Raw genomic sequence first — 57,671 nt, forward strand, 5'->3', positions numbered from 1 at the left:
GTGCTCGGCTGACCGTACGGCGGCGACGAAAGGGTCTTGGCGTTCTCGTCGTTCGTCACGTATTTCATGAAGTCCACCGCGAGGGCCGCTCGCGGTGACTTGGCGTTGATGAGGTAGCCCTCGGGGGATCCCTCGATCGCGCCGGGGTCGCCCGGCGCGCCCTCGGGGGCCGGCAGCTGGAAGATGCCGAACTCGTCGGGCGTCAGGGCGTTGCCCTCGGCCGTGACCGTGTCGAACTCGAGGATCTCCTGGTAGTACATGGCCGCCCGGCCGCCGGCGAGTGCCTCCTGAGCGGTCGTGTACAGCACCCCGTTGGTGCCCGTGCCGCTGTTAGTGCAGTCGTCGACGAGCGTCTTGAACTGCTCGAGTGAGGTCAGGTAGCCCGCGTCAGTCCACTCGGCCGTGGCGGGGTCGAAGTCGGCGTGGAGCACGTCGGTCGGCACGTTATACGCGAAGAGCTGCTGCAGGTAGTGCAGTGCCGGCCAGCCGTCCTTGTTGCCGAAGGCGATCGGCTCGTATCCGACGTCGCGGAGCGGGCCGCACGAGTCGATCAGCTCTTCGAACGTGGTAGGCACCTCGATGCCAGCCTCGGCGAAGGCCGCCGTGTTGTAGCCCATGAACTTGCCGTTGTTGTAGAGCGGGACGCCGTAGTACTTGCCGTCGATCGCGAAGGCGTCGAGTGAGGCTTGGCCGAAGCGGTCACCCCATTCCGTGCCGGGGGCGATGACCTCGCTGAGGTCGGCGGCGAGGCCTCCGGTGATGAAGTTCTCGGCCCAGTCGCCGGTCCAAGTGAAGTAGATGTCGGGCAGTGCGCCGCTCGCGGTGAGCGTCTTGGTCTTGTCCTTCACCGACTGGTCGGTCTCCTGGATGAGCTCGACATTTACGTCGGGGTGCTCGGTTTCGTAAGCCGCGGCGATGTCCTCGAAGTACGGGCCGAGAGGTTCGCCGGCGAACTTCGTGAGGATACTGAGCGTGCCCGAGTACTCGGGCTCCGCCGTGACGTCGGCGGCGGGAGCGGGCTCGCCGCCGGCGCAGCCGACGAGCGCCAGGGCCGTGGCCGCGGCGAACGCGGCCGCGGTGAGACTGCGTGCGTGCATGGTCTACCTCTTCTCAGGAGTGGAACTCGAAGGGGGATCGACGGCGCCGGGCGCCCACCGATCCGCCGTTGGTACCTCGGTGCTGACTTGGGAGCCGAATGTACAGGAAACCTGATACCGGTACCAGTCCCAATTTCCCTACCGGCCGCCTCGTGCCAGTCTTCCGTGCCTGATTCCGCACTTTCACTGTGCGAGCAAGCCTTGAAGTACATGGGACTTTTCACCATGCTTGCGAAAGGAGTTGACGGCCCTGCATGCATCGTGTCAGCATTGGCGCCATCTGATACCGGTACCACATTGATAGTTGCCGGCCGGCAGTGATCCCACTCGAAAGGACAACCGAATGCTCGGCTTCAAGGAGCCCGAATTCCGCAGCCAGACGGCCAGTGCCGTCGGGCTCCGCCCCAGAATCGAGGAGCTTGTCGACCGACTGCTCGACGAGGGCATCGACAACGTGCTTCTCGTCGGCGCGGGCGGCACCTATGCCCAGATGTGGCCGTACGAATTCCTCGCACGCCAGAAGTCGGTGCTCCCGGTGCGCTCGGCGATTGCTGCCGAACTCATCGAGTCCGGCGACGCGTCGCTCGGCGAGCGCACGCTCGTTGTGGTGACCTCGGTCACGGGCACCACCGATGACGTCATCCGAGCGCTCGAGTACGTGCAGCGATTCGGGGCGAAGACCGTCGCCTTCACCGGGTACGCGACCTCGCCGATCGCCCTGAACGTCGACCACGCGCTCATCTCCGAACCGAAGACATGGCCGTTCGACATGCAGCTGCTTCTGCTCGTCGGCCGTATCCTGCACCGGCGTGGCGAGTTCGACGGCTATCCCTCGCTCGCTGATGAGCTCGAGCAGCTGCCCGACGCGCTCGTCGTCGCTGCCGAACAGGCCGAGCCAGTCGCCGCGGCGTTCGCAGAGGCCCACAAGGACACCGACTACTACTTCCTCATCGGTGGCGGGCCGCTCTGGGGGTTCACCTACCTGTACTCGATGTGCATCCTTGAGGAGATGCAGTGGCTGCGCACTACGCGCGTGCACAGCGCCGAGTTCTTCCACGGCTCGCTCGAGCTGCTCGAGGAGGACACCGCAGTCATCGTATTCCAGGGAGAGGACGAGACCCGCCCGATCACCGATCGTGCCGAGTCGTTCGTCAAGCGCATCTCGAACGACGTGTCCGTCTTCGATACGCGCGACTACGCGCTCGACGGCTTCAGCCCCGAGAACCGGGCGCTCATCGCGCCGATCGTGCTCGACACCGTGATGGGCCGCGTGAGCAAGCACCTCGAGCGCGTACGCGGGCACTCGCTCGACCTTCGGCGCTACTACCGCGTCATGGAGTACTGAGCGCGCACTGCGTGCGAATGGCGAGACCGGGCTCTCGAGCCCGGTCTCGCCGCAGCCGAGCGTCGCAAGGCAGCGGCGCGGAGAACTGGGATCGGAGAGCTCATGCGAGTACTGGGGTTCGGGGACAACATCGTCGACCGCTTCCTCGACAGGGGGATCGACTACCCGGGCGGCAACGCCGTCAACGTGGCGGTGTTCGCGAACCGGCTGGGCGTCGAGGCATCCTATGCTGGCGTGTTCGGCAGTGACGAGCTAGGGGTGTTCCTCCGTGCCGCGATCGAGGCCGAAGGGGTCTCGACCGAGCGCAGCATCGTTCGAGACGGTGAGACAGGCGTCTCGACGCTGCGGGTCGACGACGGCGACCGGGTCTTTCTCGGCTGGAACGGCGGGGGCGTCACGGTGCGCGAGCCCGTCACGCTCGACGAGACCGGCCTCGCGCAACCGAGCGGCTTCGATCTCGTGCACTCGAGCGTCTATTCGGGCGTCGAGACCGAGCTGCCGCGACTGCACGAGACCGGCGTGCTTGTGAGCTACGACCTGTCCAGCGAGCCCGAATTCCGCAGTCCCGACTACCTCGATCGGGTGGCGCCTCATCTCGACCTTGCGCTCGTCTCCTGCTCGGGACTCGAAGACGCCGATGCGCGCGCCTTGCTCGACGAGATCGTGCAGCGCGGGGCATCTGTCGCTCTCGGCACACGTGGCACCCACGGGGCGCTCGTGTCCGACGGTCGGGTTCGGCTAGAGGCGCCGGCCCGCGTCATCGACGATGCCGGGGCGTTCGTCGACACCATGGGCTGCGGCGACGCGTTCCTCGCTGGCTTCGTTGTCTCTCTGTTCGGCGACGGGTGGAGTCGCCGTACACCCCCCGATGTTGAGGCCCTCGCGCATGCACTCGCGGCTGGGGCGGATGCAGCGTTGACGCAGTGCTTCGTCGAGGGAGCCTTCGGCCGGGGCCGCCCGGTGGGCGACGCCGTCGCCAGTAGCATGTGGTGAGCTGGTGAGGCGTAAGGAGGGCGGGTCGATGACGGTCGAGCGATCCGCGCCTCCCACTATCTCCGAAGTTGCAGCCGAGGCCGGAGTCGGCCGTGCGACCGCCGCTCGCACCCTGGGAGGCTACGGCTACGTCAGCCCCGAGCTCCGCTCGCGTGTGCTCGCCGCTGCCGAGCGGCTCGGATACCGCGCCAACGCGCTCGCCCGCAGCATGTCGACGGGTGTCAGCCATACGCTCGGCGTGATCGTGGCCGATATCGGCAATCCGTTCTTCGCAGGCGTAGTTCGCGGCATCTCCGACGCGTCGAGGGCGCGGGGGTTCGACACTATCGTGCTGAGCACGCACGAGAGTCTCGACGAGGAGATCGCGGCCATGCACGTGCTCATCGACAAGCAGGTCGACGGCATCGTCGTCGCCTCGGCCGCGCTCGGCCCGAAGACAAGCGCGCACATCGCGGAGGCGTGGTCCCGGGGCATCCCCGTCGTTCTCGTCGATCGTGCAGTGCCGGGCCTCGAACTCGATGCCGTCGTCATCGACAACCGCGAGGCGGCGCGTGAGGCCGTCACGGCGCTGATCGCCGCCGGCCACCGTCGCGTCGGGTTCGTCTGGGGCCCACCGATTGCCGGGCGACCCGATCGCCGCCGCGACCTGGTCGACGCGGCCGCGCGCAACCTCTGGACCGACGGCGAGCGCCTCCGTGGGTATCTTGACGCGCTCGACGACGCAGGGCTGCCGTTCGACGCGGATCTCGTGATGGTGGGCGAGAAGACCGAGGAGCGGGCCATCGCCGAGGTCGAGCGGATGCTGGGACTCGACGATCGCGTGACCGCCCTGTTCTGCACCGAAACCGACGCCGTCACCGGCGCGCTTCGCGCCATCCGTGCCACCGGATTCCGCGTACCTGCCGATGTTTCGCTCATCGGGTTCGATGACAGTTCGTGGGCGGCCGTGATGGAGCCACCGTTGACGATGATCGAGCAGCCGATGCTCGCACTCGGCACCAGGGCCGCCGAGGTGCTGCTTGCGTTGATCGATGGTGCCCCGCGTTCGCAGCCGGACGGCGCGTTCCGGCATACGTTGGACACGCGCCTCGTCGAGCGTTCCTCGGTCGCGCCGCCCAGCGCATAGGTGCTGGCTCGTGGATGGTGCGTAGTCCCGTGGAGGCGACACACCGGTCCGGTATCTGCGATGCGTTGTTCCCCGCTCCGGCGCGACGTCTGGGTGGCGAAAGTGGGCTTCGTGAACCTTGTGCAAGGTGCTGAGCCGCGGAGTGTCGGTGGCTTGGGCCGGTGCGAGTCTGGTGGCTGTTGGGGGCGGCCGGGCCGTCTCACCCACCGCACCCGAGCACGAGCCCTCAACGACGACCTCACAGCACCCTGCGTTGCAACCAACCACTGACATTGCGATGTAGCGATGTAGGGATGTAGCGATGTAGCGCTGGCTTTCGAGGAGATATCCGCCCCGCCCGGGGGAGCCGCCCGAGAGGCCGCGCAGCAGGCATCGGCCTCTGCAACGGAGCGGGCGCCCGGTGGAATCCACCGGGCGCCCGCTTCTGTGCGCTACGAGAGCGTGCGTCAGCCCTTGACGCGGATCGCGCGGCGCGCGCCGAAGGCGATGCCCGCGAGTGCGAGCAGCGCGGCCGCGAATGCGGCCAGCGGGAACGCGTCGAACCCGGTCGCGGCGAGGCCCGACGAGGTGTCGGAGGCCGCCGCGGTGTCGGTGCCCGCGGTCGTGCTCGAGCCGGTCTCGGCGTCGTCGCCGGCGGGGGCGGCACCGTCGTCGGTCCCGGGATCCGTGCCGCCGCCGGTGCCGTCGGTGCCGTCGGTGGCGGTGCCGCCGTCGGTGCCCTCGCCGTCGGTGCCCTCGTCGTCGCCGCCGTCGACCGGGGCCGCGCCGATGATCACGGGCGTCGAGGCGACCTCTTCGCCGTCGAGCAGCACGACGATCTCGTGCTCGCCCTCAGGGGTGTCCGTGGCGATCGTTCCGTCGGCCGAGAAGGAGCCGTCGGCGTCGGAGGTCGTCGAGGCGATCGACTGCGGAGTCGAGTGCAGTTCGACCTCGTACTCGGTGTCGGCGGCGAAACCGGTGCCCGCGACGTTGATCGATCCGCCCGGGATCAGCGAACCGCTGACGGTCAGCGACGTGGCCGGCACGACGGGGCCCTCGTCGGACTCGCAGTTCGAGTCGACCGTGGCCGACGCGAGCAGGGCGTCACCGTGCGCGGGGCCGGTGCGGACCTCGACGACGTGATCGCCCGAGTCCTCGGCGAACGCGTAGCTCTTCGACTCGTCCTTGTTCTCGAAGACCGCGAGGATGTCCGTCATCGTGCCGTCGACCCAGACGATCGCCGAGTAGGTGCCGTTCACCTTCGAGGCGACCAGCTCGTCGTTCGTGAGGGTGACGACGGCGGTGCCGCAGGTCGTCTCGGTGTCGACCGTCGCGGCGGCGGCGAACTCGCCGGTTGCGCACGCGGTCGTGCCGTCGGCGACGACGCTCGTGGTCGGTTCCGCGCCGAAGCCCTGGTACGCGGTCACGCTCACCGAGTAGGTGTGCTGGCCGTACGTCTCGGTGCCGGGCGTGCCCTTCGCGAGCGAGAGCGCCTCGGAGTAGTCGGCGCCGAAGGCCTCGGCGTCGACCACGGTCGCACCGTCGATCTCGACCGTCACCGTGTTCGGCGCGGCATCCGCCGGCACGGCAGGGGTGACCAGCACGGGGTCGACGGCCGCCTTGCCCTCGACGTCGACGTGCTTCTTGCTCACGCCCGTGTACTTGTAGTAACCCCAGTCGTAGATGTCACGATCGCCGACCCACTTGTGGGTGAACCGGGTCTCGCCGGTCGCGTGCCAGCCAGTGAAGAACCCCAAGGTCCAACGCTCGTACTGGTAGTCGGTGTGGCTGACCTCGGCGACCGCCGGCTCGCCGGGCGTGTACACGGCCTCGGCGCCGGGCTCGACGGCGTAGCCGGACAGGTCGATCGACAGGGCGTCGCAGGTGCCGACGACGAGGTTCGACGTCGAATCGGTGACGGCGGATGCCGGAGCTGCGGTTCCGGCGAGGGCGAGGCCGGCGCCGAGCACGGCGACGACCAACGCGGGGAAGGTGCGCTTCATGGGTTCCTTCGGGATAGGGATGCGTTCGGCGAGACGCGACGTCTCGGCAAGGGTTCCCCGAGAGCCTACGGACGGACCGCCGCCCGTCGGCAGGAAAACAGCGGATGCCCCCCGGACTGGGGGCGGAGGGGGCGTGGATCGACAGCCCACGGACCGAATGCACCGTGAGCGGCGTGCCCCACGGCGAGGGATGTCTCTGGCGAGAACCTTGCGCAAGCTGTCGTCCGAGCCACTCCCGCGATCGGGCGAGGCGAAGCATCGTTGACGGGTACCGCCCCTGACGAAAGGAACCCCCTCCCATGACCCGCATCGCCGTCAACGGATTCGGACGCATCGGACGCAACACCCTCCGCGCACTCCTCGAGCGCGACTCCGACCTTGAGGTCGTCGCCGTCAACGACCTCACCGACCCGAAGGCGCTCGCGCAGCTGCTCCGCTTCGACAGCACCGCCGGCCGGCTCGGCCGACCCGTCGAGGTCGACGGCGACGTGCTCGTCGTCGACGGCCGCCGCATCAGGGTCCTCGCCGAGCGCGACCCCGCGAACCTGCCGTGGGCCGAGCTCGGCGTCGACCTCGTGCTCGAGTCGACCGGCCGGTTCACCTCGAAGGAGGCCGCCTCGGCGCACCTCGCCGCCGGCGCGAAGAAGGTGCTCGTGAGCGCCCCCGCCGACGGCGCCGACGTCACCCTCGTCTACGGCGTGAACACCGACGCGTACGAGGCATCCGCCCATTCGATCGTCTCGAACGCGTCGTGCACGACCAACGCGCTCGCGCCGCTCGCGAAGGTGCTCGACGACCTCGCCGGCATCGAGCACGGCTTCATGACGACCGTGCACGCGTACACGCAGGAGCAGAACCTGCAGGACGGCCCGCACCGCGATCCGCGCCGTGCACGCGCCGCGGGCGTGAACATCGTGCCGACGACGACGGGCGCCGCGAAGGCCATCGGGCTCGTGCTGCCGAACCTCGACGGACGGCTCTCGGGCGACTCGATCCGCGTGCCCGTGCCGGTGGGCTCGATCGTCGAGCTCAACACGACCGTGTCGCGCGACGTGAGCCTCGACGACGTGCTCGCCGCCTACCGCGCCGCCGCGGAGGGCGCGCTCGCGGGCGTGCTCGAGTACTCCGAGGACCCGCTCGTCTCGGCCGACATCACCGGCAACCCGCACTCGTCGATCTTCGACTCGGCGCTCACCCGCGTCGACGGCCGCCACATCAAGGTCGTCGCCTGGTACGACAACGAGTGGGGCTTCTCGAACCGCGTCATCGACACCCTCGAGCTGCTCGCGCGCGGCTGAGCGGCCGGCCGGTCGAGGAGCGGAGCGTCTCGAGGCCGCCCGCCGGTCGAGGGCGGAGCGTCTCGAGACCCTCCGCCGGTCGAGGAGCGAAGCGTCTCGAGACCCCTCCTCGACCTCGGCCGCCGCGCTGCGCCGCGATGCGCCGCGCTACGCGACCGGCTCCCGTGATCGGCGGGCGATGAGCGCTCCGACGATGCCGAGCACTGCACCCGCGACCATGAGCGCCGCGACCGGCCACCAGTGACCCGTCGTCGCGACGAGCCAGGCTGCGAGGAGCGGGGTCAGGCCGCCGCCCACGATCGCCCCGGCCTCGCGCCCGATCGTGATGCCCGAGTAGCGCACGCGCGCGTCGAACAGCGATGTGAACCACATCGGCTGCACGCCGTCGGCGGCCGCGTTCACCACGCCGATCGCGAGGGCGACGACGCCGATGACGAGCGCCGCCGATCCCGTGTCGAGCGCGAGGAACAGGGGCACGGCGATCACGGCCAGCCCGCCGAGCGAGGCGACGGTCAACCGAACGGGTCCGACGCGTTCGCCGACGCGCCCCCAGATCGGGCATGCGACGACGGCGATGCCCGCGCCGACGAGCAGGGCCGTCAGCGTCACCCACCGCTCGAACCCCAGGCTGGCCGCGTAGCTCAGGCAGAACACCGACACGAGGTAGAACGTCGTGTTCTGCCCGGCCCGTACAAGGAACACGGCGAGCACGTTGCGCGGCTGCCGCAGTGCGTCGGCGAGCGGATGCCGCGACGTGCGTCGCTGCTCGAGCAGCGCCGTGAACTCGCTCGAATCGTCGACCCTGCGGCGCAGGTACACGCCGACCCCGACGAGCACGAGGCTCGCGAGGAAGGGCACGCGCCATCCCCACGCGAGCAGTTGCTCCTCGTCGAGCGCCGCCACGAGCAGCACGAACGCCAGGTTGCCGAGGATGAGGCCGAGGTACAGCGCGCTCTGGATGAGCCCGCCGCGCCTCCCTCGGTGCTCGGGGGAGCTCTCGAGCGCGAGCAGCACGGCGCCGCCCCACTCGCCGCCGGTCGCGGCGCCCTGCAGGAGCCGGAGCCCCACGAGCAGCGCGGGCGCGAGCGCCCCGATCTGCGCGTACGTGGGGAGGAGCCCGATGAGGGCGGTGGCGATGCCCATCAGGAGCAGCGTGGCGAGCAGCGTCGTGCGCCGGCTGAACCGGTCGCCGAGGTATCCGGCGGCGAGCCCGCCGAGCGGCCTGGCGAGGAACCCGGTCGCGTAGACCGCGAACGAGAGCAGCACGCCGGTGAGCGGATCCTCGCCCGGGAAGAACAGCGCCGGGAACACGAGCGCCGCGGCCGTGCCGTACAGGAAGAAGTCGTACCACTCCAGCGCGGTGCCGATCGAGGCCGCCGCGAGGGCGCGCCGGGCACGCGCCGGCGGGTGTGCGCCGGGCGGGGCGGCGGGCTCGCCGGGGCCGGGCTCGCCCGGATCGGCGCCGAGCAGGGTCGGCGGGTGGGCAGGGTCGACGTACGCGCGATCGCTCATCGCGACATCCCTTCGCTAGTCCGAACTAGATCAGGTTCGACGGGTGTGATCTCAGCCGCGCAGCGCGGCACCCCGTGTCACTGTCGGCGAGCCTAGCGGCTCCCGCGCGACGGACGCGATTCTGCGTTGCTCGTCGCGACCCCTCGCGCGCCAGATGCAGGAAACGAGGACCCATCCTCGCTGTGAGGAGGGGATGCCTCCTCGTTTCCTGCATCTGCGACCCCGCCGGTCGAGGAGGCGCCCCGGCCTCGCCGGTCGAGGAGGCGCCCCGGCGCCGTCTCGAGACCCAGGTGCCATGGTCTCGAGACGCTCCTGCGTCGCTCCTCGACCGACGCTCCTGCGTCGCTCCTCGACCGACGCTCCTGCGTCGCTCCTCGACCGACGCTCCTGCGTCGCCCTCAGCCCGAACCTGCTGCGTCGCGACTCGACCGGCGACGGCGGATTCCGCGGGGGATCCCCCGCGCGCGGCGGCGCTCTCGTAGGATCGGGACTGCGCTTCGGCGCCGCCCCAACCGCCCCCACGGCCAGGAGCCCCAGTGAGCACATCCGCCGACGACGCGACCCCCGGTCGTCGCGCGGCCGCGCGCGCCTCGACGGCGACGCAGCGGCGCGCGGTCGAGGGCGGGCCGTTCCGGTACCACGTGTGCTCGCTCGAGCCGGGCGGCGAGTACGAGGAGGTCATCGTCGAGGTCGGCGCCGACGAGGGCCCGCGCTTCTTCGCGACCGACGACGGCGCCCGCATGACCGAGGTCGCCGAGCGCTACGTCGAGGTCCGTCGCACGAGCGAGATCCGGTCGATGCACGAGCTCGACCTCGACGAGATGGTCGAGCTCGAAGACGAACTCGGATTCGCGAGGCCCGTCGCCGGCTTCGACCCGCGCGACGATCCGGCATGGACCGAGTACCTCGACGTGGTGCGCGCCCCTGCTCCGGTCGACGCCGACCAGGACACGGCGGCGGATGCCTCGACCGACGACCTTGCGGAGCCGGATGCCTCGCCCGACGGCGCCATGGTGGCGGATGCCTCGCTCGACGACGTCATGGAGGTGGATGCCTCCCCCGACGACGTCATGGAGGCGGATGCCTCGCTCGACGAGGCCGATCCGCTCGACGAGGAGACGACCGTCGAGGCGACGACCGCGCCGAACGAAGATGACGCCCCTGAACCGGCCGATGCCGGGGAACCGACGCACATCGGGGAGGATGTGGAGATGACGATGGAATCCGACGCCGACTGGACCTTCGAGCAGTTCGAGGCGGTGGTGGCCGGCTCGGCTCCGGCGGCCGCCGCACCGTCCGCGCCCGCACCCGTCGCGGCGTCGCCCGCTCGGCCCGGCGCGCCCGCGTCCGCGCCGACGTCCGCAGCCCCGGCAGCACCACCAGCACCTGCAGCAACGCAGCCCGCCGCGCCCGCCGCGCCACAGCCCGCCGCACCCGCCTCGACGCCGACCCACGCGCCGGCCGCCCCCGCCGCCCGCGCATCGCGGGTCGCCTCGCCGGCGCCGGTCGAGCACGAGCAGGCCCTGCAGATCGGGCTCGCACAGGGCATCGCCCACCTCGCGCACCGCGACCAGACCGACAAGCACGGTGCGCCCTACATCGACCACCCGGGCCGGGTCGCCGAGGCCTTCGACCCGGTGGGCCAGCCGGTCGAGGCCGCGGTGGCGTGGCTGCACGACGTGCTCGAGGACACCGAGCTCACCGCCGATGCGCTGCGCGGCGCGGGCGTCTCGCACGAGGTCATCGACGCCGTGCAGGTGCTGACTCGCACGCCGGGGCTCGCCGACGCCGACTACTACGCGCGCATCCGCGTGCACGCCGTCGCCCGTGCGGTGAAGCTCGCCGACATCGCCGACAACACGGCGCCGTGGCGCCTGCGCAAGCTCGATCACGCGACGCAGGCGCGCCTCGCCGAGAAGTACGCCCTGGCGCTGGCCGCACTCGGCGACTGACCCCGACGGGCGCGTCGGCCCGCGCGGACGTCAGCCGATCGAGACCTCGTCGCCGACGGCGATCTCGCCCTCGTTCTGCGGCACGAGCAGCACCCCGAACCAGGTCTTGCCGTCGCGGCGCCGATGCTTCGAGAGCGTGCGGATCGGCTCGAGCCCGCGCTGCAGCGTGACGGGGTCGATGCCGGTCATCATGCAGCGGTCGCATCCGGCCGCGACGCGGAACCGCACCTCGCCGAGCCTCACGAACCCCCAGTCGTCCTCGGCGAAGGGCTCGTCGCCGTCGACGACGACGTTGGGGCGGAACCGCAGCATGTCGAGCTCGGGGGCGCCCTCGTCGGTCCACGCGTTCAGGGCGGCGAGGGATGCCTCGGACGTGAGCAGCAGCGGGCCGGCGTCGGCCAGCGACATCCGGTCGCCGTCGTGTCCGCCGTGTTCGTCGCTCACGGTCCGCACCGTCGGATCGGGCTGCCACACGAGCCGCACGGGCGCTCCGAGCTGCTCGCTCAGCCAGTCGTCGGCCTCGGCGCCCGCGGGAAGCGCGGTGCCCTGGCGCGAGACGCCGACGGCGACGGGCGCGGCATCCGTCGGCACGTCGACGCGGAGCGGGTCGGATGCCGCGCTGCCGAGCAGCACCCCGCCGTCGGCGAGGGGCTCGGCGGTGAGTCCCAGCATCCGGTTGCGTTCGCGGGCGGTGACGGTGCGGCCGGTCTCGTCGATCACGGCCCACCGCCGGTCGGCGGCGAGCCCCCACGGCTCGACGCGTGCGGAGCGCACGTCGAGCCCGCCGAACGACTTCACGGGGTAGAGGCGGACGCGGTTCAGGTGCATGCGAACACGCTACCCGCGCCACGCGCCTGTCCTGCACGGCCGGCGCGCCCGCATGCCCCCGCATGCCCCCGCATGCCCGCACCCCCGCCCGCTTCGCATGCTCGAACTCAGGAAAAAGGGCCCCATCCCGCCCTGAGAGGGGGGATGGGGCCCGATTTCCTGAGGATGCGACCGCGCGGGCTGCAGAGCTGCCGGCGCACGGCCTGCCGGCGCACGGCCTGCCGGCGCGCGGCCTGTCGGCCGCGAGCTACCGGCCCACGGCCTTCAGCGCGTTGACGATGCCGTTGCCGTAGAACCCGTTCTGCGCCTTGGTGCCCTCGCAGGTGTGGGTCGCGGTGAGCGTCGAGCCCGCCGGCGTGATGCGGGTGTACGTGAACGCGGCCGGGGTCGGGCACGCCGTGTCGACGGCGGTCTGGCGCAGGCGCGCGTCGACGATCGACGCGGGCAGGTACTTGCCGCCCCGGATGAGGTCGGGGATGCCGTACTTGCTCACGATGAGCGCGGCGACGCCGGCGGCGTGCGGCGACGCCATCGACGTGCCCTGCAGGTACTGGTAGTACCCGCAGGTCGTGCCCGCGGCGTCGCAGCTCTTCACGACGCCGTCGACGAGTACGTTGCCGGCCTCGTCGATCGCGCCCTCTTCGAGTGCGAGGGCCTGGGGGTACGCGGCGAGGATCGCCTTGCTGATGTCGCGCGTGTTGCCCGCGGTGTCGTAGACGTCTCCGCCGGGGGCGGCGACATCCACGTAGCCGTTGCCGTAGTCGGAGTAGTACGCCTTGCGCTTGGACTCGCCGGTGCTCGAGACCGAGATGACGCCCTTGCCCTCGGAGGGCATCGACGTGCAGGTGGCGGGGTCGAGCAGGTCGCGCGTGTAGGCGACCTCACCCGGGACGTCGGCGAAGTCGGGGCTGCCCGCGTCGCTGATGACCTTCGTGTAGTCGGTCGCGCCGTTGCCGGCCGCGGAGACGAGCGTGACACCGCGGTAGCGCGCGTAGTCGAGCGCTCGCTGCATGGCCTTGACGATGGTCTGCTGCTCCTGCTGGTCTTCGGGGGAGTCGGCCGGGTGGCTCGAGCAGTTGAACAGCCACGGGTCGACGTAGTAGCTCATGTTGACGACGTCGACGCCGATCTTGCCCGCGTAGGTGAGGGCGTCGATCGACGGCTGCAGGAAGAAGTACCCCGAGTCCTGGCCGGCGCGCAGGTTCACGAGCTTCACGTCGGGGGCGACGCCGGCGATGCCGATGCCGTTGATGGGCGAGCCGATCGTGGAGGCGACGTGCGTGCCGTGCCCGTTCTCGTCGACGTTCGCCGCGTCCTCGCAGGAGCCGTCGGCTTCGTCCTCGCAGGGGCCGTCGATCGTGTCGCCGTTCGCGTCGACGGGGATGTCGACGGTGAAGTTGCGGCTCTTCTTCGCGTCGAAGTTGGGCGCGATGTCGGGGTGGGTTCCGTCGACGCCGGTGTCGAGGATGCCGACGAGCACCTTGCTGCTGCCGCGTTCGACCTTGTAGGAGCCGTCGACGGTCGCGCCGATCTGCTGCATGTCCCACTGGAGGGGCGCGAGCGGCTCGGCGGTGAGCGTCTGGCCGCCCTTGCCCTTCTTGGCGGCGGAGGCGGCGGGTGCGGCGGGGGTCGTGCCGCCGCCGGCGCGCACCTCGGCTTCGGCCTCGTCGAGCTTCTTCGCCTCTTCGCCGCTGACGGCCTCGTCGGGCACGTCGGCGATGACGCGGTTCTGCGCGGTGCCCTCGATGGCGCCCTGGGCGAGCGCTTCGGCGGCGAAGTCCGCGTCGGTCGTGCGCACGGTCGCGACGCCGACATCGGTGTTCTGCGTGACGATCGTGCCGCCGGCTGCGGTGACGGCGGCCTCGGCGGCCGCCGAGGAGGTTCCCGTGGCGAACAGCACCACGTATTCCTGTTCGCCGACGTCTTGGCTGACGTCTGCGGTGAACGCGCTGGCGGGTGCGGCGGCGAGCGCCGTCAGCCCGAGCGCGATCGCCGATGTTGCGGCGATGGTGCGGAATCTACGCATGACTCTCCTTACATCGAAGCGTTTTGCGCGAGCATGGCACCCCCGAACTGGGTACATCAAGGGGTTGCGACGATGTCGCACGATACCGGCGGAACGTGCAGAGAATCGGCGTGACCGGGTCTTCCGCACGCAGGCGGTGAGGTGCTAGGAGGCGGCGCGAACGGCGGATGCCGCGGGGCCGGTCGAGTGACCCGAGCCCCGCGGCATCCGCCGTCCGCCGTCGTTCAGGCGGTCGCGGTCGAGGGGTCGAGCGCGGCGCGGAGCCCGTCGACGAGCGGCGTCGTGGGGCGACCCGTGAGGCGGGAGACGCCGCCGGTCGGCACCTCGAGCACCCCCGCGCCGATGCCGGCGTCGAGCGACGTGACGAATCCGATGGTGCCGGCGTCGAGTCCGGCCGCCTCGAGCGCCGCGGCCTGCTGCTCGGCGGTCAGCGGGGTGTAGGCGACCTCGCGGCCGAGCACCTCGGCTGCGGCGGCGGCGATGTCGGCGTACGTGAAGGCCTCGTCGCCCGAGAGCTCGTAGACCCGGCCGAGGTGGCCGCCCTCGAGCAGCACCACGGCTGCGGCATCCGCGAGGTCGGCGCGCGTGGCACCCACGATGCGACCCTCGCCGGTCGACGACGAGACGACGCCGGTCTCGGCGGCGCGCGCGACATCCGCGGCGTAGTTCTCGATGTACCAGTTGTTGCGCACGATCACGGCGGGCACGCCCGACTCCGCGATGAGCTCTTCGGTGGCCTTGTGCTCGGGGGCGAGCGGGTAGTCGGCGGTCGTCGCGTTCGGCGCGCTCGTGTAGACGAGCTTCGCGACGCCGGCGGCCTTCGCCGCGTCGATCACGTTGCGGTGCTGCGCGATGCGCTGTCCGACCTCCGACCCCGAGATGAGCAGCACGGTGTCGACGCCGTCGAGGGCTGCGGCGATGGTCTCGGGCTTCGCGTAGTCGAGCGTTGCGGTGCGGATGCCGCGGGCCGCGACATCCGCGAGCTTCGAGGTGTCGCGTGCGCCGGCCACGATCTCGCCGGGCTCGGCCCCGCGGGCGAGCAGGGCGTCGACGACGAGGCGGCCGAGGTGGCCGGAGGCGGCGGTGACGAGGATGGTCATGCGGTGTGGTTCCTTCCGGTACTCCGCGCGGTTCGCGGTACGCAAGGGGCAACCGGATGCCGCGGGCCGGGCATTCCCGACGCGACGCGGGGCGTCACGATTCGGAGGCGCCGCACAGCCGGTCGAGCGCGTAGCCGGTCGCCCGCGAAGCCGGAGCGCCTGCCCGAAGCCCGCACAGCCGGTCGCCCGCCGCTCAGAGCGTCGCGAGCAGCGCCTCGGCGGCGGCGCGCGAGTGCACGGCGCGTGCGGGGTCGGCGTCGAAGTCGCCGAGGAACACCGAGCCGAGCGCCGAGGTGAGGATGCTGTAGGCGGCGGTGACGCAGGCCTCGCGGCCGGCGTCGGGGTGTGCGCTGGCGACGAGGTCCGCGAGCTGCACGCGGGTGGCCGTGTAGGCGGTGGTGAGCACCTGGGCGATGTCGGGGGTGACCCGGGCGAGTTCGACGAGGCCGAGCACGACGGCGTTCTCGCGGTCGGAGGTGCTGAATTCGGCGCCGAAGAGGTAGTCGAGCGCGCCGGCGAGGTCGGCGACGTCGGTGGGCAGGATCGAGACGGGTTCGCCGTCGGGGTCGGCAAAGACGGCGAGCGCGGTGTCGTGCAGGAGGCGGTCGCGGTTGCCGACGAAGTGGCGCACGTGGCCGCGCGACATGCCCGCGGCATCCGCGATGCGATCGAGGGTCGTGCCGTGGATGCCGTGCTCGGCGATGGTCGTCATGGTGGCGTCGATGATCTGCTCGCGACGCTCGGCGGCGACGGACGGACGTGCCAATGCGGCTCCTCTCGGGCGGGCCGGCGGGGCCGACTGCAGCCGAGTGTAACGGCTGCATAAAGTCTAGTCTAGTCAGACTTGACTAACTATTGAGGGAGCCGTAGCGTGACCGTCACATCGCTCCCGATCCGGGTCCGATGCCCCGAGAGGAGACCTCCGTGCCAGACATCCTGCGCATCCCCCCGGCGCCCGAGAGCCCGGCGTCGTTCCCGGCCAGGGTGCGCATGCGCGACGGGGTTCGGCTGGCCGCAGACGTCTACCTGCCGGGCGCCCCCGACGAGGCCGACGCGACGCCGGGCGACACCGTGCTGATCCGCCTGCCCTACGACAAGTCGGGCGTGTACTGCTTCATCCCGCAGATCGCCGAGTACTTCGCCCGGCACGGCTACCGGGTGGTCGCGCAAGACGTGCGGGGCAAGTTCCGCTCGGAGGGCGACGCGCTCCTCTTCGTCAACGAGGTCGACGACGGCCACGACACCCTCGAGTGGATCGCGCAGCAGCCCTGGTCGAACGGCAACGTCGCGATGTGGGGCGACAGCTACTACGGGTACACGCAGTGGGCCGCCGCCGCGAGCGGACACCCGGCGCTCAAGGCGATCGCGCCGCGCGTGACCGGCACCGGCCTCGGCGAGCCCGTGCGGCCCGATCCGGCCACGCGCACGCGCCGCATCGAGTGGGGCGTGACCTATATGTATCCGCTCACGCAGTTCTTCGAGAACGACGCCCTGCACTGGGAGCCCGACTGGGAGCGTCGCGACTTCGCCGCCCAGGCCGAGGAGTTCATGGCCGAGGTCGGCCGCCGCGGCCTCTCGTACGACCAGTGGTACCCGCACCCCGTGCTGCTGCCGCGGTTCCCCGGCGGCAGCCCGTTCGCCGGCAGGTCGGTGCCGACGCTGCACACGATCGGATGGTGGGACAACTGTGCTCCGCTGTCGTGGGCGGATGTCGCCGCGATCGCCGCGCACCCCAACTGGGATGCGCACCACCACCTGCGCATCGAGTCGATCGACCACGAGAGCTTCCGGCTGCTCGAGGCCGATGAAGACCGCGTGCCGGAGCGCAGCGAGCAGCAGATCCTGGACCTGCTGCCCCGCACGCTCGACCCGGCCATCGCGTTCTTCGACGTGTTCGTGCGCGGCAACGGCACGGCCGCCGACCTGCCGAAGGTCGTGTGGAGCCTCGCGGGCACCGATGAGCTGCGCACCGAGCCGAGCTGGCCGCCGGCCGGGGTGCGCAGCGTCGCCCTCCGCGCCACGTCCGACGGCGGGCTCACGGCCCGGCCCGGCGCCGCGCCCGAGCCGGCCACGACCCTCGAGTGGACGCACGACCCCGCCGACCTCGTGCCCTCGAGCGCGCCCGACGCCTTCTCGTTCCTGCTCGCCCGCCCCGACGAGTCGCCCATCGGCGACCGCGACGACGTGCTGCGCTTCGACGCGGCGGCGGCGACGGCGGATGTCGACCTCGCGGGCCCCGTGTCGGCGCGCGTGCGCGTGGCATCCGACGGTCCGGTCATGGACTGCTTCGTGCGCCTGCTCGACGTCGCCCCCGACGGCACGGCGCTGCGCATCGCCCGAGGGCAGTTGCAGCTGCGCGACGCGACCGAGCCGGGCGTGCTCGAGATCGACCTCGGGCAGCTCGGCTACCGCCTGCGTACCGGGCACCGCCTGCGGGTGCACGTGTCGAGCAGCGACTACCCCGAGTTCCTTCCGCAGCCGGGCACCGGCGCCGACCCGTGGACCTGGGGCGAGACCCGCCCCAACCGGCAGCAGCTCGTCGTCGGCGGCGCCGACGGCCTCAGCCTCACCCTCACCGTCCTCGAAGGAGACCTCCCGTGATGCATCCGACGCTCGAGTACGTGTTCGAGATCCGCGCCACCATCGACCGCGACCTGCACATCGGCCGCGGACCCGACGAGCAGCTCTCGTTCACCCCGATCACCGGCGGCAGCGTCTCGGGGCCGCGCCTGAACGGCGAGGTGCTGCCCGGCGGCGGCGACTGGGCCGTCGAACGCTCGGGCACCGCGCAGCTCGAGGCGAGATACCTGATCCGCGCCGACGACGGCGCGGTCATCGACATCCTGAACCGCGGCTACTTCCGGGCGACCCCCGACATCCTGCGGCGCATGGACGCCGGCGAGCAGGTGCCCGAAGACGAACCGGGCCTCTACTTCCGCACGGCACCGGTGTTCCAGACGGATGCCGCGCCGCACCGCTGGCTCGCCGAGCACCAGTTCGTGGGGCTCGCACGGGATGAGGACGACCAGGTCTGCATCCGCGTGTTCCTGCTCGCCTGAGCACCCGCACCGCTCCTGCCCCACCCCCGTACCCCCGCATCACCGACGAACGGACAAGACCATGAAACGAACCGGAATCGCCGTGGGCGCCGTCGCCTGCGCGACCATGCTCGCACTCTGCGGCTGCACGCCCCGCGGCGGGGCCGACCCCGACGGGGACACCGCCGAGATCACCCTCGTCGACGTGCTGCCGGCGGCGACGCAGCCCGTGGACGACGTCACCTGGGCCATCGTCGAGGGCGAGCCCGCGACCCTCAACCCCGCGGCATCCGCGAACCTGATCGTGCCGAACCTGTGCGACAACCTGTTGTCGTTGCAGCCCGACTTCTCGATCGCGCCCGGCATCGCCGAGAGCGCCGAGTTCGTCGACCCGGTGACCTTCGTCATCACGCTGCGCGACGACGTCGCCTTCTGGGACGGCAGCCCCGTGACCGCCGAAGACGTGGCCTGGAGCCTGCAGCAGAACCTGAACCCGGCCTCGCAGTGGTTCGGCGCGTTCGCGCTCGTCGTGCCGGATGCCGCGGCCGGCATCGTCGCGACGGGGCCGAACGAGGTCACCGTGCACTTCGTCGCCCCCGACTCCACGTTCCGCGATGCGATCGCCGGACAGGGCGGCGCCGTCATGCAGAAGGCCTTCGGCGAGGCGGCCGGTCAGGCGCTCGGCACCCCCGAGGCCGGACTCATGTGCACCGGGCCCTACGAGCTCGCCCCGGGCGCCTGGACGCCGGGCGGCGACATCGTGACCACCGCGAACGAGCAGTACTGGAACGGCGCGCCGCTCGTGAAGACGCTGACGTACACGTTCGTGTCCGACAGTTCGACGCTCGCGACCGCGCTCACCCAGGGCGAGATCGACGGCGCCATCAACGTGTCGCCCGGAGCCCGCGCTGTGCTCGAGGGCGACGGGGCGGGCACGCTGACCGTCGGCCACTCGACCGCGTCGTACAGCTTCGGCCCGGCATCGGCCACGGGTGCGGGCGCGAATCCGAAGATCCGCGAGGCCCTCAGCCTCGCGATCGACCGCGACCAGTACCTCGAGACCGTCGCGAACGGCCTCGGAACCGTGCAGAAGACGATCGTGCCCGAGTTCTCGTTCCAGGCGATGACCGAGGCGCCGATCTACCAGGCCGGCTACGACGCGCTCGCCGAGCCGAAGGTCGACCTCGACGCGGCGAAGGCCCTCGTCGAGGAGAGCGGCGAGGACACGAGCGTGCCGCTCGTCGTCGCCGTGCCCGCCGGCGCCAAGGAGTTCGCGCAGACGGCGACCATCATGCAGAGCGCCGCGAAGCAGATCGGGCTCGACCTCGAGATCGACGAGATGCAGGCGGCCGACTTCGGTGCCCTGTTCTACGACCCCACGAAGCGCGAGGGCATCGACTTCGTCGCCACGCAGGGCTACCTCGAGACGCCCGGCGTACTCGGCTACCCGTCGCTGTTCATGCTGCCGGCCGACCAGGGCGGCGTCTTCAACTGGAGCGGCTACGACAACCCCGAGGTCACGCAGCACCTCCAGGCCGCGCGCAACGCGGTCGACGAGAAGACCGCCGCCGACGAGTTCGTCGCCGCGCAGGAGATCTTCGCGCAGGACTACCTGCAGGTCACCCTCGCGGGCACCTACCAGCTCACCTACCTGAACGACGACCTCACCGGAGTCACCACGTCGGTCGCCGCGTACAGCAGCCCCTGGGCGCTGCACCTCGGCGGCGAGTGAGTCCCGGACGCGAGTGAGACGAGGACCGGCCACGTGAACGCCATGACCCGGATGCTGCTGGAGCGGCTCGGCGGCCTGCTGCTGACGCTGTTCCTGGCGAGCATCGTCATCTACTCCGCCGTGCTGCTCACGGGCGACCCGATCGCGGCCCTCGCGGGCGGCGCGAAGCCGACGCCCGAGCTCATCGACCAGATCCGCCTCGAGTACCACCTCGACGATCCGGTGTGGGCGCGGTACTGGGATTGGCTGACCTCGGCGTTCCAGGGCGACTTCGGCCGGTCCTTCGTCTACAAGACCGACGTGATGACGCTCGTCGCCCCGCGGTTCGTCATCACGCTCCAGCTGGTCATGGTGACCGTGCTCCTCATCCTCGTGTTCGGGGTGGGCTCGGGCGTCGTCGCCGCGATGCGCGGGGGAGCCGTCGACCGCACGGTCGGCGTGCTCACCTCGCTCGGCATGGCCCTGCCGACCTTCGTCGTCGCGATCCTGCTGATCTGGATCTTCGCGAAGACGCTCGGCTGGTTCCCCGTGTACGGCGAGGGCGACGCCGGCTGGGACCGCCTGTGGCATCTCGTGCTGCCGGCCGTCTCGCTCGCCGTGCTCTTCGTCGCGTACATCAGCCGGGTCACGCGCGGCTCGCTCGTCGCGCAGCTCCAGTCGGAGCACGTCGACACGGCCCGGGTGCGCGGCATCCCGCGATCGCGGATCTTCGGCGTGCACGTGTTCCGCAACGCGTCGCCGCAGATCCTCGCGATCACCGGCACCACGATCGCCGGCCTGTTCGCGGCGTCGGCGATCGCCGAGGTCGCGTTCGGCCTGGGCGGCATCGGGTCGCTGCTCGTGCAGGCCGCGGCCCGTGCCGACCTCCCGGTCGTGCAGATCGTCTCGCTCCTGCTCGTCACGATCTTCGTCGTGCTGAACGCCGCGGCCGACCTGTGGAGCGCCCTCATCGATCCGACGAGCGTCGGCGGAAGGAGCGCGGCATGAGCGTCGTGCAGATCGCGAACGGGGCCGTGCCGGCCGTCGCGCGCCGGGCGGCGAAGCGGGACTGGGTGTTCCGCATCGCGCTCATCGTGTTCGGCGTCATCGCGGTGCTCGCCGCCATCGGGCCGTGGATCGCGCCGTATGACCCGACCGAGCTCTACGTCGGCCCCGTGAACGGCGCGTCGAGCCTCGCCCACCCGCTCGGCACCGACGACGTAGGCCGCGACATCCTGTCGCGCGTGCTCGTCGGCGCCGGCGCGAGCGTCTTCGCGCCCATCGGGGTCGTGCTCCTGTCGACGCTCGCGGGCGTCGCGCTGGCGCTCGCCGCGGCGTGGTTCGGCGGCTGGGTGAGCGGCGGCATCGCCCGGCTGATCGACGTGATCTTCGCGATCCCCGGCATCGTGATCGCCGTGCTCGCGGTCGCGGTGTTCGGCAAGGGCCTGCTCGCACCGGTCGTCGCGCTGTCGATCGCGTACATCCCGGTCGTCGCGCGGCTCGTGCGCACGGCTGCGTCGCGAGAGCTCGGCAAGCCGTACACGGCCGCGCTGCGGGTGCAGGGCGTGTCGAGCCCGGCGATCTGCTTCCGCCACCTCGTGCCGGCGCTCGTGCCCGTGGTGGCGGCGCAGACCGCGATCGGGTTCGGCTACGCGATGCTCGACCTCTCGGCCATCTCGTACCTCGGCCTCGGGCAGCAGCCGCCCGCGCCCGACTGGGGGTCGATGATCGCCGCCGGTCAGGCGGGGCTGCTGTCGGGGGCGTTCGAGCAGTCCGTGTATCCGGCGATCCTCGTGGTCGTCACCGTGCTCGCCGTCGGCGTCATCGGCGCCCGCGTCACCACCTGGGCCGAGGAGAAGGAACGATGACCCGACCGGTACTCGAGATCGACGCGCTCGACATCTTCGCGCCGACCGCGGGCGACCCGCGCCAGCTCGTGTTCGCGAGCACGCTCGACGTGGGCCGCGGCGAGGCGGTCGGGCTCGTGGGCGAGTCCGGCTCGGGCAAGACGCTCACGGTGCGCGCGGTCGCGGGGCTGCTCCCCGAGGGCTTCACGACCGTCGGCGGCATCCGCATCGACGGCCGGGATGTCGGTGACATGCCCGCGCGCGAGCTGCGCGACCTGCGCGCACGGCGCCTCGGCATGGTGTTCCAGACGCCGCGGGCGCACCTGAATCCGCTCCGCACGATCGGCGACTTCATGACGGAGGCACTCGTGCACGTCGCCGGCACCAAGCCGGCCGCGGCGAACCGGCGCGCGCTCGACCTGCTCGACGAGGTCGGCATCAGCGATCCGGGGCGGCGTCTGCGCCAGTACCCGGCCGAGCTCTCGGGCGGGCTGCTGCAGCGCGTCATGATCGCGGCGACCCTCGCGATGGATCCCGACATCCTGCTGGCCGACGAGATCACCACCGCGCTCGACGTGACCACGCAGGAGGAGGTCATGGCCGTCATCGCCGACCTGCGCACGCACCGCGAGCTGTCGATGCTGTTCATCACGCACGACCTCGCGCTCGCGGGCGCGGTCTGCGACCGGGTGAACGTCATGCAGCACGGACGCATCGTCGAGACGCTGCGCGCGAAGACGATGCGAGAGAACGCCCGCGAGGAGTACACGAAGACGCTCATGGCGGCCTCGCTCGACGAGGCGCCGCCCATGCGCGCCGCCGGCGACGAGGGTGAGCCGATGCTGCGCATCGAGCGCCTGCGCAAGTCGTATCGGGTGCGCCGGGCGGGCCGCGGCAAGGAGACGCTCGTCGCGGTCGACGACGTCTCGCTGCAGCTGCGCCGGGGCGGCTCGCTCGGCATCGTCGGCGAGTCCGGGTCGGGCAAGACGACCGCGGCCCGGATCGTGGTCGGCCTCGAGCGGGCGGATTCGGGGGTCGTCGCGGTCGGCGGCAAGGACTGGAGCACCCCGGCGCGCGGCGGACGCGAACGCCGGCGCCGCGCGAAGATCGCCCAGATGGTGTTCCAGGATCCGTACCAGTCGCTCGACCGGAGGCAGACCGTGCGGCAGTGCCTGACCGAGGCGATCCGCGTGCACCGTCCGCGCGAGACCCGGGCCGAGCTCGACCGGCGCATCGGCGAGCTCATGGGCCACGTGCGCCTCGAGGAGGCGCTGCTCGACCAGCGCCCGCGGGCGCTCTCGGGGGGTCAGCGCCAGCGCGTCGCGATCGCGCGGGCGCTCGCGGCCGACCCCGTGCTGCTCGTGCTCGACGAGGCGGTGTCGGCGCTCGACGTCACCACGCAGGTCGAGATCCTCACGCTGCTCGACGACATCCGCCGCAGCACCGGCGTTGCGCTGCTCATGATCACGCACGACCTGACCGTGATCCGGCGCCTCTGCGACCACGTGATCGTCATGCGGCAGGGACGCGTCGAGGAGCACGGCACCGCCACGGACATCCTCGACGCGCCGCAGGCCGAGTACACCCGATTGCTGCTCGACTCGATTCCGCGTGCAGGATGGACTCCTCGCCGACGACGGCTCGGCCGCACCTCGTCGCTGGCGACGGTGACCCGCAGCACCCAGACGCAGAACGGACGGTGACCGCCATGAGCCCCGAACCCCTGATGGACCCGGAGTTCGAGTACTGCTTCGAACTGCGCTGCCACGTCGAGGAGCCCGTGCCGCTCGGCGGGCGCGAACCCGGCGAGGGCCTGCACTTCGCACGTGTCTCGGGCGGCACCTTCGACGGCCCGCGCCTGCGCGGCGCGGTGCTCGACGGCGGCGGCGACTGGTGGAACGCCCGCGGCCTCACGGTGACGCTCGACGCCCGCTACGCGATCGAGGCGACGGTGTCCGACGGCACGGCCGGCGTCGAGGTCGTCAACCGCGGGTTCTGGCGCACCGACCCCGACACCTTCGAGCGGATGCTCCGGGGCGAGCCGGTGAGCGAACGCGAGCTGTACTACCGCACGGCGTTCCAGTTCCGCACCGAGCATCCCGAGCTCGAGTGGCTGACCGAATCGCAGTTCATCGGCTACGCGCGGGCCGAGCCCGGCTTCGTGATCATCCGGGTGTTCCGGCTGGTCTGAGCCGGCCGCCGCGACATCCGCCCCCCGCGGCGCCCACCAGGCCCGCCCCCACCGAACCCGCCCCCAGAACCCGCCCTGAGAGAAGGACCTTCCATGACCCCAACCGCCGACCTCGTCATCGTGAACGGCCGCGTCTTCGACGGCTCGGTGCGCACCGGGCACACCGCCGTCGCGGTCGCGAGCGGCCGCATCGTGCGCGTCGGTTCCGACGAACGGGTGCGCGAGCTGGCGGGCGAGGACACCAGGGTGGTGGAGGCCGCGGGCGCCGTGATCCACCCCGGTTTCGTCGACGCGCACGCGCACGCCGTGTTCGCCGGGGTCGAGCGCCTGAGCATCGATCTGACGTCGGCCGCGAGCGTCGACGAGACCCTCGAGCTGATCCGGGCGGGCGCCGAGCGCACGACCTCGGAGTGGGTCACGGGCGGCGGCTGGAGCCACGAACTGCTCCCCATGCCGACGCGGCAGCAGCTCGACGCGATCGTGCCCGACCGTCCGGTGGCGCTGAGCGACGCCGGACACCACACGCTGTGGGTGAACTCGCGGGCGCTCGAGCTCGCGGGCGTCGACCGAGACACGCCGCAGCCGCACAACGGGCACGTGCACGTCGACGAGCACGGCGATCCGACCGGGTACCTCAACGAGTCGGCGGCCGAGCTCGTGGGCCGCGTCGTGCCGCCGTCGACCGACGACGAGATGCACGCGGGGCTGCTGAACGCGCAGGAGTACCTGTGGTCGCTCGGCGTGACGGGCTGGCACGAGGCGATCCTCGGCGAGTACAACGGCAAGGCCGACGCCACGCCCGCGTACCTGCGCGGCATCGCCGAGGGGTCGGTGCCCAGCGCGGTCTCGGGCGCCCTGTGGGTGCCGCCGGGCCTGACGGTCGACGAGGTTCCGGCGCTCGTCGAGCGCTTCGTCGGGCTGCGCGAGCGCAACGCCGCCGCCGGGTTCGACACGTCGACGGCGAAGGCCATGATCGACGGCGTGCCGCACGGCGAGACCGCGGCGCTGCTCGAGCCCTACTGCACCCATTCCGACGACGGGTTCGCGGGGGAGCTGCACTTCGACGAGGCGGCGATCCGCGAGTTCGTCACCCGATTGGATGCCGCGGGCTTCGCCCTGCACCTGCACATCATGGGCGACCGCGGCATCCGCGTGGCGCTCGACGCGATCGAGGAGGCACGGGCCGCGAACGGCTCGGGCCCCCGCCACCACATCGCGCACCTGTCGATGGTGCAGCCCGACGACGCGCGGCGCTTCGGCACCCTCGGGGTGACCGCGAACATCCAGGGCCTCTGGGCGGCGCCCGACCCGTTCGTCGTGTCGATGATCGGCGAGGAGCGCATGCTGAGCGGCTACCCGTTCCGCACGATGGCCGACGGCGGCGCCGAGCTCGCGATGGGATCCGACTGGCCCGTGTCGCCGGCCGACCCGTGGCTCGCGATCCACGTCGTGGTGAACCGGTGGGCGCCGTTGCCTCCCGGCGTCGAGGCGCCGCCGCTGCCCGCGGGCGTCGAGCCGCCCACGCTCGACGCCGAGCACCAGTCGTTGAGCCTCGAGCAGGCGCTCGCCGCGTACACGAGCGGGTCGAGCTCGCTCGTGCTCGGCCGCCCCGGGCGCATCCGCGTGGGTGAGCGCGCCGATCTCGCGATCGCCACGGCCGACCCGTTCGCGCTGCCCGCGGCCGCGCTGGTGTCGGTGCAGACGGCGGTCACGATCGTCGGCGGCGAGGTCGTCTTCGAGCGCTGATACCGGGCGTACGACGAAGGCGGGCACCCGACCGGGTGCCCGCCTTTCGTGTTTCCGAGCGGATGACGAGATTCGAACTCGCGACCCTCACCTTGGCAAGGTGATGCGCTACCACTGCGCCACATCCGCACACCGCCCGCGTTTCCGCGTGCTGGTCGAGACTACCCCACGCGAGGCGTTGCGCTCGCATCCGACGGATGTCGCGGGCGCGCCGTCGCCCCGAAGAGGGGGTGGCGAGCGGTGCATCGGCCCAATAGCGTGAGGTGCCGCGAGGCGCGGGCCCCGCGCCATTGCGCGCCAGGTGAGAGGACCCGCCCCGTGACGCAGCGCCGCATGCTCCGCAGACTCTTCCGTTCCGTCGCCGGCGTGCTCGCCCTGCTCGTGGTCGCAGCGGGCATCGTCGTGGGCGCGGCGGCGCCCGCGCAGGCGGTTCCGACCGTGCCGAGCGCGCTCACCTTCACCGCGGGCGTCGACCCCGGCGCCCCGACGGTGCTGGTCGAACCGGGCACGACCGAGAACTCAGCCCTGTATGCCGATACCTTTCCCCCAGGCATGGAGCTGGAGTTCTTCGGCGACGGCAGCGGCATCCGGCTCGCGGGCACGCCGACGACCGCCGGCGTCTACAACGTGCGCTTCGACGTCACCTTCCCCGGCGGGCCGTGGATGCAGCCGTACACCACCGTTGTCACGGTGCAGTCGGCGCCGGTGACCCCGGCGCCGGTGTGGTCGACGACGACGCTCGGCACGATCACCCGGCTCGATTCGGTCAACGTCGGGCTCGTGGCATCCGATGCCACCTCGTTCGCGGTCACGTCCGGCTCGCTGCCCGCCGGGCTCACGCTCGTCGGCAGCACGATCTCGGGAACCGCGACCGCTGCCGTCGGGTCGTTCTCCTTCACGGTCACGGCCACGGGCCAAGGCGGGTCGACCGCCCAGGTGCTCAGCGGGCTGATCGCCGCGCGCGCGATCGCGTGGCCGGCGCCGTCGGTCGGTCCGTTCACCGCCGGCGTGCCCGTGAACCTGCAGTTGTCGGGCACGAACGTCGAGGCCTTCTCGGTCACCGGCGGCGCCATGCCGGCCGGCATCACCCTCACGCCCGGCGGCCTGCTCAGCGGCACGCCCACCGCGAGCGGGACCTTCGACGTGGCGATCACCGGAGGCAACAGCGACGGGTCCTCGATCACCCGCTCTCTGAGCATCGTCGTGAACCCTGCCCCGCCCGCGACGTGGGCGGGCCCGACCGAGATCCTGCTCACGACGGGCGACTCGATCTTCCTGGCGTACAGCGACGTCGTGGGCGGGCAGTTCAGTGGCCTCTCAAGTCCCATCGGTTTGGTCCAGGTGGGGCTCAGCGGGTCAGGGATCACTGTCACGGGGTTGCGGCCCGGCACGGGCTCGATCACGTTGTTCTTGGCCTCGCCGTATGCGGGATACACGGAAGTCGTGATCCCGATCGAGGTGCGCAACGCGGCCGTCTGGGTGACGGAGTCGCTCGGCGCGCTGCGCGAGGGCGTCGCGATCGACGCGACACTGGCGCTCGAGGCGACGGATGCCACGGGCTACGCCCTCACCGCCGGCGCGCTGCCGGCGGGCCTGACCCTGGGCGCCGACGGCTCGATCACGGGAAGGCCGACCGCCGCCGGCGCGTACGCGTTCACCGTGGAGGCGACGAACGGCATCGCGGTCGTCCCGCGCGAGTTCACGGGCAGGGTCAACACGCCGCTCGTCGAGTGGGTCACCGACGCGCTCGCGCAGGTCGCCGTCGACGCGCCGCTCGGCGTCGCCCTCGACGCGAGGCACGCCGCGAGCTTCACCATCGCCGGCGGGATGCTGCCGCCGGGCGCGTCGCTCGGCTCCGACGGCACGCTGAAAGGGACGCCGACCGCGGCGGGCTCGTTCGCCTTCACCGTCCGTGCGGCCAACGCCGACGACGAGCACGTCGACCGCGCGTTCACGCTCGACGTGCTCGCGCCGCCCGCCTGGACCGGGCCGACGTCGATCCTCCTGACCACCGGCGGGAGCTTCGCGGTCGGGCCCGATGACGTGGTCGACGGCGACTTCGACGCGCTCACCCTCGTCAGCGGCGGTGAGCTGCTCGAGCCCGACGCCGACGACGCGCGCAAGCTGCTGAGCGTCGCGCCCGGCACCGCGGTCGTGCAGGTGCGCATGACGAACGCCGTGGGCGTGGTGCGCACGGCCGACGTCACGATCGAGATCCGGAACGCACCGGTCTGGGTGACGGAGTCGCTCGGCGCGCTGCGCGAGGGCGTCGCGGCCGATGCGGCGCTGGCCCTCGAGGCGACGGATGCCACGGGCTACGCCCTCACCGCCGGGGCGCTGCCGGCGGGGCTCACGCTGGGCGCCGACGGTTCGATCACGGGGACGCCGACCGCGTTCGGCGCGTACGCGTTCACCGTGGAGGCGACGAACGGCGATGTCGTGGTCGCCCGCGAGTTCACGGGCGACGTGAACGCTCCGCTCGTGATCTGGGCCACGACCGACCTGCCGATGCAGCACCTGAACGTCGCCGCCGACCTCGTGTTCGAGGCCGCGCATGCCGTGTCGTTCGCCGTGACCGACGGCGCGCTGCCCGACGGGCTCGAGCTCGCCGCCGACGGCACGATCAGCGGAGCCCCGACCGAGGCGGGCAGCTTCGACGTCGAGGTCACCGCGACCAACGCCAGCGGCGAGGCCGTTGCGCGGGCGTTCACGGTCGTCGTCGACGAGCCCGTGCTCAGCGTCGTGCTCGACGGGGAACCCGGCGACGCGGCATCCGGCATGGGCGTGATCGTGACCGGGTCGGGACTGGCGCCCGGCGCGGCCTTCGACGTGACGATGTTCTCCGACCCGATCGTCGTCGAAGACGGCGTGGTCGCGGCCGACGGCACGATCGACGTCGCAGCGTCGCTGCCTGACGAGGTGCCGTTCGGGGCGCACGAGTTGCGGGTCACCGCGGTCGGCGCCGATGGCGAGGCGTTCACGACGTCGGTGTGGTTCTCGGTCGGCGAAGACGGCGAGATCGTCGAGATCTCGACCGTGGGCCCCGTCGCCGAGCCCGAGCGCAGGCCCGCGCCCGCGCCCGCGCCGTCGCCGTCGCCCGAGCCGAGCCCGGCGGCCGTCACCGCGACGGGCATGGCCGCGACCGGCGTCGAGCCGTCGATCTGGCTCGCCGGCTCGACCCTGCTGCTCGCGCTCGGCGCGGCACTGCAGGTCATGCGCAGGCGTCGTGCGGAGCTCGCGCGCCGCTGAGCGCGACCGGCCCGCTGAGCCGATCCCGCTGATCCGATCTCACTGATCCGAGCCGCCGCGCGCGCGTCTGAGGTACCTCAGACGCGCGCGAGCGCCCTGGGCCGGCGAACGAGCCCGCGAAGATAGGGCGGATGTCCGATCCGGCGTGCCTGCCTCAGCGAGGAATCTGGACGCATCGGGCCGAACGGGTCCGGAATCCTCGAAAGGCACGGATCATGAACCTCGCCCACGACTTCCTCGTCGACACGACTTTCAACCGCGACGCGCTCGAGGGGGCCCGCCGGGCCGAGCAGCACCGCATGATCTCGGAGCGACGCGCCGAGCAGCTCGCATCCGCGGCGGGCGTCGCCGCCCCGGTCCGCTCGGGGGCGGCACTGGAAGGCGGCCGCATGCACCGCCTCGCCGCGCGACTGCACCTCCTCGGTCACCACGGCGCCCGCGCCGCGCACTGAGCCGGCGCGCAGCCCGCTCAGAGTCCGCACCGAGCCAGCGCCCAGCCCGCACCGAGCCCCGCCGTGACGTCGCCCTCGCCCGCCCCACCCCTCGTCGGGGATCTATCGCCCGCCGCGCCCGCGTGGGACGATGGCGCCGTGCGTTCGAGGGTGACGAGTCCGGTGATGATCGGGCGAGGGTCGAGCCTCGACGAGGTTCGCGCCGCCCTCGACGAGAGCCGCGTGGGGTCGCCACGGGGCGTCGTCATCGCCGGCGAGGCCGGCATCGGCAAGAGCCGCCTGCTCGAGGAGTTCCTCGCCGCGCTGCCCGAAGACGAGATCGTGCTGGCCGGCCAGTGCGTCGACATCGGCTCCGTCGGCGCCCCGTTCGCCTCGGTGCGCACGATGCTGCGGGCGCTGGTTGCGGCGCTCGGCGTCGAAGCGGTGACGGATGCCGCGGGCTACGGCGTCCGTGCCGTCGCGACCCTGCTGCCCGAGCTCGGCGTCGAGGCCCGTCCGCTCGCCGATTCGGGCACCGACGAACTCATCGACGCGATCGCGATGCTCGTCGAGCGCGTCGCGGCGGAGCATCCGCTGCTGCTCGTGCTCGAAGACGTGCACTGGGCCGATGCGGCGACGCTCTCGCTGCTGATGACGCTGCTGCGGGCGCTGCGGACGGGCCGCGTGCTGGTCGTGCTCACGGTGCGCAGCGAAGACGTGGGCGAGGGGCACGCGCTGCGTCCGGTGCTCGCCGAGATGGAGCGGTCACGCGCGGTGACGATCATCGAGCTCGCCAGGCTCGGCCGTGCGCAGGTCGCCGCGCAGATGGCCGAGATCCTCGGGGCCGATCCGACCGAGGCGGAGCTCGAACGGGTGGTCGCCCGCAGCGGCGGGGTGCCCTTCCTCGTCGAGGAGCTCGTGCTGCTCGGCGAGGGCGAGCTGCCGTCCTCGTTGCGGGGCGTGCTGCTCGCGCGGTACGACGCGCTCGAGCCGAGCACCCGCGAGCTCGTGCGCGTGCTCGCGGCGGGCGGCGCGACGGTCGACGACGAGGTGCTCGCGGCGGTGCACGACGTTCCCGCCGACCAGCTCGACCTCGACGTGCGGGCCGCGGTCGCCGCGCACATGATCACGGCCAGCGGCGCCGGGTACGGGTTCCGGCATGCGCTCGTGCGCGAGGCGCTGCTCTCCGACCTGCTGCCGCGCGAGTCGGTTCGCGTGCACACCCGCTACGCCGAGGTGCTCGAGGCCGGCGGCGAGGCATCCGCTGCGGATGTCGCGTCGCACTGGATCGCCGCGCGCGACGCCCCCCGGGCCCTCGCCGCGTCGCTCGCCGCCATGGAGGAGGCCCGCAACAGCCTCGCCGTCGCGGCCGTCGCCGAGTTCGGCGAGCAGTGCCTCGCGCTGTGGGGGCGCGTACCCGAGGCGTCCGCGATCGCCGGTCGGCCGCGTGCCCGCCTGCTGCTGCAGGTCGCCGAGGCCTCCTGGGACAGCGCCGGCATCGAGACGGCGTTGGCGCGGGTCGAGGAGGCGCTCGCCGAGCTCGAAACGGGTGGGGCGGATGCCGCGGCCGACGTGCATCTGCGAACCGCGCTGCTGCTGATGCGGTCGCGGGCGATGGTCGAGCTCGCGCATCCCGAGGCGCGGGCGCAGCTCGTGGAGCTGCTCGACCTGCTCGAACGGGAGTCGCCCGACGACGTCGAGACCCGCACCGTGGTGATGTGGCGGCTCGCCTCGCGCGACGCGTCGGAGGGGCGGCCCGAGGCGGGCATCGCCATGGCGCGCGAGGCGGTCGTCATGGCGCGGCGGGGCGCGAGCGCCACGACCCGCGCGATGGCCGAGGGCGACCTGGGCTGGCAGCTGGTGCAGCTCGGCGAGATCGATGAGGGGCTCGCGTTGATCGCGGAGGCCTCGCGGGTGGACTGGGGCGACTCGAACGACCGGTACCGCCACGCCATGACCGAGAGCGACGTGCACCTGCAGCTCGGCCGGTACGACGACGCGATCGCCGTGGCGGAGTCGGCCATCGCGCAGGCGACGCGTTCGGGCCGCGAGCGCATGTGGGGCAGCACGCTCGAGGTGAACCTCGTGCAGGCCTGCCTCGAGACCGGGCGCTGGGAGCGCCTCGACCGGGCGCTGCGGCATCTGCGCTCGCTGGGGGTGTCGCCCGGCATCGACGTGTTCGTGGGGGAGCTGTCGGCCCAGGCCGCGGTCTGGCGCGACGACTTCGCGGGCGCCGAGCGCGAGATCGCCGTGCGCCGGGAGGCCCTCGACGCGTGGGCCCGCACCGAGGTGCAGAACCGGCTGGCGCAGGTGACGTACCTCGCCTGGATGCGGCTCGCCGAGGCCGACCTCGCGGGCGCGTCCGCCGTGCTCGAACGCGTGCAGCCCGCCGACTGCACGACCCTGCCCGCGCTCGGCATGCCCATGCTCGCGCTGCGGGCGCGCGTGCTCGTCGACCGGGCCGACGAGGGGCTCGTCTCGGCGGGCGAGTTCGACGCGCTCGCCGCGGGCCTGCGGGCCGAGTTCGACGCGATGCCCCCGTGGTCGACGACGCCCCGCTGGCGCGCGGTCTTCGACGCCGAGCTGGGCGGCGGCGAGCCTGTCGGCGACCCGTCCGGCGACGGCGCCCCGTCAGGCGCCGACCCGCGGCTCTGGCGAGTGGCGGTCGCCGCCGCCGACGACCCGTCGATGCAGGTGCAGGTGCTGCCCTACGCGCTGCTCCGGCTCGCGCAGGCCGAGGTGTCCGCGGGCGACCGTGCCTCGGCCGCCGACACCTGCCTGCGTGCGCGGGAGGTGGCCGAGCAGCGCGGCGTGCTGCTGTTCGCACGGCTGGCGGGCGAGTTCGCGCGACGCGCCGGGCTCGACCCGGCGCGGGGCGGGGCGCCCGGGTTCGAACCGCGGCGCGGTGCACGGCCAGCCGCGGCATCCGCCGGAACCGCCGAGCCGCTCACCGCGCGCGAGCAGCAGGTGCTCGATCTCGTCGCCGAGGGGCTGTCGAACGGGCAGATCGGCGAGCGGCTGTTCATCTCGACGAAGACCGCGAGCGTGCACGTCTCGGCGATCCTGCGCAAGCTCGGCGTCGCGTCGCGCACCGAGGCCGCCGTGCTCGCCGAGCGCGGGCGCGGGTAGCGGCGGCTCTCGAACGGCGCCGGCACCGCGGCATCCGCGCCCCTCCGCGTGTCAGCCTTCCGCGAGGCGCGCGCCGGGCATCACCCCTCGGCGGCGCGCACGACCTCGGCGGCGTGGTCGGGCACGAGGTTCGCCCATTCGCGCGGCGGCCGTTCGTAGTTGCCCGAGGCCGGGCGCGGCGGGATCTCGATGTGCTCGCGCTCGACCTCCTCGTACGGGATCTTCGAGAGCAGGTGGGCGATCATGTTGATGCGCGAGGTGCGCTTGTCGTCGCTCTCGATCTCGTACCAGGGCGCCTCCGAGATGTCGGTCGCGGCGAACATGGCGTCCTTCGCGCGCGAGTAGTCCTCCCACTTCGTGATCGAGAGCACGTCGTTGGGGCTGAGCTTCCACCGCCGCATGGGGTCTTCGAGGCGGGAGCGGAACCGTTCCTCCTGCACGACGTCCGACACCGAGAACCAGTACTTCAGCAGGATGATGCCGTCTTCGACGAGCATGCGCTCGAAGATGGGCGCCTGATGCAGGAACCGGTGGTACTCCTCGTTGGTGCAGTAGCCCATGACGCGTTCGACGCCCGCCCGGTTGTACCAGGAGCGGTCCATGAGCACGATCTCGCCCGCGGCGGGCAGGTGCGACACGTACCGCTGGAAGTACCAGCGCGTCTTGTCGCGCACGCTCGGCGTCGGCAGGGCGACCACGCGCGTGACGCGCGGGTTGAGGTACTCGCTGACGCGCTTGATCGTGGAGCCCTTGCCCGCGGCATCCCGCCCCTCGAAGATCACGACGATGCGGGCGCCCGACTGCTGCACCCACGCCTGCATGTCGACGAGTTGCGCCTGCAGTCGCTTCAGCTCGTGCTCGTACAGTTTCTTCGGCATCCGCTCGGTCATGGTGGCCTCCTGCGGTGAAGCCTACGGCGACGGATGCCGCGGGCGGGGTCGTGCCCGCGACATCCGTCGTGCCGTGTCGGCGCTACCTGCCGGCGCGCGCCCGGCGGCGGCCGAGGAGGATCATGCCGCCGGCGATCAGGCCGACCACGGCGGTGCCGGCGACCATGGCCATGCGGTCGCCGTCGACGCCGGTCTCGGCGAGGGCGGGCGTCGTGGTCGACGAGGTCGTCGTGGCGACGGGCGTGACGTCGGTGGCGGCGGGTGCCGCGTCGACGGGGGCTTCCTCGGCCGGGGTCTCGTCGACGGGCGCTTCGTCGATCGGGGTCTCGTCGACCGGGGTCTCGACGGGCGGGTCGGTCTCGACGGGCGGGTCCGTCGGCGGGTCCGTCGGCGGGTCGGTCGGGGGGTCGGTCTCGACGGGCGGGTCGGTGGGCGGGTCCGTCGGCGGCACGTCGCAGCCGATGACGGTGACGAGCGGGCTCGGGTGGGTGACGATGCTGGTGGTCCACTCGGGGTCGATGCCGGTGGCGGAGGCGCCGAAGGCGATCGCCGCGACGAGGTCGAGGTCGCCGCAGGAGTATCCGAGGAGGGTCTTCTCGTACACCCAGGCTTCGCCGGCGGCGAAGAGACGGGGGCCGAAGGGGTACTCGGTGCCGTCGGGGGCGGTGACGACGGCGGAGCCGTAGGCGGGCACGTCGGAGGTGTTGACCGCGTCGACGGTGACGTCGACGCGGCCCGCGGTGGTGAAGTCGAGGGTGACGGTGGCGGATCCGGTGATGACGGGTTCCGCGAGGGCGGGTGTGGCGATGGCGAGGCCGCCGGCGACGAGTGCCGCGCCGAGGCCGAGTGATGCGCAGAGACGGAGGTTCATGGTCGGGCTCTCCAGATGCGTGTGCGGGCGCCGGGGTCGTCGGGTGCGGGACGGGATCGGGCGCCGGTGGGTGGCCGCGGCCGCTGCCGGGTTGTTCGAACGGTATCGAGCCCGTGTCGCATCGGAGAGACCACGGTGTTACATCGCGGTGAAGTTCGGATGCCGCGCGCTGTTCTCGGGTGCGGTCCTGCCGCAACGCCCGTGGGCAACCCGCCGCCGCGGGTCGGGGATGGTAGCCATGAGCATGGCCACTGATGAGACCCCGTCGGGCGCCGCGGCCACTGCGCGGCGGATCCTCGACGCGAACGCCTACCTGACGCTCGCCACGGCGGATGCGTCGGGCCGCCCCTGGGCGACCCCCGTCTGGTTCGCGGTGCGCGACCTGCGCGAGTTCGTCTGGGTCTCGCGTCCCGCGCGCCGGCACTCGGCGAACATCGCCGCGCGCGCCGAGATCGCGCTCACGGTGTACGACTCGACGACGCCCGTCGGCGAGGCATCCGCGGTCTACGCCGAGGCGCTCGCCGAGCCGGTGCCCGACGACGGCGTGGAGGACGCGCTCGACGTCTACAACGCCGGATGCCGCGCCTCGGGCCTGCGTCCCTGGGCCGAGGGCAGCGTCACCGGCGCGGCGCCGCACCGCCTCTACCGGGCCGTGGCGTCGCATCTCTGGGTGCTCGACGAGCGCGAGGACCGCGTCGAGGTCTTCTGAGCGGATGCCGCTGCACGGATGCCGGTGGGTTCGGTTTGAAAACCCTGTAGCGATGTAGCGATGTAGCGCCCGTTTTCGCGGCCACTCCCGCGGCGTCACGGATGCGGATCGCCCGGTGGCGCCACGGGCGGGATCGCCGACCGGCGTCGGCGTCGGCGACCGAGCGCCGGCCGCGCCGCGGCATCCGCTCTGCCCCAATTCGGGGGTGATCAGGGCTTCAGCGCACCCCCAGTGCGGGGGTTCTCCAGCGAATTCGCGGGTTCGGCTGCCTAGCGTTGGTCTTTCCCCCCTGCTTGGAGTCCGCCCGTGTCCCGTCTTGCCGCTGCGCTCGTCATTCCCGCGCTCGCCCTCACCGGCGTCCTCGTTCCGGCCCCCGCGCTGGCCGCGACGGCCGGTTCGACCGTGACGCCGGCCGCCCTGCTCGCCGAACTGAAGGTCGTGACGCCGTCGACCGTGACGTACGACCGCGATCTCTTCGCCGAGGGCATCGACGCCGACGGCGACGGCTGCCGCACCCGGCAGGAGGTGCTCATCGCCGAGTCGCTCGTGCCGGCGACCGTGACCGGCACCTGCACCGTGACCGCAGGCCGGTGGCTCTCCTCGTACGACGGCGCGGTCGTCACCGACCCGACGCTGCTCGAGATGGACCACGTCGTCGCCCTGAAGGAGACCTGGGTCTCGGGTGCCTACGCGTGGACGAGCGCCCAGCGCTCCGACTACGCCAACGACCTCTCGATCGACGCGACGCTGCGCATGGTGACCTCGGGCACCAACCAGGCCAAGTCCGACAGCGACCCCGCGAAGTGGGTGCCGACGAACGCGGCCGCACGGTGCGAGTACGCGATCGACTGGATCGAGGTCAAGACCCGCTGGCGCCTCTCTGTCGACGCCGCCGAGAAGACCGCCCTGCAGGGGCTGCTCACCACGTACTGCGGATCGACCACGATGATCGCGCCCGCCGTGCGCACCGACCTGCCGACGCCGACCACGACGCCGACCGCGACCGTCACGCCGAAGCCGACCACGCCGGCCCCGAAGCCGACCACGCCGGCCCCGGCCCCCGGCGGCGGCGTGACCCCGCTCGCCGCGGGCGTGCACCGACTCGCCGGAGCCGACCGCTACGCGACCGCCGCCGCCATCGCGAGCCGGTTCAAGCCGGGCGTTCCGGTCGTCTACGTCGCGTCGGGCGCGAACTACCCCGACGCGCTGTCGGCGTCAGGCGTCGCGGGCGTCCAGGACAGCCCGCTGCTCCTCGTGACGAAGAGCGCGATCCCCTCGTCGATCTGGACGCAGGTGACGCGGCTGAAGCCCAAGCAGATCATCATCGCCGGCGGCACCGGCGTCGTGAGCAGCGCCGTCCAGAAGAAGCTGGCCACGGTCGCACCGGTCACGCGCATCTCCGGAGCCGACCGCTATGCCACGAGCCGTGCGCTCGCGACATCCGGGCCCGCGCGAAGCGGCACGTCGTTCGTGGCCACGGGTCGCGACTTCCCCGACGCGCTGTCGGCCTCGGCCGCCGCCGCGAAGCAGGGCGGCCCTGTCGTGCTCGTCGACGGCAAGCGCGGCAGCGTCGACGCCGCCACGCGCGATGCGCTCAAGGCCGTGAAGACGACGCGCGTGCGCATCGCCGGCGGCACGGGCGCCGTCAGTTCGGGTATCGAGTCCTCGCTGAAGAGCTCGTTCACCGTGAACCGTCACTCCGGTACCGACCGCTACTCGACCGCCGTGGCGATCAACAAGGCCGTGTTCCCGACCGCGAGCACGGTCTACCTCGCCGTGGGCAGCGGTTACGCCGACGCCCTCGCGGGCGGTGCGCTCGCCGGCGCGACGGACTCGCCGCTCTTCCTCGTCGAGAAGTCCTGCGTGCCCAAGGTCGTGCGCGACCAGGTGCTCGCGCTCGACCCGAAGACGATCGTGCTGCTCGGCGGCACGGGCGTCATCTCGAACGCCGTCGGCTCGCTGAACGTCTGCACCACCCCGGCGAAGCCGGCCCCGAAGCCGACGCCGGCGCCCACCACGCCCTCGCGCCCCGCCGACGTGGACTGCGGCGACTTCAGCACCTGGGCCTCGGCGCAGGCCTGGTTCGACCGCTACTACCCCTACTACGGCGACATCGCCCGGCTCGACGCCGACGGCGACCACCGCGCCTGCGAGAGCCTGCCGGGCGCGCCGTAGCCGGCGACCGCTCGGCAGAGGGCTCCGCCGGGTGCTCGACGAGCGCGAGGACCGCGTCGAGGTCGTCCGAGCGGATGCCGCGGCCGCACGCTCGCGGAGGCGACGGCGGCGTCGTCGCTCGCGATGGTGGTCGCACGCCGGGACGCCTGCCGGTGGGTTCGGTTCGAAAACCCTGTAGCGATGTAGCGATGTAGCGATGTAGACATGTAGCGCCCGTTTCCGCGGGCGCTCCCGCTCCCGGCTCCGCGGGCGGGATCGGCGGCCGGCGCACGGGAGGACCGACATGGCCGTGGAGGCGACGCCCGCGCTGGTGCTCCCGGCGAGGTTCGGGGTGCGAAGCCCGAAGGGCGGCTGCGGCATCCGCCCCACCTCACGGCAAGACTGAAGATTCGGGCCAATAGGATCGAATCCATGGCTGGATTCTGGGGCAGACGCAAGCGCGACACCGCCGAACTCGCGGCCCAAGACGCCACGCTCGCGCAGCGCGCGAAGACCGCGCTCGTCGCCGCCGACGAACGCGTGCGGGTCACGGCCGACGAGCTGCACTTCGCCGAGGCCGAGCTCGGGCGCGACGCGACCACCGACCTCAGCACCGCGCTCGCGTCGGTGAAGCAGCATCTGGGCGAGGCGTTCAGGCTGAACCAGCTGAACCACGACGAGATCCCCGACACCGCCGAAGAGCTGCGCACCCGCAACGCCCGCATCGTGCAGCTGTGCGACTGGGCCGAAGACCTGCTCGATGACCGGATGTCGGCGCTGTCAGCGACCATCGAGCGCGCCCGGCGCGCCCCCGAGATCATCGCCGGCGTGCGAGCGGATGCCTCGCGCCGACGCGCCGTCGTTCCCCAGGCGCGCGAGACCGTCGAACGCCTCGCCGCCCGTTACGCCCCTGAGGCGATGGCCCGCGTCGAGTCCAACCCGGCCGAGGCGGAGCAGCTGCTCGGGTTCGCCGAGCACAGCGCCGGCGTCGCCGAGCGTCGCCGTGAGGCGGGGCAGCGCGAGCAGGCCAACCTCGCGCTCGAGGCGGCGACCGAGTCCGTGCGGCGTGCGGCGACCCTGCTCGACGCCGTCGAGACGTTCGAGGTCGAGGCGCTGCGGGCCGAGGCCACGCTCGCGGCGATCGTCGAGGACTCCCGCGGCGACCTCGTCGTCGCCGTCGACGAGCCGCAGACTCCGGGTGTGACCGCGGCGATGTCCGAGCTGCGCGCCGCCCTCGCCGCCCTGCCGCCGGTCGGCGTCACCACCGACCCGTTCACCCTGCTCGACCGCCTGCGCACCGCGAACGCCGGGCTCGACGCGGCCATCGCCGTCGCCCGCGAGCGCGCCGCCCGCCCGATCCCGCCGATCGAGCACGTGCACCACGCCGTCGACGACGCCGACCGCCAGCTCGCCGTCGCGCGCGACGTCATCGCCGGCCACCGCGGCTGGATCGGCGCCGACGCCCGCACCCGCCTCGCGGAGTCCGAGCGCGTGCGCCTCGACCTCGACCGCATGCTCGGCACGCCCGCGGCGACCGCCGCGGTCATCGGCGAAGACGACCGCGAGCAGGCCATGGCGATGGCACGCCGCGTCGCCACCCTCGCGGGCGAGGCCCTCCAGCTCGCGCAGCGCGACATCGACGCCTCCCGCCCGCAGCAGGGCCCCGACCAGTGGGGTGGCCCCGGCGGCGGCTGGGGCGGCGGCGGTCGTCGCGGCGGCTCCTCCGACCTCATGGGCGGCATCCTCGGCGGCCTCGTCATCGGCAGCGTGCTCGACGGGCTCTTCGACTGAGGTTCGCCGACTGCGTAAGGGCCGCGCCCGGCCTTGGTAAGAAGTCGCCGCACGTATGCGCCCGCCGAGGCTGCCGCGCCGTGCGGACTCGATCACGCTGACGCTCGGACCACGGCATCCATTCCCTCAACCAAACGCCGGGCTGCCTTCAGGAGATCGAGCGCGGAAATGCGGCAACCGCCCGGGGGAAGTTCGAAACTCAGGGTTCCCCGAGCCCATAGGTGAACTGACCAGTGGTCCAGTTCATCGTCGCGTTGTAGGAGTAGCCGCTCATCGTTCCATCGCCGTTGTCCTTGTTGGAAGCGAAACACGAGAACACCGTCGTCTGCTCGGCTATGTCATCGAGGGAGCCTCCGTCGACCGGCGAACACGTGACGTCGATGATCGGACCGTCGATCACGCCGTCTGATGCATGCCCCTCGGCCATCTTCTTGACGCCCGCCTCGATATCGTCGACGGAGGCATTGCGGCTTTCGAGCTCGGCCTGTTCTTCCGCGGCCTCACGCTTCTCAGTTGCGCGCTTGTTGTCCTCGATGCGTTTGGCATCAGCTTCCTGTTCCGCCTTCAATTCTGCGGCGACCTCGGCTGCTGCTTTCGTCGCGGCCGCGTCGGAAGAGGCCTTCCATGCGAGTCCGCCCGCGGCGAGGAGCACGACAAGCGTGACACTGGCAACGATGAGCCATCTCGTGCGTCGTGCGAGGAGCGGACGGGGCGCTCGTACGATCGCTCCGGTGGACGGCGGCACGGGAATGTCGAGCCACACCGATCCATCCCAGTAGCGTTGACCGCCCTCGGGCGTCGCGTACCAGCCGGGTGCGGCAGTGGGTGGCGCACTCTCGCTCGGAGTCGCGGTGGCGCGCTCGTCGGTCTGATTGCCGCCCTCGTCCGGATCGTCGCCGGGGTTCGACTTCGTGGGAAGCATGCTCAGCCCACCGCCAGCGTCCACGCGCCGTCCGCCTTCACGGAGATCGCCGAGGGGCCGGCGCTCAACGGCACGGTACCCGAGTAAGAGCCGATCTCGTTGACGAGCAGACCCATGCTGAGGGCCTCGGCGGTCTCCTCGAAGATGACGAAGTTCGCTTCACCGGCGTGGGTTGCAGTCAGCCCCGCGGCTCCGCCGTCGTAGAGGAACACGGCGTCACCAGTACCGGCGTCAGCGAGCGCGGGAGCGACGGAGACCGGCGCGATCGTGATCGACCAGTTTCCGTCGGCCGTGACCTGCAGGGTGGCGGGCTCCGAGAAGGAGTTGAACCCGTAGACCGTGGTGCCCGAGTAGGCGCCGATCTCGTTGACAAGCAGTTCGCCGGTCGATTCGTTGGCGGCATCGAGCACGCTGATCACGAAGTTCGCGGATCCGTCATGTGTGGCGGTGACGATGCCGGCGGTGCCCGGCAGCGTGATGAGCGAGTCGCCCGCGCCTGTCTGGGTGAGCGGCGCGAAGGTGCCGAAACTCTCATCGGCCCAGGTCTGCACAGTCGCGACAGGCTCCGGCGCGGGCTCTTCGGCGGGCGCCGCGGCCTCCTCGGCCGTGGCATCCGCTTCGGCGACGACGGCCGGCGCAGCCGGGGCGTCCGCGGCATCCGATGCCACGCGTGCACCGGCGGCGGCGCCCGTGATGATGTTGATCACGAGGCCGAGGGCGATGACCGCGCCGGTGACGATCCACGCGAGCTTCTTGTGCCGGTCGTAGCCCTCGAGCCGCTGGCCGCGGCTGTCGCGCTGCGCGCCGGCGAGCACGAGGATCAGGTCGATCAGCACCCACACGCCGAGCCCGCCGAGGGTGAAGAGCTTGAGCAGGCCGGTGCCGACCTTGCCGAGGTAGAAGCGGTCGACGCCCCAGAATCCGACGAGCCACGCCAGCAGCCACGTCGCGACGAACGACTTTTGACCGGCGGATGCGGCGGATGCCCCGGGCGCCCCGTACGCCTGGGGCGCTGCGACGTACGCGGCGGGCGCCGTGCCGTAGGGTGCGGGCGCTGCGGGCGCTGCGGGCGCCGCGACCGCGGGAACGGGAGCCGGCGGCGCGGCCGGCGCGGCGCCGTACGGCTGCGGGGTCGCGGGAGCCGCGGGCGGCGGGGCACCGATGTACGGCTGCGGGGCCGGCGTCGCCGGCTGGTTCGGACTGGGGGGGTTGGTGGGATCTGACATGAGCCGGCCTCTCGATGAACGGTGAGCTGTGATGGCGGAGACCGCCGACGAGCGGCGGTGTCCTGCCTGGAGTGATCGCACCCGAACGGGAGCGCTCTGAAAGGTAGCGACGACGACGGACACCGGATGCCTCCCACGGTCGCGGCAGCACCGTTTCGAGCGTGGTCGGGCTCGCGACATCCGCTCGGTTGCTGGGCTGTCGGCCCGATGACCCCCACTGCGGGGGCCACACCCGTTTGGAAGGTCGTGCGACCCGGTTTCGCAGCGATGTCGGAGGCCGTCCGTATGGTCGTGATCTTCGGCATCGCCGGAGTCCCGCAGGAGGACCTCATGGTTCCCGATCCCCGCAGCTCGCCCCCGCGAACGCCCGCCCCCGCCGACGGTGCCGGCATCCGTCCCTCGTCGCCGCACAGCGCTGCCGCTCGCCGTCAGATCGCCGAGCGCGACCGGTTCCTCGCCGACCTCGGTGACCTCGAGCTGCGCCTCGCGATCATCGACGACCGGTTCGAGCGCCTCGCCTCGCGGCCGGCGGCGATGTTCCGCAGCTTCCGCGACGACACCGTCAACCGCGTGCGCGCCATCGCGAGCCGCGCCGCCCAGCTCGAACGCCGTGGCGTGCTCACGCCCCAGCACCGTTCGCGCGCCGCCGCGCTCTGCATCGCCCTCAAGCACCGGGTCGGATGCCTCGACGCCCGCCACGCGCAGCACCACCCGCGGTCTGCGGGGATGCGCGCGACCACCGCGCCGTCGGCCCCGTGAGCCCCGCCGCGGGACGTGTTCGGCAATCGAGTCCGACCGCCCACCCGTTGACGACGATGTCGGCGGATGCCGGTACCGTCACCCCTGCACACCCGCACCTTGGCCGGAAGGAGGTGGTTCGATGACGTACACCCGAGTGGACACCGTGTCTGCCGTCACCGATCTCGCGCGCGGCCTCTTCGACCGCGAACGCGATCGGCCGTGGGTCGTCGTGACGTCGGCGTTCGGGGCGCGCGAGCCTGAGCTCGACGTCGATGATCTCGTCGCCGAGGTCGGCGATGTCAGCCGTGTCTTCGCCATCGAGACGGGTGATCTGACCCGTGAGCTCAGTCGTCTGCTGCCCGACCGTCTCGACGTCTACGGCGGTGCTGGTCGTTCGTATCCGATCGGGTTCGATCCGGCGACATCAACGAGCGAGTCGCGGCTGCGATTCCCGTTGCCGACCGCGGCTCTCGCGACCGATCGCCTCATCACCGATGTGCTCGCCCACGCCAATGCGGCCGGACTCTTCGAGTCGACCCAGCTGCGTGCGGTCGCCGCATCCGGAACCGTGACCGGCATCCTCGCCGACGGCTCGCGCGCCATCGTCGATCTCGGCGAGCACGGTATGGCGACCGTCTGGCAGGAGTTGACCTACCCGCCCGTTCCGCTCGATTGGACGCTGGCGAAGGGCCAGCCGGTCGCCGGTCTGCTCGATGCCGCCAACCGTCGTCTCAACGTCGAACTCGAGACGCCCGACGTGGCGATGCTGGCCGCGAGGTTTCCCCACCGCGAGGTCACCCTCGCGCTCGTCGAGGCGACCAGCGATCAGCGGGCGACGATGTCGTTGCACCCGCGCGTTCGTCTCGAGATCACGCGCGAAGATGTCACACCCAACCCGCTCGATCGGGTCGATTCGCTGCTGTCCGTCGGCGACGTGGTGCCCGTGCGGGTGTTGCACCTCTCGGGCGACCGCTTGCATCTGAGCCTCTTCGACGTCGACGACGATGAACCGATCCTGCCGGCTCTCGCGCTCGTCGATGGCGGCCCGCCGTGGCTGCGCGAGGATCGTCCGCTCATCGCCGTCGACGACGAACCGCTGCGTTCGGTGGAAGCGGTCGAGCTGCCCACCGAGCCGACCGCCGCTGCGCCGGTCGCGACGGCGCCGGGGGCTTCGGTCGGCGAGGTGCCGGACGTCGTGGCCGCGGCGCCCTCTGCCGGTGGTGCGGATGCCGCGGCCAGCCCGATGCCGAACCCGGCCGCCCCCGTGCGGAGGCCGATGCCTGGGCCAGGTCTCCGGCGAGCCGAGCCCGTCGTGGTAGTCGCGACATCCGTCGCCCCGATCGTGCCGGATGCGCCGGCGCCCGCGGAACCTCGTGGTGCGCTGGCGCAGTCGCAGCAGCTGACCATCACCCGACTGCAGGGAGAGGTCGCGGAGCTCACCGCTCGTCTGCGTGATGCCGGCGCCGACAGCGGTTCGCATGCCGCCCTGCGCAACCAGGCCCTCACCGACCGGCGTGACTTGCGCGATGCCCTCGCCGAACTCGGCGAACTGCGCTCGCACGCGCGTGACCTCGACGACCAGCTTCGGGCGCAGCGTCGCCAACTGCGTGAGTCGCGCCGCATGCCGGCGGCATCCGATGCGCCGCGCATCGCCGATCGCCGCGCGCAATGGTTGGACGCCGACGACTGGGTGCGCCACGAGATCCTGCTCGCATGGGTCGATCGTGTCCCGCCGTCGGACCGCGCATCGCACGCCCTGCCCGGGGGCTACGTCGTGCGTCCCGGCTTCGCCGAGTCTCTTGAGCGGCTCGATGACGGCCAGCTCGCCAAGGCGCTCAAGGCAACGGTCGACGTTCTCGTCGGACGGGCCGGTGACATCTCGGCGCGCCGCCTGCATCCGCTCCGCACCGGAGACGGGGCCACCGCCGCCGACGTCATCAGGTCAGACGGCGCCCGCTGCTACCGAGCCTCGATCGAGCAGAACACCCCGGCCGCGCGCCGCCTGCACTACTGGGTGCTCCCCGACGGCACGATCGAGCTGAGCCGCGTCGTGACGCACGACGAAATGGAGCCGTAGGGTGTTCGGGCTCAGGCATCTGTCAGCCGTGCGAGGATCGCCGGCAACTGCACGGCGATCGCCTGCCAGAGCACCTCGTCGTCGGTGCCGTCGTAGTCGTGTGCGATGAAGTTGCGCGTCGCCCGGATGCCTGCCCAGTCGATGTCGGGGTGCGACGCGCGGAAGGCGGCTGGCAGCCGATCGGCGGCGGTTGACAGGTCGGTGATGACCGACCGTGCGATGCGCCGCTGATCGTCATCGTCGGGATCGACGAACCGAGAGCGACCTCGGGTGACGACACGCGCTGCGGTGACCCCGAAACGTCGGATGTCGGCGAGGATTGCGTCGACACGAGCGGGGTCGTCGCGGGAAGGACCAGGATGCCTCATAGGGGGATCGCTTCGGCCAAGATGTGGTCGAGCACGTCGCCCCTGCCGCGGTCGGACACGACGTCGACCTTCGTGCCGAGCAGTTCCTCTGCCTCGATCATGAAGCCGGCGAGATCGAACAGCGATGTGGTCTCGCTCGGGTGCACGAGGAGATCGACGTCGGAGTCGGCATCGGCCTCATCGCGGGCGAGGGAGCCGAAGATGCGGATGTCGACCAGACCTCGCCGAGCAGCCGCCTCGAGCAGCTCGGAGCGAACCGCCCTCACTCGTGACAGCGTCGGAGCCCCGAGTACTCGGTTCAGGCGCTCCACCGTCTCGGAGTTCGGCTCGCGCCGGCCAAGTTCGTAGGCCGAGATGTTCGGCTGCGGGACCCGCGCGCGCTCAGAGAGTTGACCTTGCGTCATTCCCGATGCGATGCGACGCGACCGCAGAGTCTCGCCGAAGGATGCGCCTGTCATATCGCGAAGTATAGCGCGGCGCTATACCTCCCTGGTGTGTCTCGCGCCCGCGGAGAACTCCGCTTCAATTCCCGCCAGCCTGATCACCGCAGACCGTCGAGAAGGACTCCACTCGCCGCACGGACGAGGCGGCCCGATTCGAGTGCGAATGCAAGGCCCTCATCGAGGCGAGCATCGATCGCCGTCGTCATCCGTTTGCCGCCGAACATGCTGAGTGCTTCGCGCTTGGCTTCGTCGGCGTACATCCCGCCAGTTGCTGCCGAGGCGATTCGCATCGCATTGGCGATTTCGACGAGCGGCACCTCGTCGATCGCGCGGCTCGACCCGGGCGCTGGGATTCGTGCTTTCAGCCATCCGCTGACATTCAGGCCGGCCGGCCAGTAGAACGTCGACTCCCCGTCACGACGGCGGAACTCGTCGGGCACGACCCTACGGATCGCGGTGACCCGGTCGCGCGCGACGCGGCTCAGGCCGAATGCCGCAGCCACCAGCTTCACCAACCGCGAGGCAGGCATCGGCCCTTCGGTGGCAATCGCATCCCGGATCGCGGACTCGACCTTGGCGTGCGCCGATCGGTGCGGAAGCGCGTCCAGGTCGGCGACGGAGCCGAGGCGGCCGGGCTGCCACTCGACGAATCCTTCGATGTCCGGATGGCCGCTCGGCCGGCTCGTCAACGGTACGGTCGTGCCCGTGGCGGAGCCGATTCGGATCGCGCGCGGGTCTATCAGGTTGGGCTGGGGTGCTTTCGACGGGGTCGGTTCAGCCGGCAGGACGCTCACTTCCGCCTCGACGTCGCCGCCGAGCATGGCACCTCGATCCGCGTTGGTGGTCGCAGCCTGAGAGGGAAGCTCAGCCGTTGCCTCTCGGGTTCCGTGCGACTTCGTCTCGGCTACGGCGGCAGCGATACGAGCCTGCGTCTCTTCGCGGTGGTGCAGCCATTCCGGCAACCAGACGCGTTCCACACCGGGCCACCGCATGAGCCCCTTGAGCACGTCGACCGGCAGACCGTCGCGGTCGGCGACCGTCTGTCGAGCGCGCCAAATCGGGCCGTCGAGGAGGACGGCGACGAGCGGCACATCGGGCTCCTCTGCGGCGGCGATGCTGAGGTCGACGCGGAAGTCCGAGAGTCCGACATCCGTCTTCACTGCGAAGCCGGCGAGACGTAGCTCGTCTGCGATCTCGTCTCGGTGCCGATCGATGTACGCCTGTCGACGACCGTCGTCGCTGACCGCCTCGACACCGTGCGATGCCATCTCGAGGTAGGCCTTGAGGTGCTTGATCCCGATCGATCCGGTCTGCTCCGCACGCAAGGTCTCCGGGTCGAAGCTCGCGTAGAGCACGACCTGGCGGCGGGCGCGGGTGACGGCCACGTTGAGGCGCCGTTCGCCGCCGGCGCGCGAAAGCGGTCCGAAATTGAGGGGCAGGATGCCGTTCGAGTTGACGCTGAAGGCGACCGAGAAGAGGATGCAGTCGCGCTCGTCGCCCTGCACGTTCTCCAGGTTCTTGACGAACAAGCCATCGGGCTCGTCGAGCGCTTGCCGGATCCGGTCGTCGTCACTGTCGCGCAGCAGATTCTCGACGAGATCGCGTTGCGGCGCGTTGAACGTGATCACGCCGAGGGAAGGCGTGACTTCTGGCGAGGCCCAGAAGCGTCGCCTCACATCGTCGACGATGGCCTCGGCCTCGACCCGATTGGTGCGCAGCGTCTTGCCCTTGCCGGTGCGTTCGAAGTGTCCGTCGACCCGCACGAGCGAGATGCCGTGGCCGTCGACGGTGTCGCGCGCACCGGACCCGATCGGCGCCGGGAACGACGACAACCGGTTCTCGTAGTAGTGATGATTGCTGAACGCGATGAGTGATTCGTCTTGGCTGCGGTAGTGCCAGGAGAGCCATTTGCTCGGCACCTGCGCTTGCACGCACTCCGTGAGGATCGATTCCTCGTCGACGACCGTCTCGGGCGTCTGGGCCGTCTCGTCGTCGAGATTCGTGCCGGTATCGGCGAAGCTGGTCGGGGGCATCTGCCTGCTGTCTCCAACGACCACGACCGAGGCGCCGCGACCCATTGCGCCGACGGCGTCGGCGACACGGATCTGGGATGCCTCGTCGAACACGACGATGTCGAACAGGTCGGAGCGGGCAGGGATGAATCGTGCGACCGATTCGGGGCTCATCAGCGTGCACGGCATCACCTGAGTGATGATGTCGCCGTACTGCTCGAGCATTGACCGGACGCTCAAACCTCCGCGTTGCCGGTCGAGCTGCCTCCTCAGCCCGCCGATCTGCCCGCTGGTCGACGTGGTTGCGAACGTCCGGCCCGCTAGCAACTCCGCGGGAATCGCGCGGGGCAGCTCAGCGCGGACTGCGTGGGTCGAGGCCGTGAACCGTTGAATCGTCTTGTTGTGGGCGGTGATGTCGAACGCATTCAGTGCGGTCGCGTCTTCGCGCTCGGCGATCGACGCGAGCGCGACGCCCTTGTCGAAGGCGAGCGCGGCGTCTTCTGCCGGTACGTCGCCGGCGAGGATGGCGTTGCGCGCTGAGTCCAGGCCGAGGCGACGCAGGGGTTCGATATGCCGAACGAGTTCGAGCCATCGAACGAGCGTGACCGGCTCGCTCGTGGTGAGGTTTCGCGCTGCGCGGGTGGAGCACCAGCGCGAGAGGAAGTCGACGTCGCCGGCCCACGTGACGGCGTCATGCGGTGTGACGGCGGCGGTCGTGAGCAGTTCGCGCCAGGTGGCGGCGAGGCCGGCGAGCTCGGCTTCGCCGGATCCAGCCGAGGTGGATGCGAAGTATTGCCGCAGTTGCGCAACATGGGCATTCGACGGCCCGTCGAGGGTGCGTGCGGCGAACCGAACCCAGCCGAGACGCAGGGTCAACGCGTCGACATCCGCCTGTAGCAGGACGTTCCACGTCCTTTCGATGAGCGGCACGGGCACTTTCGTGATCATCCCGCGGAGCTCGACGAGCTGCGCGTTCGTGGCCACGATCCGGCCGGTGAGATCGGACAGCGTCTTCAGCTTGATGGAGGAGGGGTCGCCGACGAGTTGGTCGGCGAACTGGGCGAGCACGGCACGCCGTCGCTTCGTGCGTCCGAAGAAGCCAGACGCGTCGGCGGCGAGCGCCGCTGCGTGGATCGCGTCGACGTCGCGCTCGAGCACGGTGGGCTTCACCTCGGCAAGCCAGGTCGGACGCGCGAATCCCGTGGCGCGGCGTTCGAGTTCGTCGAGGTACTCCTGCCACGCCGGAGACTGCAGCGCGTCGAGCGTGTCCACCGGATGCCGCGGGGCCCGGGCGAGCTGCGCCCAACCGTCGATGAGGTCGGGAGAGCCGGCGCGTCCGAGGTCTGCAAGTCCGAATCCTGCCCCCAGCGCGGCGTCGATTGCGGTGTCGAGGTTGCGGGCTGCCGTGTGAACGGCGCGCGCATCGACACGGCCAGGTGGGCGTTCATCGACGAATCCCCACGGGTGCAACGCGGAGGGCCGAGCCAGGTCTGCGGTCTCGGGGAGACGGCGGAGCACGTCGCGAACCTCGGCGAACGCGGTCTCTTCAGCCGACGCGACGAGGCCGGTCGAGACCTCGAGGGCTTCGATCTCCGGGTCCGCCGCAAGTTGGCTCGTTCGAGCCGAGTACAGCGACATCCCTGCCGCGTTCGATTCATGCAGGCGCGTCGCATAGCGAGCCAGCGATCTCCGACTCGCCTCGGCGGCTTCGGCATTCGCATGGAGAGCCGCGGCATCCGCGCGGACGACGAGGTCGAGCGCGCGCTTGACCTGCGCCCGAACCGCGGCGGGACGGGCGGATTTGTCGTGGAGGTCGAGCGAGAAATCGCCGAGGCCGACCGATTCGAGACGCTTCTTCACGACGTCGAGTGCTGCGCGCTTCTCGGCGACGAACAGCACTCGCCGGCCGGCGGCCAACGATCGCGCGAGAAGGTTGGTGATGGTCTGCGACTTTCCCGTGCCGGGCGGGCCTTCGAGAACGAACGTGCGTCCGCCGACAGCATCCGCGACGGCCTCGAGCTGCGATGCGTCCGCGGGCACCGGCACGACAGCGCCGAGTTCGTCGAGATCGACCGGCGGGGCGGAAGTGGTCGGGTCTTGGAACGCGTCGAGGGGCGTGTGGATGAGGTGGGACACCAGCGCGTTCTGCGCGAGGGTCTCCCAATGCTCGTCGAGGTCCTTCCAGAGGCGGAACTTCGCGAATTGCAGGACCGCCAGGTCGACGGATTCCTCGACTCGGAAGGGAAGACCGGCCGCGGAGATCGCTTCTCTGGCAGCGCGGAACGCCGCGCCGAGGTCGATGCCGGATTCATCCTCGATGGGGTTCTGCAGTCCCGGAATGTCCAGTCCGAAACTGACCCGGAGCTTCTCGAGTAGGCAGTAGTTGGGCGTCGACGCGCCGGCTTCATCCAGCGTGAGGCGGTATACCTCTCCGCGGCTCGCCGTCGTGAGATTGACCGGCACCAACACGAGTGGCGAGCGCAGATCGCGGTCGTTGACTCGCCAGTGCAGCATGCCGAACGCGAGGTAGAGGTTGTTGGCTCCGGTCTCTTCGGCGATCGTCTTTGCCTTGTATGCCAGGTATCGGAGTTTCGAGGTGTAGGAGGCGCTCGTGATGTCGACGAACGCGCTTCGCTTCTCCGCGAGCAGGAGCTCTCTCGTCTGCTCGGGCAGGTCACGACCGAAGCGGATGCCGCGAACCTCGTCGACCGACTGCACTCGGTCTGAAGCGAGCAATGTGATGGAGGTGCCGGCGTTCACCGCATCCTCGAGTCGTGAGACCGCCGGCGGCGGGATTTCGAGGCGGTAGCCGGAGCGGTCGGTGTAGTTGATCAGCTTGTTCCGGAGGCTGAGGTCGAGCAGGGCGTTCTTCCACTGCTGCACCCGCGGCGGCACGGCCGTGAGTTCGGGAGCCGTGCCGCCGACGGGCTGTGCTCCGTAATACGGGGCGACGAGAGGGGCGGACCGCGGCTCGTACACCGTCACGATCGTTTCGCCGGCGGCACCACGCGATCGGCTCGGCAACGGGTAGATGCCCGAGAGTCGCGCCTGGCGTACGTCGGTGACCCCCTGCACCCGATCGATGCCGCCGGCGAGGTGGCTGGTGCGCGGTGCTCGATTGGCGTCGCCGAAACTCCGGGAGTCTTCGCCGCCCGTGAGCATGGTCGTTTCGACGAGCGCGATATGGCCCAGATCGACGAGGTTGATGACGTCCATCGCGTCGGTGGAGGCGACGGCCCCGAGCGAGTTGTCAGTGCGCCAGTAGCCGAGGAAGATGTGGCCGTCGAGCAGCCACAGCGTCGTGTTGATGCCGGCCTGTTCGAGCACGGCGGCGAGCGTCACCGTCGTGTCGAGACACGTGCCGAGCCGCCCGTCGAGCACTTCTGCAGGAGTGCGCACCTTCTGACCGATGGAATCCCAGCTCGCCGGCGGCTCGGCGTACCGGATATCTCGCGCGCGCATGGCGTCGTAGACCGCGGTGACGATCGAATCGACGCGCTCGGGGTTCTCGGACTGGTACCCGTCGAGCGCTGAGTGGCCCGTTGCGCTCTTCAGTCGATCGGATGCCTCGACCAGCAGGGGCGCGATGGCCGCCGCGTTGGGCTGCACATGGGCGGCCAGTAGTTCGAGCCCGAGATGCAGCGGCGCGGCGATCCACTGGTTCGAGGCGAGGATCTGCACATCGACCGACGACTCGGCGATCAGCTCGCCCGCGGCATCGCGAAGCGTCGCCCTGATGAGGCCGGGTCGCTGTTCGTCGACGTCGAGCATGCGGGCGGGCTCGAGCACGAGGTCGACGCTGCGCAAGGTCGTCGTCTGCCCTTCGCCAAGATCGACGAGGACGACCTTGGGTCCGCCGAGCGACCCCTCTGCGCTCACCACATCGATCTCGAGCGACGCGCCTCGTCGCTCACCGCCGCGGTTCTCGATCGCGATCTCGTCGATGACCGGGATCCGGCAGTGCGCCATCGCGTAGCTCAGGTGGGTCACGGACTTGATGCGGATGCCCGCGGATGCAGCCGCAAGCGCAACCGGTTTCGGCAGTGTCGCCGCAGCCGCGCGGGTCACGATGCGATCGGTGGTCTCCTCGTCGATGGCATCGTTCACAGGGATGCTCGTCGATGGCGCCGTTTCGCCGACGGTGTGTGCAGGGAGCAGATCGGCTTTGAGCGAGGCGATCTTCGCCTCCTGCTCGGTGGCTCCGATCATCGCGAGGAGCAGCCCCGCCGAGTCCATTGCTCGGAACGCGGTCTGCGCGGTGAAATGACCGTTATGCGCCCAGAGGTTTCTGACCTCGCGGAGTTCGCTCGCATAGTTCTGCCCTTGACGAGGAAGGTCGCGGTCGAACGGGTAACCGAGATCGCCCAGCCGCTCGGTGATGGCCCGCAGAAGCAGCGACAGATCGCGTTTGGAGTAGACGCCGCCACGTCGACCTGCGAGCTTGTCTTTGCGTTCGATGACCGTCGTCCACTCCAGACCCGGCGGGAGCTTCGTCGCGAACACCCGCTCGACGAACGGCGAAAGTCCGTCGATGAGCAGCGCGAGCGCATCGCCGACTTCGGAGTGGTAGTCGACCTCGTCCATGGGGCCTCCGGGTGTTGCGGGTTCAGGCAGGTTCGACTGCGGCAGGCAGTGATGACGAGTCTAGGTAGTGCCGCAGACGAGCTGACGGTGAGGAGGGGCATCACCCCCGTACTGGGGACATGCGGTGGCGCAAGGGGATCGATCTTGGATGGTGCGAGCACGACCGGGCGCTTGGTGAGCCGATTCACGAGCTGCGACTCGGTGAGCACGCACACGGTCGCCGGCTGCTCGCGGATCGTCAGACGCCGAGCCGCGACGATGACGATTATCGGGGTGACGGCCACCGGAGTTCCGGTCGCGGCCGAGAGGCGCTGCGCCGCCCGCTTCGCCTTGAACTCGGCGTTGCGCAGGTGGTCGGCGCGCTGCCCGTTCACGAGCAGGCGCTTGGCGCCGACCCGGACCTCCTTGCCCTCGTGGTGCTTGATGTTGATCGTGAAGACGCCAGACGGCCCGACCACTACATGATCGATGTCGCTCGTGCCCGTTCCGACAGGCACGGCGTGCAGTACACGCTACGACGGACCGAGCCGTTCCAGCTGCCGGGCGACCTCGAGCTCGCCGATCGCCCGAGGTACCACGACCGCGACTCGCTCGACAGCGGCGACCGACCGAACGCGCTGGCGAGTGTTGAACGCGGCGGCCCGAGCGCCTGTTCGCGTAGGCATTCCGCGATGACGGATGCTGCGGCCGGGCGACCGGACAATGAGACCGCAGCGGCGGGGGAGGGTTCGGTCACGGTGTCTCGACTCTCGGGATGCGCGGTCGACGCCGACCGGGTGACCTCGACGCTACGAATGAGCGGCGGGACGCGGAATCCCCAGTTGGAGTGTGCTCGGGCTGAATCGGCACACTGCGCGAATGGAGTGCCTCGAACGGGGGTCGCGGACCTTATGAAAAGCCGCGAGGCTGAGTGAGTCGGCAGTCGTCGCCGAGGATTAAGCGCAGTTCTCGTGCCAGAGAAGTAGGAACCCGAATGACTGATGCCGAGCAAACTTCGCAGTGGACAGAGGACGACACGCCGGTTGCTTCGAACGGTTCGCTCGAAGTCGCTGTCATTCCATCTGCGCAGTGCGAGCTTGTGTCTGTCAAACGAACGACTCCACTACCTGAAGTGCAAGCGTTGATGATTAGGTACGACTACTCGCAACTTCCGGTAATGAGCTCCGCTGGCAACGAACTTCGCGGGGCTATCAGCTGGGAGAGCATTGCGCGCGCCTCGGTAGCTGGATCACCCTCAAAAGCGAATGACTGCATGCGCGTTGCGCGACGTGTAGACCTGCATTCTGATCTCTTTAGTGCGATCCCGGCCATTATCGATGATGGGTACGTGTTCGTCTTCAGCAATCGCGGGAAGCTCTCTGGCATCGTCACAACCACAGACCTCGCGTTGCAGTTTAATTTGCTCGCACGCCCGTTCCTGCAGATAGGTGAGTGCGAGCGGCAGTTACGTCAGTTGCTCGACAAAACGTTTGCTTCGACGGAGCTTGTCGACGCGAGCCGATACGGCAAGAAGAACGGTGATACTGGCGCGGCTGCGATGACGCTTGGAGAGATCAAGATTTTCCTGAGCAAGCCGGACAACTGGAAGAAGCTAGGTGTCACGCTCCCGCGGGAAGTCGTCGTCGATTGGGTCGGCGAAGTCGGCGATTTGAGGAATCGCATCGCCCATTTCAAGAGCGACGCGGACGACATACACGACGAGTTGCTGCAGGTGCGAACGCTCACCGAGTGGGTACGGACCCTCCTGTAGCGAGCTGTCACAAAAGACCTCCACGCGTGTTCGTTGTTTGGCCCCCAAAGGCGGGTCACGGTTTCGCCCGCCTAGTCCCACTTGCCTCTGGGACACTGTTGGTACGCCCTAGGCCTCTGAACCCGGGTGCTCCATGTAAAGGAACCGATGAAGCCCAATCCTGCGTTGATGAGCGTTGGCCAGCGCAGGCGCAACAAACTTCGTCGTTTGAAGTGGCGGTGCACCCGAACTCGAAACAGCTGGACTGCGCGCAGGACTATGCTGATTCACTGCCCTTTTTCGAGAGGAGGCCCGCGATGCCACGCGAGCGCTATGCGCTGTCGTTCACCAGCGGCGGACTCCTGGTCCGTGAGGCGGATGTGATCGTTTCGGAGTACCTACGGATGCGCGACTGGGCCGCGGTACGCCAGGTAGTCGTCGAGCGGAACCTCCTGCAGGCACGCACCAACTCATCCAGCGTTCGCGTAACGAGGGAGACGATTCAGCGCCTCGGCGCGCTCGACGACGCGGAGCTCGAGATCCTCGCTGACGCGAGCTTCACCGAGCGCTGCCACCTGATGTGGGCCGCCGCTTGTCGCCGCTACGACCTCATCGGCGACTTCGCCGAGGAAGTGCTCCGCGAACGATTCCTCCTGATGACGCCGACAGTGGACGCCAAGGACTTCGACCGATTCATGGCCGGTAAGAGCCTGTGGCATCCCGAGCTCGACGAGCTCAAGCCCTCCACGCGAGAAAAGTTGCGCCAGACCATCTTCCGGATGCTCCATGAAGCCGGCCTCCGCACTGAAGCGGGCGCGATCATCCCCGCTCTCATCTCCGAACGAGTCCAAGGGGTGCTAGCCGCGCGCGAGCCGAGCGACATCCGGTTTTTCCCGACCACGCTGACCATGGAGGCGACGCGATGAGCACAGCCCAGCGAAGCCTCGTGAGCGACGAGAAGCACGTGTACAACGTGCTCCGCAGCGAGCGGTTCCTGCGGATGGAAGGCCTCTCCAAAGAGGTGCCGTTCTTCATCTACCACTTCCCGCCCGCCTGGGCGGTCGAGGTCGAAGGCCTCCGCGATCGCGTCACCACGAAGCTCCGCACTGATGACGGGTTGAGCGTTGTGGATGTCAATCTCTATGACCTCGCGATCCAGCTCCTTCAGGAACGCGGTGTCTGGGATCGTGTCCTGGCTCTGGAGCCCGAGATGGACAAGGCAGAGTTCCGCGAGACGCTGCAGGGGATGCTGGACCCGCACGATCACCTCGCCCCCGCGATCCGCGCTCGACTCAACGCCGAGCCGAGCGACATCGTTTTCCTCACCGGCCTTGGTGAGGTGTTTCCCTTCATCCGCACCCACACGGTGCTGGAGAACTTACAGAGCGTCGTGACGGGGCGTCCAATGCTGGCGTGGTTCCCGGGAACGTACGAGTTCACTCAGGCACACGGCCACCAGTTGCGCGCACTCAACCTCACCGCGAGCGACAGCTATTACCGGGCCAAGGACATTCTGGAACAGGAAGCGTGAGCATGGCAGTCAACGAGAGTGTCGCGATCAACGAGATCTTCGCCAAGCCGATCGGCCGCGCCATCGAAGGCGTCATCAAGGCGGATGACACCTCGCACCTCGCGACCGAGGTCGAAGAGTACGTCCTCACCAACGAGGCTGCGAAGGGTCTCGAGCATGTGCTGGAGGCTTACACGAACTACACGAACGCCAACGGTGTCTGGATCTCGGGCTTCTTCGGCTCCGGTAAGTCGCACCTGCTGAAGATGCTCGCGCACCTGCTCGGCGATATTGATGGGCACAACTACCCGCGCTCCCAGGTCTCGGCGCAGTTCCAGGCCAAGGCTGACGACGCGTTCCTCCCGGCGCTGATCGACAAGGCTGACCGCATCGCGGCGAAGAGCCTGCTGTTCAACATCGATCAGAAGGCCACGCTGATCTCGAAGGATCAGAACGACGCGCTACTCAAGGTGTTCGTGAAGATCTTCGACGAGTCCCGCGGGTACTACGGCAACCAGGGACACATCGCCCGCTTCGAGAGCGACCTCGACGAGCGCGGCCAGTACGACGCGTTCAAGATGGCGTTCGAGCGGATCGCTGGAATCTCGTGGACGCAGGGTCGCGAACAAGCTGCCCTCGAGGCCGGGCACATCGATCAGGCCTTCGCCGAGGTCAACGGCGCCGAGAGCCCCGGAATCATCCGCCAGTACAGCACCAACTACTCGGTCTCCATCGAAGACTTCGCCGACGAGGTCGCCGCGTGGCTCGGCCAGCAGCCCGACGGATACCGGCTCAATTTCTTCGTCGACGAGGTCGGCCAGTTCATCGGCAGCAACACCCAGCTCATGCTGAATCTGCAGACCATCGCAGAATCCCTCGCCACCAAGTGCAAGGGACGTGCGTGGATCTTCGTCACCTCGCAGGAAGACATGGAGAAGGTCGGCGGCGACAGAACCAAGACGCAGGCGAACGACTTCTCGCGCGTCCAGGCCCGGTTCAAGAACCGCCTCAAGCTCACCAGCCAGGATGTCGAGGAGGTCATTCGAAAGCGTCTGCTTGACAAGACGGATACCGCGAAGATCGACGTCGCGGCGATCTATTCGGCTGAGCACGCGAACTTCAAGACCCTGTTCGACTTCGTCGAGGGCCGGCACTACCCGAACTACCGGGACCAGCAGCACTTTGTCGGCACGTACCCGTTCGTGAGCTACCAGTTTCCGCTGTTCCAATCAGCGATCGAGGGCATCAGCGATCACAACATCTTCGAAGGCCGCAACAGCTCCGTCGGCGAGCGGTCCATGCTCGGTGTCGTGCAGGAGGTCGCCCGCTCCCTCACTGACAAGCCCCTTGGTCAGCTCGCTTCGTTCGACCAGATGTTTGAAGGTATCCGAGCGTCCCTGAAGTCCGCGAACCAGCGCGCGATCAACGACGCCGAGCGCAGCCCGAGCCTGCCTCCGCTCGCGGTGCGCTTGCTCAAGGCATTGTTCCTGGTGAAGTACGTCGACACGTTCAAGGCGACGCCACGGAACCTGACAGTGCTGGTCTATGACCGCTTCGGTACTGACCTCGCCCAGCTCGGCAAGGACGTCAATGAGGCTCTCGCCGCGCTGGAAGCGCAGACCTACATTCAGCGCAACGGCGACATCTACAGTTACCTGACTAACGAAGAGCAGAAGATCGAGCAGGAGATCAAGAACGTCGACATCGACAGTTCCGACGTCACCAAGAAGCTCTCCGACTTGCTCACCGGATCGATCATCAAGACCACCAAGATCGTCTACGGCAAGAACGGTCAGAACTTTCCGATCGGTTTCAAGCTCGATGGACAGGCGATGAGCAAGCAGCATGAGCTGTCGCTGCACTTCACCAGTCCGGAGCAGGGATTCAGTGTGGAGCAGATCAAGGCCCACAGCGCCGGCCTCGACGAGCTTCGCGTCGTGCTCCCCCCGGAGACCGATCGGATCCTCGCCGATCTGCGGCTGCTCCTGAAGACCGAGAAGTATGTCAAGCGCGCACAGGGCGCAAGTCGCACCTCGATCGAGCAGACGATTCTGCAGACCAAGGGCACGCAGAACGCGGAGCGCGAGAAGGAGATCGTCGAGCGCCTCCGCACTGCGGTCGGAAAATCCACCCTCATCTACAACGCCGGCTTGCTCGACGTCAGCTCGGCCGACCCGGTGACCCGCATCAATGACGGCTTCCAGAAGGTCATCGCCGCGACGTACTCGAACCTCACCCTGCTCGGGGGAAAGATCCTCACCGAGCAGCAGCTTTCGAGCTTCGTGAACCCGCCCGATGGTGGCCTGTTCGATGACACCGCCAGCATTCTCGCGGTGCCCGGCGACGACATGCTCGCCCATCTCGAGATGAGCAGAAAGCGTCACATCCAGGTGACGATGAAACAACTCCTCGAGAAGTACGCGACCAAGCCCTACGGCTGGGATCAGTGGTCGATCGCCGCGGTGGTGGGCTATCTCTCCGGCGATTCGAAGGTCGAACTTCAGCTCAACCAGAAGATTCTGGCGCGGACTGAGATCACGTCTGCGCTGCGTAACACGCAGAACTACCCACACATGGTCGTCGCGCTCGAGCGGGACTTCGACCCCAAGGTGGTGAGCACGTTCCGGAAGTTCGTGATCGAGTTCACCGACGACGGGGCGGTCTCGAAGGATGCCCGCGAACTTGCCCGCGCAGGCAAGGAGCACCTCGACGCGAAGCTGGCCGAGCTGAAGGCGCTGCGCACCGGCGCCGGATACCCATTCATCGAACAGCTCGACGCCCCCATCCGGATGCTCGACGATCTCTGTGCGCATAAGCCCGAGTGGTTCGTCACCGACTTCACTGGCGCAGACGACCTCCTCGACGCCAAAGACAACGTCATCGACCCGATAAAGGCGTTCCTGAACGGGGCGCAGCGTGGGATCTACGACAACGCAACGATGTTCATGCAGTCGAACCGTTCAAATCTCCCGTACCTGCCAGGAGGTGCCGCGGACTCGGTCGAGACAGCTCTCGAGGACGCACAGATCTTCCGAGGCGGCAA

General features: G+C 70.3%; 39 protein-coding genes, 1 tRNA gene, 2 pseudogenes and 1 riboswitch (2 of these 43 cut by a window edge). Of the genes and pseudogenes, 25 read left to right on the forward strand and 17 right to left on the reverse strand.

Annotated features, from left to right (window positions below; all coding sequences use genetic code 11):
* On the reverse strand, positions 1-1,097 hold the 5' portion of the coding sequence (locus GQQ92_RS10630) for an ABC transporter substrate-binding protein (RefSeq protein ID WP_156999238.1). The gene continues 220 nt to the left of window position 1, outside the view; 1,097 of the gene's 1,317 nt are visible here — the first part of the coding sequence; it begins with the start codon at positions 1,095-1,097; the stop codon falls past the left edge of the window.
* A gap of 343 nt (positions 1,098-1,440) precedes the next feature.
* Between GQQ92_RS10630 and GQQ92_RS10635 the strand changes: the two genes are divergently transcribed.
* From GQQ92_RS10635 to GQQ92_RS10645, 3 genes are all read left to right on the forward strand, one after another.
* The gene (locus GQQ92_RS10635; protein WP_156999239.1) at positions 1,441-2,442 is read left to right on the forward strand and encodes an SIS domain-containing protein; all 1,002 of its coding nucleotides are present in this window, start codon (positions 1,441-1,443) and stop codon (positions 2,440-2,442) included.
* Positions 2,443-2,544: 102 nt separating this feature from the next.
* A complete protein-coding gene (locus GQQ92_RS10640) occupies positions 2,545-3,435 on the forward strand; it encodes a PfkB family carbohydrate kinase (protein WP_156999240.1) in 891 nt (296 codons plus the stop codon).
* Positions 3,436-3,463: 28 nt separating this feature from the next.
* Complete coding sequence (locus tag GQQ92_RS10645; protein ID WP_156999241.1) at positions 3,464-4,561, forward strand: LacI family DNA-binding transcriptional regulator; 1,098 nt, start codon at positions 3,464-3,466, stop codon at positions 4,559-4,561.
* Between the two features lie 446 nt (positions 4,562-5,007).
* Here GQQ92_RS10645 and GQQ92_RS10650 read toward each other — a convergent pair whose 3' ends face one another.
* Positions 5,008-6,543 (reverse strand): hypothetical protein, encoded by a 1,536-nt coding sequence (locus tag GQQ92_RS10650; protein ID WP_156999242.1) that lies wholly within the window; start codon positions 6,541-6,543, stop codon positions 5,008-5,010.
* 299 nt (positions 6,544-6,842) lie between these two features.
* Between GQQ92_RS10650 and gap the strand changes: the two genes are divergently transcribed.
* A complete protein-coding gene (gene gap / locus GQQ92_RS10655; RefSeq protein WP_156999243.1) occupies positions 6,843-7,841 on the forward strand; it encodes a type I glyceraldehyde-3-phosphate dehydrogenase in 999 nt (332 codons plus the stop codon).
* 147 nt (positions 7,842-7,988) lie between these two features.
* On the opposite strand, the gene GQQ92_RS10660 is transcribed toward gap, so the two are convergent.
* Positions 7,989-9,353 (reverse strand): MFS transporter, encoded by a 1,365-nt coding sequence (locus GQQ92_RS10660; protein WP_156999244.1) that lies wholly within the window; start codon positions 9,351-9,353, stop codon positions 7,989-7,991.
* A riboswitch (TPP riboswitch) is annotated at positions 9,344-9,438 on the reverse strand. It overlaps the preceding gene by 10 nt.
* 451 nt (positions 9,439-9,889) lie before the next feature.
* Between GQQ92_RS10660 and GQQ92_RS16805 the strand changes: the two genes are divergently transcribed.
* Positions 9,890-11,305: a hypothetical protein gene (locus GQQ92_RS16805; RefSeq protein WP_232057639.1), complete on the forward strand. Its 1,416-nt coding sequence runs from the start codon at positions 9,890-9,892 to the stop codon at positions 11,303-11,305.
* Between the two features lie 30 nt (positions 11,306-11,335).
* Here the strand turns inward: GQQ92_RS16805 and GQQ92_RS10670 are convergent, their stop codons facing one another.
* The 4 genes from GQQ92_RS10670 to GQQ92_RS10685 form a co-directional block, all read right to left on the reverse strand.
* Positions 11,336-12,133, reverse strand: a complete 798-nt coding sequence (locus GQQ92_RS10670) for an MOSC domain-containing protein (RefSeq protein ID WP_156999245.1) — start codon at positions 12,131-12,133, stop codon at positions 11,336-11,338.
* A gap of 247 nt (positions 12,134-12,380) precedes the next feature.
* Positions 12,381-14,159 (reverse strand): S8 family peptidase, encoded by a 1,779-nt coding sequence (locus tag GQQ92_RS10675; protein ID WP_156999246.1) that lies wholly within the window; start codon positions 14,157-14,159, stop codon positions 12,381-12,383.
* Between the two features lie 224 nt (positions 14,160-14,383).
* Positions 14,384-15,259, reverse strand: a complete 876-nt coding sequence (locus GQQ92_RS10680) for an NAD(P)H-binding protein (protein ID WP_156999247.1) — start codon at positions 15,257-15,259, stop codon at positions 14,384-14,386.
* Positions 15,260-15,452: 193 nt separating this feature from the next.
* Complete coding sequence (locus GQQ92_RS10685) at positions 15,453-16,025, reverse strand: TetR/AcrR family transcriptional regulator (RefSeq protein ID WP_156999248.1); 573 nt, start codon at positions 16,023-16,025, stop codon at positions 15,453-15,455.
* 158 nt (positions 16,026-16,183) lie between these two features.
* On the opposite strand from GQQ92_RS10685, the gene GQQ92_RS10690 reads away from it, so the two are divergent.
* From GQQ92_RS10690 to GQQ92_RS10725, 8 genes are all read left to right on the forward strand, one after another.
* A complete protein-coding gene (locus tag GQQ92_RS10690) occupies positions 16,184-17,860 on the forward strand; it encodes a CocE/NonD family hydrolase (protein WP_232057640.1) in 1,677 nt (558 codons plus the stop codon).
* Positions 17,860-18,318: a DUF3237 domain-containing protein gene (locus GQQ92_RS10695; protein ID WP_156999349.1), complete on the forward strand. Its 459-nt coding sequence runs from the start codon at positions 17,860-17,862 to the stop codon at positions 18,316-18,318. Before GQQ92_RS10690 ends, GQQ92_RS10695 begins: the two co-directional genes overlap by 1 nt.
* Before the next feature lie 61 nt (positions 18,319-18,379).
* The gene (locus GQQ92_RS10700; RefSeq protein ID WP_156999250.1) at positions 18,380-20,029 is read left to right on the forward strand and encodes an ABC transporter substrate-binding protein; all 1,650 of its coding nucleotides are present in this window, start codon (positions 18,380-18,382) and stop codon (positions 20,027-20,029) included.
* Between the two features lie 42 nt (positions 20,030-20,071).
* On the forward strand, positions 20,072-21,016 hold the full coding sequence (locus GQQ92_RS10705) for an ABC transporter permease (RefSeq protein WP_232057651.1): 945 nt from the start codon (positions 20,072-20,074) through the stop codon (positions 21,014-21,016).
* Positions 21,013-21,876, forward strand: coding sequence for an ABC transporter permease (locus GQQ92_RS10710; RefSeq protein WP_156999252.1), 864 nt, complete (start codon positions 21,013-21,015; stop codon positions 21,874-21,876). Before GQQ92_RS10705 ends, GQQ92_RS10710 begins: the two co-directional genes overlap by 4 nt.
* Complete coding sequence (gene nikE / locus GQQ92_RS10715) at positions 21,873-23,558, forward strand: nickel ABC transporter ATP-binding protein NikE (RefSeq protein ID WP_156999253.1); 1,686 nt, start codon at positions 21,873-21,875, stop codon at positions 23,556-23,558. The genes GQQ92_RS10710 and nikE overlap by 4 nt, the downstream gene beginning before the upstream one ends.
* A 5-nt stretch (positions 23,559-23,563) precedes the next feature.
* Complete coding sequence (locus GQQ92_RS10720) at positions 23,564-24,046, forward strand: DUF3237 domain-containing protein (RefSeq protein ID WP_156999254.1); 483 nt, start codon at positions 23,564-23,566, stop codon at positions 24,044-24,046.
* A gap of 93 nt (positions 24,047-24,139) precedes the next feature.
* Positions 24,140-25,792 (forward strand): amidohydrolase, encoded by a 1,653-nt coding sequence (locus GQQ92_RS10725; RefSeq protein ID WP_156999255.1) that lies wholly within the window; start codon positions 24,140-24,142, stop codon positions 25,790-25,792.
* A 57-nt stretch (positions 25,793-25,849) separates the two neighbouring features.
* Here GQQ92_RS10725 and GQQ92_RS10730 read toward each other — a convergent pair.
* Positions 25,850-25,921 (reverse strand) — tRNA-Gly (locus GQQ92_RS10730).
* A gap of 204 nt (positions 25,922-26,125) precedes the next feature.
* Between GQQ92_RS10730 and GQQ92_RS10735 the strand changes: the two genes are divergently transcribed.
* The 3 genes from GQQ92_RS10735 (at position 26,126) to GQQ92_RS16920 (ending at position 32,601) form a co-directional block, all read left to right on the forward strand.
* Positions 26,126-29,041 (forward strand): putative Ig domain-containing protein, encoded by a 2,916-nt coding sequence (locus GQQ92_RS10735; RefSeq protein ID WP_156999256.1) that lies wholly within the window; start codon positions 26,126-26,128, stop codon positions 29,039-29,041.
* A gap of 215 nt (positions 29,042-29,256) precedes the next feature.
* On the forward strand, positions 29,257-29,493 hold the full coding sequence (locus GQQ92_RS10740; RefSeq protein ID WP_156999257.1) for a hypothetical protein: 237 nt from the start codon (positions 29,257-29,259) through the stop codon (positions 29,491-29,493).
* A 165-nt stretch (positions 29,494-29,658) separates the two neighbouring features.
* Entirely contained in the window at positions 29,659-32,601 is a 2,943-nt protein-coding gene (locus GQQ92_RS16920; RefSeq protein WP_156999258.1) for a helix-turn-helix transcriptional regulator, read from the forward strand.
* An 80-nt stretch (positions 32,602-32,681) separates the two neighbouring features.
* On the opposite strand, the gene ppk2 is transcribed toward GQQ92_RS16920, so the two are convergent.
* Together ppk2 and GQQ92_RS10755 are read right to left on the reverse strand one after the other, a co-directional pair.
* Positions 32,682-33,479, reverse strand: a complete 798-nt coding sequence (gene ppk2 / locus GQQ92_RS10750; RefSeq protein WP_156999350.1) for a polyphosphate kinase 2 — start codon at positions 33,477-33,479, stop codon at positions 32,682-32,684.
* 94 nt (positions 33,480-33,573) lie between these two features.
* Positions 33,574-34,362: a hypothetical protein gene (locus tag GQQ92_RS10755; protein WP_156999259.1), complete on the reverse strand. Its 789-nt coding sequence runs from the start codon at positions 34,360-34,362 to the stop codon at positions 33,574-33,576.
* A gap of 238 nt (positions 34,363-34,600) precedes the next feature.
* On the opposite strand from GQQ92_RS10755, the gene GQQ92_RS16560 reads away from it, so the two are divergent.
* The 3 genes from GQQ92_RS16560 to GQQ92_RS10770 all read left to right on the forward strand — a co-directional run bounded on the left by GQQ92_RS16560 (position 34,601) and on the right by GQQ92_RS10770 (position 39,016).
* Positions 34,601-35,071: a pyridoxamine 5'-phosphate oxidase family protein gene (locus GQQ92_RS16560; protein ID WP_197738207.1), complete on the forward strand. Its 471-nt coding sequence runs from the start codon at positions 34,601-34,603 to the stop codon at positions 35,069-35,071.
* A gap of 306 nt (positions 35,072-35,377) precedes the next feature.
* A complete protein-coding gene (locus GQQ92_RS10765; protein ID WP_156999261.1) occupies positions 35,378-37,246 on the forward strand; it encodes a cell wall-binding repeat-containing protein in 1,869 nt (622 codons plus the stop codon).
* Between the two features lie 411 nt (positions 37,247-37,657).
* Positions 37,658-39,016, forward strand: coding sequence for a hypothetical protein (locus tag GQQ92_RS10770; protein ID WP_156999262.1), 1,359 nt, complete (start codon positions 37,658-37,660; stop codon positions 39,014-39,016).
* A 199-nt stretch (positions 39,017-39,215) separates the two neighbouring features.
* Here the strand turns inward: GQQ92_RS10770 and GQQ92_RS10775 are convergent, their stop codons facing one another.
* Positions 39,216-39,938 carry a DUF2510 domain-containing protein gene (locus tag GQQ92_RS10775; RefSeq protein WP_197738208.1) on the reverse strand — a complete coding sequence of 241 codons (723 nt, stop codon included), beginning with the start codon at positions 39,936-39,938 and terminating at the stop codon, positions 39,216-39,218.
* Positions 39,939-39,940: 2 nt separating this feature from the next.
* Positions 39,941-41,164, reverse strand: coding sequence for a TM2 domain-containing protein (locus GQQ92_RS10780; RefSeq protein WP_156999263.1), 1,224 nt, complete (start codon positions 41,162-41,164; stop codon positions 39,941-39,943).
* 285 nt (positions 41,165-41,449) lie between these two features.
* On the opposite strand from GQQ92_RS10780, the gene GQQ92_RS10785 reads away from it, so the two are divergent.
* Together GQQ92_RS10785 and GQQ92_RS10790 are read left to right on the forward strand one after the other, a co-directional pair.
* Positions 41,450-41,923: a hypothetical protein gene (locus GQQ92_RS10785; RefSeq protein ID WP_156999264.1), complete on the forward strand. Its 474-nt coding sequence runs from the start codon at positions 41,450-41,452 to the stop codon at positions 41,921-41,923.
* Between the two features lie 121 nt (positions 41,924-42,044).
* Positions 42,045-43,982, forward strand: a complete 1,938-nt coding sequence (locus tag GQQ92_RS10790; RefSeq protein ID WP_156999265.1) for a hypothetical protein — start codon at positions 42,045-42,047, stop codon at positions 43,980-43,982.
* Between the two features lie 11 nt (positions 43,983-43,993).
* Here GQQ92_RS10790 and GQQ92_RS10795 read toward each other — a convergent pair whose 3' ends face one another.
* The 5 genes and pseudogenes from GQQ92_RS10795 to GQQ92_RS16990 all read right to left on the reverse strand — a co-directional run.
* Positions 43,994-44,350: a HepT-like ribonuclease domain-containing protein gene (locus GQQ92_RS10795; RefSeq protein ID WP_156999266.1), complete on the reverse strand. Its 357-nt coding sequence runs from the start codon at positions 44,348-44,350 to the stop codon at positions 43,994-43,996.
* Positions 44,347-44,616 carry a nucleotidyltransferase family protein gene (locus GQQ92_RS16820; RefSeq protein WP_232057652.1) on the reverse strand — a complete coding sequence of 90 codons (270 nt, stop codon included), beginning with the start codon at positions 44,614-44,616 and terminating at the stop codon, positions 44,347-44,349. The genes GQQ92_RS10795 and GQQ92_RS16820 overlap by 4 nt, the downstream gene beginning before the upstream one ends.
* Before the next feature lie 21 nt (positions 44,617-44,637).
* Positions 44,638-44,808: pseudogene (locus GQQ92_RS16925) on the reverse strand (helix-turn-helix domain-containing protein); the annotation flags it as partial.
* Between the two features lie 83 nt (positions 44,809-44,891).
* A complete protein-coding gene (locus tag GQQ92_RS10805; RefSeq protein WP_156999268.1) occupies positions 44,892-51,389 on the reverse strand; it encodes a DUF4011 domain-containing protein in 6,498 nt (2,165 codons plus the stop codon).
* A gap of 317 nt (positions 51,390-51,706) precedes the next feature.
* Positions 51,707-51,886, reverse strand: a pseudogene (locus GQQ92_RS16990) (nuclease-related domain-containing protein); the annotation flags it as partial.
* A gap of 476 nt (positions 51,887-52,362) precedes the next feature.
* On the opposite strand from GQQ92_RS16990, the gene GQQ92_RS10815 reads away from it, so the two are divergent.
* The 4 genes from GQQ92_RS10815 to brxC all read left to right on the forward strand — a co-directional run.
* Positions 52,363-53,139 carry a CBS domain-containing protein gene (locus GQQ92_RS10815; protein ID WP_156999269.1) on the forward strand — a complete coding sequence of 259 codons (777 nt, stop codon included), beginning with the start codon at positions 52,363-52,365 and terminating at the stop codon, positions 53,137-53,139.
* Between the two features lie 296 nt (positions 53,140-53,435).
* A complete protein-coding gene (locus GQQ92_RS10820) occupies positions 53,436-54,044 on the forward strand; it encodes a DUF1819 family protein (protein WP_156999270.1) in 609 nt (202 codons plus the stop codon).
* Positions 54,041-54,649 carry a DUF1788 domain-containing protein gene (locus GQQ92_RS10825; protein ID WP_156999271.1) on the forward strand — a complete coding sequence of 203 codons (609 nt, stop codon included), beginning with the start codon at positions 54,041-54,043 and terminating at the stop codon, positions 54,647-54,649. The genes GQQ92_RS10820 and GQQ92_RS10825 overlap by 4 nt, the downstream gene beginning before the upstream one ends.
* A 2-nt stretch (positions 54,650-54,651) precedes the next feature.
* Positions 54,652-57,671, forward strand: partial view of a BREX system P-loop protein BrxC gene (gene brxC / locus GQQ92_RS10830; protein ID WP_156999272.1) — the 5' portion only. 502 nt of this gene lie beyond the right edge of the window; only the first 3,020 of its 3,522 coding nucleotides appear in the window; the start codon lies at positions 54,652-54,654; the stop codon falls past the right edge of the window.

The organism is Agromyces terreus (assembly GCF_009749465.1).
Lineage (GTDB): Bacteria > Actinomycetota > Actinomycetes > Actinomycetales > Microbacteriaceae > Agromyces > Agromyces terreus.

What these genes read in the sequence shown, in the direction of transcription:
- GQQ92_RS10635 (WP_156999239.1), top strand. Translation starts at nt 1,441, where the DNA reads ATGCTCGGCTTCAAGGAGCCCGAATTCCGCAGCCAGACGGCCAGTGCC.
- GQQ92_RS10640 (WP_156999240.1), top strand. Translation starts at nt 2,545, where the DNA reads ATGCGAGTACTGGGGTTCGGGGACAACATCGTCGACCGCTTCCTCGAC.
- GQQ92_RS10645 (WP_156999241.1), top strand. Translation starts at nt 3,464, where the DNA reads ATGACGGTCGAGCGATCCGCGCCTCCCACTATCTCCGAAGTTGCAGCC.
- GQQ92_RS10650 (WP_156999242.1), bottom strand. Translation starts at nt 6,543, where the DNA reads ATGAAGCGCACCTTCCCCGCGTTGGTCGTCGCCGTGCTCGGCGCCGGC.
- gap (WP_156999243.1), top strand. Translation starts at nt 6,843, where the DNA reads ATGACCCGCATCGCCGTCAACGGATTCGGACGCATCGGACGCAACACC.
- GQQ92_RS10660 (WP_156999244.1), bottom strand. Translation starts at nt 9,353, where the DNA reads ATGAGCGATCGCGCGTACGTCGACCCTGCCCACCCGCCGACCCTGCTC.
- GQQ92_RS10670 (WP_156999245.1), bottom strand. Translation starts at nt 12,133, where the DNA reads ATGCACCTGAACCGCGTCCGCCTCTACCCCGTGAAGTCGTTCGGCGGG.
- GQQ92_RS10675 (WP_156999246.1), bottom strand. Translation starts at nt 14,159, where the DNA reads ATGCGTAGATTCCGCACCATCGCCGCAACATCGGCGATCGCGCTCGGG.
- GQQ92_RS10680 (WP_156999247.1), bottom strand. Translation starts at nt 15,259, where the DNA reads ATGACCATCCTCGTCACCGCCGCCTCCGGCCACCTCGGCCGCCTCGTC.
- GQQ92_RS10695 (WP_156999349.1), top strand. Translation starts at nt 17,860, where the DNA reads ATGCATCCGACGCTCGAGTACGTGTTCGAGATCCGCGCCACCATCGAC.
- GQQ92_RS10700 (WP_156999250.1), top strand. Translation starts at nt 18,380, where the DNA reads ATGAAACGAACCGGAATCGCCGTGGGCGCCGTCGCCTGCGCGACCATG.
- GQQ92_RS10705 (WP_232057651.1), top strand. Translation starts at nt 20,072, where the DNA reads ATGACCCGGATGCTGCTGGAGCGGCTCGGCGGCCTGCTGCTGACGCTG.
- GQQ92_RS10710 (WP_156999252.1), top strand. Translation starts at nt 21,013, where the DNA reads ATGAGCGTCGTGCAGATCGCGAACGGGGCCGTGCCGGCCGTCGCGCGC.
- nikE (WP_156999253.1), top strand. Translation starts at nt 21,873, where the DNA reads ATGACCCGACCGGTACTCGAGATCGACGCGCTCGACATCTTCGCGCCG.
- GQQ92_RS10720 (WP_156999254.1), top strand. Translation starts at nt 23,564, where the DNA reads ATGAGCCCCGAACCCCTGATGGACCCGGAGTTCGAGTACTGCTTCGAA.
- GQQ92_RS10725 (WP_156999255.1), top strand. Translation starts at nt 24,140, where the DNA reads ATGACCCCAACCGCCGACCTCGTCATCGTGAACGGCCGCGTCTTCGAC.
- GQQ92_RS10735 (WP_156999256.1), top strand. Translation starts at nt 26,126, where the DNA reads ATGCTCCGCAGACTCTTCCGTTCCGTCGCCGGCGTGCTCGCCCTGCTC.
- GQQ92_RS10740 (WP_156999257.1), top strand. Translation starts at nt 29,257, where the DNA reads ATGAACCTCGCCCACGACTTCCTCGTCGACACGACTTTCAACCGCGAC.
- GQQ92_RS16920 (WP_156999258.1), top strand. Translation starts at nt 29,659, where the DNA reads ATGATCGGGCGAGGGTCGAGCCTCGACGAGGTTCGCGCCGCCCTCGAC.
- ppk2 (WP_156999350.1), bottom strand. Translation starts at nt 33,479, where the DNA reads ATGCCGAAGAAACTGTACGAGCACGAGCTGAAGCGACTGCAGGCGCAA.
- GQQ92_RS10755 (WP_156999259.1), bottom strand. Translation starts at nt 34,362, where the DNA reads ATGAACCTCCGTCTCTGCGCATCACTCGGCCTCGGCGCGGCACTCGTC.
- GQQ92_RS16560 (WP_197738207.1), top strand. Translation starts at nt 34,601, where the DNA reads ATGAGCATGGCCACTGATGAGACCCCGTCGGGCGCCGCGGCCACTGCG.
- GQQ92_RS10770 (WP_156999262.1), top strand. Translation starts at nt 37,658, where the DNA reads ATGGCTGGATTCTGGGGCAGACGCAAGCGCGACACCGCCGAACTCGCG.
- GQQ92_RS10775 (WP_197738208.1), bottom strand. Translation starts at nt 39,938, where the DNA reads ATGCTTCCCACGAAGTCGAACCCCGGCGACGATCCGGACGAGGGCGGC.
- GQQ92_RS10780 (WP_156999263.1), bottom strand. Translation starts at nt 41,164, where the DNA reads ATGTCAGATCCCACCAACCCCCCCAGTCCGAACCAGCCGGCGACGCCG.
- GQQ92_RS10785 (WP_156999264.1), top strand. Translation starts at nt 41,450, where the DNA reads ATGGTCGTGATCTTCGGCATCGCCGGAGTCCCGCAGGAGGACCTCATG.
- GQQ92_RS10790 (WP_156999265.1), top strand. Translation starts at nt 42,045, where the DNA reads ATGACGTACACCCGAGTGGACACCGTGTCTGCCGTCACCGATCTCGCG.
- GQQ92_RS10795 (WP_156999266.1), bottom strand. Translation starts at nt 44,350, where the DNA reads ATGAGGCATCCTGGTCCTTCCCGCGACGACCCCGCTCGTGTCGACGCA.
- GQQ92_RS10805 (WP_156999268.1), bottom strand. Translation starts at nt 51,389, where the DNA reads ATGGACGAGGTCGACTACCACTCCGAAGTCGGCGATGCGCTCGCGCTG.
- GQQ92_RS10815 (WP_156999269.1), top strand. Translation starts at nt 52,363, where the DNA reads ATGACTGATGCCGAGCAAACTTCGCAGTGGACAGAGGACGACACGCCG.
- GQQ92_RS10820 (WP_156999270.1), top strand. Translation starts at nt 53,436, where the DNA reads ATGCCACGCGAGCGCTATGCGCTGTCGTTCACCAGCGGCGGACTCCTG.
- GQQ92_RS10825 (WP_156999271.1), top strand. Translation starts at nt 54,041, where the DNA reads ATGAGCACAGCCCAGCGAAGCCTCGTGAGCGACGAGAAGCACGTGTAC.